General features: G+C 42.3%; 42 protein-coding genes. 26 read left to right on the top strand and 16 right to left on the bottom strand.

Translation table 11 applies throughout. The annotated features are described in order from the left end of the window. Positions 1–230: 230 nt before the first annotated feature. Complete coding sequence (locus N482_RS15870; RefSeq protein WP_063377956.1) at positions 231–839, top strand: hypothetical protein; 609 nt, start codon at positions 231–233, stop codon at positions 837–839. Between the two features lie 30 nt (positions 840–869). Here the strand turns inward: N482_RS15870 and N482_RS15865 are convergent, their stop codons facing one another. Beyond that, positions 870–3200, bottom strand: coding sequence for a DEAD/DEAH box helicase (locus tag N482_RS15865; protein WP_063377955.1), 2331 nt, complete (start codon positions 3198–3200; stop codon positions 870–872). 103 nt (positions 3201–3303) lie between these two features. On the opposite strand from N482_RS15865, the gene N482_RS15860 reads away from it, so the two are divergent. Further along, a complete protein-coding gene (locus N482_RS15860; RefSeq protein ID WP_063377954.1) occupies positions 3304–4140 on the top strand; it encodes a M90 family metallopeptidase in 837 nt (278 codons plus the stop codon). Positions 4141–4219: 79 nt separating this feature from the next. On the opposite strand, the gene N482_RS15855 is transcribed toward N482_RS15860, so the two are convergent. The 6 genes from N482_RS15855 to N482_RS15830 all read right to left on the bottom strand — a co-directional run bounded on the left by N482_RS15855 (position 4220) and on the right by N482_RS15830 (position 11677). Further along, positions 4220–6139: a DEAD/DEAH box helicase gene (locus N482_RS15855; RefSeq protein ID WP_063377953.1), complete on the bottom strand. Its 1920-nt coding sequence runs from the start codon at positions 6137–6139 to the stop codon at positions 4220–4222. 128 nt (positions 6140–6267) lie between these two features. Further along, positions 6268–6531, bottom strand: a complete 264-nt coding sequence (locus N482_RS15850; RefSeq protein WP_063377952.1) for a GrxA family glutaredoxin — start codon at positions 6529–6531, stop codon at positions 6268–6270. Positions 6532–6654: 123 nt separating this feature from the next. Further along, positions 6655–6933 carry a peptidylprolyl isomerase gene (locus tag N482_RS15845; protein WP_063371626.1) on the bottom strand — a complete coding sequence of 93 codons (279 nt, stop codon included), beginning with the start codon at positions 6931–6933 and terminating at the stop codon, positions 6655–6657. 171 nt (positions 6934–7104) lie between these two features. Further along, positions 7105–9177 carry a TonB-dependent receptor plug domain-containing protein gene (locus tag N482_RS15840; RefSeq protein WP_063377951.1) on the bottom strand — a complete coding sequence of 691 codons (2073 nt, stop codon included), beginning with the start codon at positions 9175–9177 and terminating at the stop codon, positions 7105–7107. 112 nt (positions 9178–9289) lie between these two features. Continuing rightward, positions 9290–9775, bottom strand: coding sequence for a TlpA family protein disulfide reductase (locus tag N482_RS15835; RefSeq protein WP_063377950.1), 486 nt, complete (start codon positions 9773–9775; stop codon positions 9290–9292). 177 nt (positions 9776–9952) lie between these two features. After that, entirely contained in the window at positions 9953–11677 is a 1725-nt protein-coding gene (locus tag N482_RS15830) for a GNAT family N-acyltransferase (RefSeq protein ID WP_063377949.1), read from the bottom strand. 166 nt (positions 11678–11843) lie between these two features. On the opposite strand from N482_RS15830, the gene N482_RS15825 reads away from it, so the two are divergent. Together N482_RS15825 and N482_RS25285 are read left to right on the top strand one after the other, a co-directional pair. After that, positions 11844–12764 carry a 2-hydroxyacid dehydrogenase gene (locus N482_RS15825; RefSeq protein ID WP_063377948.1) on the top strand — a complete coding sequence of 307 codons (921 nt, stop codon included), beginning with the start codon at positions 11844–11846 and terminating at the stop codon, positions 12762–12764. A gap of 231 nt (positions 12765–12995) precedes the next feature. After that, the gene (locus N482_RS25285; RefSeq protein ID WP_196763635.1) at positions 12996–13139 is read left to right on the top strand and encodes a hypothetical protein; all 144 of its coding nucleotides are present in this window, start codon (positions 12996–12998) and stop codon (positions 13137–13139) included. A gap of 46 nt (positions 13140–13185) precedes the next feature. Here N482_RS25285 and smrA read toward each other — a convergent pair whose 3' ends face one another. From smrA to N482_RS15810, 3 genes are all read right to left on the bottom strand, one after another. After that, positions 13186–13767: a DNA endonuclease SmrA gene (gene smrA / locus N482_RS15820; protein WP_063377947.1), complete on the bottom strand. Its 582-nt coding sequence runs from the start codon at positions 13765–13767 to the stop codon at positions 13186–13188. A gap of 221 nt (positions 13768–13988) precedes the next feature. Further along, positions 13989–14228 (bottom strand): hypothetical protein, encoded by a 240-nt coding sequence (locus N482_RS25700; protein WP_063377946.1) that lies wholly within the window; start codon positions 14226–14228, stop codon positions 13989–13991. Between the two features lie 102 nt (positions 14229–14330). After that, a complete protein-coding gene (locus N482_RS15810; protein ID WP_063377945.1) occupies positions 14331–14783 on the bottom strand; it encodes a hypothetical protein in 453 nt (150 codons plus the stop codon). Between the two features lie 92 nt (positions 14784–14875). Between N482_RS15810 and N482_RS15805 the strand changes: the two genes are divergently transcribed. Next, positions 14876–15259 (top strand): response regulator, encoded by a 384-nt coding sequence (locus N482_RS15805; RefSeq protein WP_063371634.1) that lies wholly within the window; start codon positions 14876–14878, stop codon positions 15257–15259. A gap of 66 nt (positions 15260–15325) precedes the next feature. On the opposite strand, the gene rpsT is transcribed toward N482_RS15805, so the two are convergent. Next, positions 15326–15586: a 30S ribosomal protein S20 gene (rpsT, locus tag N482_RS15800; protein ID WP_010382487.1), complete on the bottom strand. Its 261-nt coding sequence runs from the start codon at positions 15584–15586 to the stop codon at positions 15326–15328. A 406-nt stretch (positions 15587–15992) separates the two neighbouring features. Between rpsT and murJ the strand changes: the two genes are divergently transcribed. The 13 genes from murJ (at position 15993) to N482_RS15735 (ending at position 30685) form a co-directional block, all read left to right on the top strand. After that, positions 15993–17567: a murein biosynthesis integral membrane protein MurJ gene (murJ, locus tag N482_RS15795; RefSeq protein ID WP_269202116.1), complete on the top strand. Its 1575-nt coding sequence runs from the start codon at positions 15993–15995 to the stop codon at positions 17565–17567. 97 nt (positions 17568–17664) lie between these two features. Then, positions 17665–18591, top strand: coding sequence for a bifunctional riboflavin kinase/FAD synthetase (ribF, locus tag N482_RS15790; RefSeq protein ID WP_063377944.1), 927 nt, complete (start codon positions 17665–17667; stop codon positions 18589–18591). Positions 18592–18615: 24 nt separating this feature from the next. Then, complete coding sequence (ileS, locus tag N482_RS15785) at positions 18616–21444, top strand: isoleucine--tRNA ligase (RefSeq protein ID WP_063377943.1); 2829 nt, start codon at positions 18616–18618, stop codon at positions 21442–21444. 9 nt (positions 21445–21453) lie between these two features. Further along, positions 21454–21960 (top strand): signal peptidase II, encoded by a 507-nt coding sequence (gene lspA / locus N482_RS15780; protein WP_063377942.1) that lies wholly within the window; start codon positions 21454–21456, stop codon positions 21958–21960. Next, on the top strand, positions 21957–22397 hold the full coding sequence (fkpB, locus tag N482_RS15775) for an FKBP-type peptidyl-prolyl cis-trans isomerase (protein ID WP_063377941.1): 441 nt from the start codon (positions 21957–21959) through the stop codon (positions 22395–22397). Before lspA ends, fkpB begins: the two co-directional genes overlap by 4 nt. Then, a complete protein-coding gene (gene ispH, locus N482_RS15770) occupies positions 22397–23326 on the top strand; it encodes a 4-hydroxy-3-methylbut-2-enyl diphosphate reductase (RefSeq protein ID WP_063377940.1) in 930 nt (309 codons plus the stop codon). Before fkpB ends, ispH begins: the two co-directional genes overlap by 1 nt. Before the next feature lie 3 nt (positions 23327–23329). Next, a complete protein-coding gene (locus tag N482_RS15765) occupies positions 23330–24373 on the top strand; it encodes a sensor histidine kinase (protein ID WP_063377939.1) in 1044 nt (347 codons plus the stop codon). Further along, positions 24351–25025 (top strand): LytR/AlgR family response regulator transcription factor, encoded by a 675-nt coding sequence (locus N482_RS15760; protein WP_063377938.1) that lies wholly within the window; start codon positions 24351–24353, stop codon positions 25023–25025. The genes N482_RS15765 and N482_RS15760 overlap by 23 nt, the downstream gene beginning before the upstream one ends. Positions 25026–25123: 98 nt before the next feature. Then, positions 25124–25675 (top strand): type IV pilus modification protein PilV, encoded by a 552-nt coding sequence (gene pilV, locus N482_RS15755; RefSeq protein ID WP_063377937.1) that lies wholly within the window; start codon positions 25124–25126, stop codon positions 25673–25675. A gap of 1 nt (position 25676) precedes the next feature. Continuing rightward, a complete protein-coding gene (locus tag N482_RS15750; protein WP_063377936.1) occupies positions 25677–26654 on the top strand; it encodes a PilW family protein in 978 nt (325 codons plus the stop codon). After that, positions 26648–27139, top strand: a complete 492-nt coding sequence (locus N482_RS15745) for a pilus assembly PilX family protein (protein ID WP_063377935.1) — start codon at positions 26648–26650, stop codon at positions 27137–27139. The genes N482_RS15750 and N482_RS15745 overlap by 7 nt, the downstream gene beginning before the upstream one ends. Continuing rightward, positions 27136–30279 (top strand): pilus assembly protein, encoded by a 3144-nt coding sequence (locus N482_RS15740; protein ID WP_063377934.1) that lies wholly within the window; start codon positions 27136–27138, stop codon positions 30277–30279. Before N482_RS15745 ends, N482_RS15740 begins: the two co-directional genes overlap by 4 nt. Beyond that, on the top strand, positions 30269–30685 hold the full coding sequence (locus tag N482_RS15735; RefSeq protein WP_231100876.1) for a type IV pilin protein: 417 nt from the start codon (positions 30269–30271) through the stop codon (positions 30683–30685). Before N482_RS15740 ends, N482_RS15735 begins: the two co-directional genes overlap by 11 nt. Here N482_RS15735 and N482_RS15730 read toward each other — a convergent pair. Together N482_RS15730 and N482_RS15725 are read right to left on the bottom strand one after the other, a co-directional pair. Beyond that, a complete protein-coding gene (locus tag N482_RS15730) occupies positions 30682–31209 on the bottom strand; it encodes a GspH/FimT family pseudopilin (protein ID WP_081227990.1) in 528 nt (175 codons plus the stop codon). The genes N482_RS15735 and N482_RS15730 overlap by 4 nt on opposite strands. A gap of 278 nt (positions 31210–31487) precedes the next feature. Continuing rightward, the gene (locus N482_RS15725; protein ID WP_081227988.1) at positions 31488–32030 is read right to left on the bottom strand and encodes a GspH/FimT family pseudopilin; all 543 of its coding nucleotides are present in this window, start codon (positions 32028–32030) and stop codon (positions 31488–31490) included. A gap of 131 nt (positions 32031–32161) precedes the next feature. Between N482_RS15725 and glnB the strand changes: the two genes are divergently transcribed. Further along, positions 32162–32500, top strand: a complete 339-nt coding sequence (gene glnB, locus N482_RS15720) for a nitrogen regulatory protein P-II (protein WP_010382451.1) — start codon at positions 32162–32164, stop codon at positions 32498–32500. Between the two features lie 46 nt (positions 32501–32546). Here the strand turns inward: glnB and N482_RS15715 are convergent, their stop codons facing one another. Then, positions 32547–33305 carry an outer membrane protein assembly factor BamD gene (locus N482_RS15715; protein WP_063377931.1) on the bottom strand — a complete coding sequence of 253 codons (759 nt, stop codon included), beginning with the start codon at positions 33303–33305 and terminating at the stop codon, positions 32547–32549. Positions 33306–33428: 123 nt separating this feature from the next. On the opposite strand from N482_RS15715, the gene rluD reads away from it, so the two are divergent. The 6 genes from rluD to N482_RS15685 all read left to right on the top strand — a co-directional run bounded on the left by rluD (position 33429) and on the right by N482_RS15685 (position 41267). Beyond that, on the top strand, positions 33429–34406 hold the full coding sequence (gene rluD, locus N482_RS15710; protein WP_063377930.1) for a 23S rRNA pseudouridine(1911/1915/1917) synthase RluD: 978 nt from the start codon (positions 33429–33431) through the stop codon (positions 34404–34406). After that, positions 34396–35136, top strand: a complete 741-nt coding sequence (pgeF, locus tag N482_RS15705; RefSeq protein WP_419555043.1) for a peptidoglycan editing factor PgeF — start codon at positions 34396–34398, stop codon at positions 35134–35136. Before rluD ends, pgeF begins: the two co-directional genes overlap by 11 nt. Positions 35137–35214: 78 nt before the next feature. Continuing rightward, on the top strand, positions 35215–37791 hold the full coding sequence (clpB, locus tag N482_RS15700; protein WP_063377929.1) for an ATP-dependent chaperone ClpB: 2577 nt from the start codon (positions 35215–35217) through the stop codon (positions 37789–37791). Between the two features lie 171 nt (positions 37792–37962). Next, the gene (locus N482_RS15695) at positions 37963–38898 is read left to right on the top strand and encodes an NADP-dependent oxidoreductase (RefSeq protein WP_063377928.1); all 936 of its coding nucleotides are present in this window, start codon (positions 37963–37965) and stop codon (positions 38896–38898) included. 67 nt (positions 38899–38965) lie between these two features. Next, the gene (gene gshA / locus N482_RS15690) at positions 38966–40543 is read left to right on the top strand and encodes a glutamate--cysteine ligase (RefSeq protein WP_063377927.1); all 1578 of its coding nucleotides are present in this window, start codon (positions 38966–38968) and stop codon (positions 40541–40543) included. Between the two features lie 115 nt (positions 40544–40658). Further along, on the top strand, positions 40659–41267 hold the full coding sequence (locus tag N482_RS15685; protein WP_063377926.1) for a transglycosylase SLT domain-containing protein: 609 nt from the start codon (positions 40659–40661) through the stop codon (positions 41265–41267). Positions 41268–41371: 104 nt separating this feature from the next. Here the strand turns inward: N482_RS15685 and N482_RS15680 are convergent, their stop codons facing one another. Further along, on the bottom strand, positions 41372–42649 hold the full coding sequence (locus tag N482_RS15680) for an HlyC/CorC family transporter (protein ID WP_081227987.1): 1278 nt from the start codon (positions 42647–42649) through the stop codon (positions 41372–41374). 83 nt (positions 42650–42732) lie between these two features. Next, positions 42733–43536 carry a cytochrome C assembly family protein gene (locus N482_RS15675; protein WP_063377924.1) on the bottom strand — a complete coding sequence of 268 codons (804 nt, stop codon included), beginning with the start codon at positions 43534–43536 and terminating at the stop codon, positions 42733–42735. A 164-nt stretch (positions 43537–43700) separates the two neighbouring features. Between N482_RS15675 and ffh the strand changes: the two genes are divergently transcribed. Further along, positions 43701–45080, top strand: a complete 1380-nt coding sequence (ffh, locus tag N482_RS15670; protein ID WP_063377923.1) for a signal recognition particle protein — start codon at positions 43701–43703, stop codon at positions 45078–45080. Positions 45081–45105 lie beyond the last annotated feature (25 nt).

Here is a 45105-nt window from a genome sequence, read left to right as displayed (position 1 = left end):
ATAAAAGCTGTGGCTATTTGAGCATATTTTTTAACAAAGTGCGATCCCGCCCTGGGGTTTTATATGAGTCATGCTTTTTTGGTTTAATTGATTTTAAGGTGGTTTATATAATGTTTTTGTTGTTTTTTATATTTTACTTTTAATTTCTTATTAAGATATTTATTGATTTTAATTTCTTTACAAGTTGTTTTGTTGTTGTTATATTTTTATCGAAATTAAGGAGAATAAATATGAGTAAAATGATTTTTGGTGCTGTCGTTTCAGCATTTTTTGGAATTAGTCAATACGCTGTTGCTGGTGAACAGCAAGTAAATTGCCGTACACAAGCAGTAACTTCACCAGTATATAGTGGTAATGTAAGCTGTTATGCAGGCGGCCAGTATATTTCACGCTATGTATATAATAGTGCTTCAAACATTGCTTTTGTCAGTCAGGTAGTTAATGGTAGAACTGCATCCTGTAGTGCGTCCGTGCCTTTCTCACACAATGAAACTGCTAACGTAAGAAAATGTGATTATACTCCACAAGCAAGAGTTAAATTGGATGCTCAGTTTAATAGTGATAGTACGAGGGCCCGAGTGGTTATCCGCAACCTATCAACGGATAGAGATGGTCAAATTTCGAAGGTAGAATACTGGGTAGACAACGTATATCAGGGCACACTTTCTGGTAGCTACAAGTATTTGAGCTGGAGGGATACTTTCCCAAGTTTTTCTACCAAAGTCAAAATTAGGGTGACTGACAACGATGGTTACACTGATATCTCTTCTACTTATATTCCAGTGAAGGCGAAAGATGCGCCATGTTGGGGTGATCACGAAAACCCAGTTAGCTGTTAATAGATAAAAATGGCGCCTTGAGCGCCATTTTTATTTCATTTCAACGACTTTACTCGCTTTTTTATATTTGATTTTATACCCCTGCCAACTTGGCAATTCCCAGCGTTTTGGGGCATCTTTTCTTGCACCAGATATATACTCAATTAAAATTCGTTTAGATAAAAAATTGTAGCTTACAGATAGCTTCAGCTCAGGAAGAATGACTTTTATAGGGTGCTTTTCAATAAAAGGCGCTAATATCCAGCTTTCGACTTCTTGATAATATAAATCGCACTCTTCGATTAATTCTAAATCCTCAGCTTGGTTAATACCTAACTGTTTCAGTCGGCTGTGAATATACTGATTAACCGCTGGAAGGTTAATATCGATCTTTTCATGTTGATAGTACAGTTTATGTTCCTCAAAACTGTGGCATAGTGTGCCATATAAACCGGAAAACAAATCACCAGATTCAATTAACATGACACACGCATCGATTAGGTTGTCACCCTCTGCAATCATAGTTTGTTTAGAAATGGTAACACCTGCATACTGAAGAACTGCTTCAATTTGTATGCCTCGTTCATCCTTATATGCGTGACTTAGTATGGGGGTTGCTAGCCCCAAACTCGCCACAGATTTTAAAGGTATTGGCGCAGCTAGGGTTGCCATGGTCATTGCTTGCTTAGTGCCTTTCCCGGCTAAAGCAAAGGTGTCTAATACCAACATGGCATCTGTGTTTTCGGTGACTCTGGACGTGTTCGAGGGCGAGACTTCAACTTCTCCATTTCCGAAGCCTCCACGGCGGTTCTGTCTTTTTACAAATACCCACTCAGGTTTTATGGCTGCTATGGCATTGATCAGCGCTGCTCTATCATAACTTGCTGCGTGCTCTAGATCAGGAAGAGAAAAGGCCTCGCGCAATTGATTACTAAATTGTTTGGCTTCGTTTAACGCCTCTGATTCTATCTGTAACAAACCGTCCAGCTTGCTTCTGAGCAATGCGATTACGAGCTCTATGTCGCAGCCATTCGGCAGTAGTGTGTTGAGTTGTTCGAGTTGCTCAAGATGATTTGGTAGCTGATAAACACGAGCGGGCACTGATATCACCGAGATAACATCAATCGCTGCTTGTTTAAGTGCGCCAGAAGGCATTTGAGCGATAATCTGCCCAAGTTCAGCGTCAACCGGTAAAGGGTAGAGTAAATTCCCCAACTTGGTAGCGATTTGTTGAGTATCCAGTGCACCGATGCGAGTGAGTATTTTCAGGGCGCGTTCTTTAGAGGCGTCTGGAAGTGGGTCTATAAATGCTAGTGAGTCAACCCCTTGCGACGCGCACCCCGCGGCCAAGACGAGCTCAGTGAGGGCTTCTCGTTGTATTTCTGGAGGTGTGCGTTCAATAAGTGGTGCGTATTGACCGTAAAGTCTAATGCAGAACCCTGCTTGCGTTCGACCAGCTCGGCCCAAGCGCTGCTTGGCTGAGTCTCGACCAATGGCGTCTAACCCCAGAACTGTTTTGCCATTTCTAAGGTGAGTGCGTCTTTCTAAACCAGAATCAATGACGCATGTTACATTAGGAATGGTAAGGGACGTTTCCGCAACGTTTGTCGCGAGAATTATGCGCTGTTGTTGTTGCTGTTCCAGCGCCAGCTGCTGTTGTGATTTACTGCACCCGCTATAGAGAGGCACGACTAAAGCATCAAGAGACTTTAGTGCAGACTGGCATGATAAAATTTCCCCTTTGCCAGGCAAGAAAACGAGGATATCGTCTGCTGTCATTGTTTGAGCACGCTCGCATGCTGCCACAACCCTGTCGGTAAGTTGCTCTTTTTTTGGCATCGCTCGCGGCTCTTTGGCAATAAAACATTCTTCCACAGGGTACATATTGCCTTCGCTGTGTAGGACTGGTGCATCTAAATAACGGCTCAACCTATCTGCATTCAAAGTAGCGGAAGTAAGTACGAGTCGGTGTTGACTGTGTTGTTTTAGTAGTGCGAGTAGTAAATCCATGTCCCACCTGCGCTCGTGAAATTCATCAAGCACAACATGTGAAAAAGCGGCTAGCTTGTCTTCAAAGTACCACCTAAGTGCGACGCCTGGAGTGACAAAAATGATGTTTGTATCATCGTTAAATATGGTTTCAAATCGAATGGCATAACCGACTTTATCGCCAAGCGAAGTGTGACAGAGTGACGCTACATATTCCGCAAGTGATGTGCAAGCAATACGCCTCGGCTCAACGATTAATACTTTGCCTTGGGTAGCTGCCCATATTGGCAGTTGTGTGGATTTTCCTGAGCCTGTTGCAGCTGTGACCACAACATCTTGCTTTGAAATTGTGTTTAAAAATTGAATTTTTATCGACTCGATAGGTAGCGACATGATTTTTATTTCTAGGTACTTTTTTCGGGATTTTACCAAAAAATTGTTGAAAAGGCGCAGATATGCACACACTTAAATTAAAAAGCACAGTATATGAGCAAGTATGATTAATATAATGTTACTTATCTTTTTAGTGGTGTTTGTGATGGTGTATTGGCGCCTAGACGACATAAAAAGATACTTTTGGCAAAGAAAATACCAGCAGCAATCGCTATCACGCGCTGATAAAAAAGTGCTTCTAAAGTATATGCCGATTTATCGCAATATGACTGACCGAGATAGAGAAAAGTTAGAAAAGCACATTGTCTGGTTTTTAGGCGAAAAGAACGTACTGGGTCGGGACGGACTGAAAGTGACACGACCGATGGCCTTGATTATAGCAGCGGATGCTTGTTTATTAGTGATCAATCAAGCATGGCCGTTATACCCAAACGTGAAAGAAATACTGTTATACCCAAGTCAGTATTATGCCCCGCAGACGAATAAAGACAGTGCGGGTCTGGTAAGTTACCACACTGCAGTAAGGCAGGGGGAGTCTTGGCCGGGGGGGACCCTCGTTTTGAGCTGGCATGACGTGCTTGAAGGTAACCGCTTGCCCGGCGATGGTCATAACTTGGTGTTTCACGAATTTGCACATCAACTCGACCAGCAAGCAGGGAATACCAATGGTACACCTGAATTGCCAAAAGAAATTAGTTATAAAAGGTGGGGCGACGTGTTAGGGCGTGCTTACAGTCAACTTAAAACGCAGTTAGCGTACCATATGCCTCATGTGATACATGAGTATGGGGCGACCAATGAAGCAGAATATTTTGCGGTGCTGACAGAAACTTTTATTGAGAAACCAATTGAACTCAAGCAAGAGAACCCAGAGCTGTTTAATTTATTAGTGAGTTATTTTCGCTTTGACCCGAGAGATTGGTTGGGGAGGGCGGTATGATGGCGGTAAATGGTTATACCGTATTCTGAAAACAAAAAAGCCGCTAATAAAAGCGGCTTTTTTTAGTCAATCAGTCAACTTAAGAGAAGTTGATTTCGTTACGCTCGTTGCTATTTTTACGGCGGTTATCACGGTTGCCATCTCTGTTACCGTCACGACGCTTATCGCTACGAGGGTCACGGAAGCTACGCTTACCGCCATCACGACGTTCACCACGCTCTTCAAAGCGGCGGCCACCATCACGACGCTCACCACCATCACGACGCTCACCACGCTCTTCAAAACGTCTGCCACCTTCTCGGCGATTACCACCATTGCCACGTGCTTGATCGGCTGGGTGTGTGCTCTTAGTCATCTTCATTGGACGTTGACAAATATGAACACCTTGGAAGTGAGTTAGTGTATCAGCTGGCATATCCTGAGGAAGCTGAACTGTACTGTGCTCATCAAACAAGCGGATTTCACCGATAAACTTACTTGAGATGTCAGCTTCATTCGCAATTGCACCAACAATGTTCTTAACTTGAACACCGTGTTCACGACCTACTTCAATACGATATGTATCCATAGGGCCTGCGCTATTACGACGGCCTTTTTTCTCACCACGGTCGCCACGTCTGTCATCACGGCGGCCATCACGGTCACGGTTGCCATCACGTTCACGACGCTCACGTTGTTGAATTTTGATTTCTTCAACTTTAAGCGGAGATTGCTGCTGAGCAAGACAAAGTAGTGCTGCTGCAAGTTGCTCTTGGCTTAGTTCAAGCTTTTCACCTAGACCTTGTGCTACTTCGCTAAAGAACTCAATGTCTTTGTGATCAAGTGACATGCTTAGCTTGTTCTGAAGTGCTTCAATACGCTTTTGTTCAACGATTTTTGCACTTGGTAGCTCAACTTGCTCGATATCTGAGCGAGTATGACGCATGATGTTACGTAACAAGTAACGCTCGTTACCTTTAACGAACAAGATAGCTTTACCTTTACGACCAGCACGACCTGTACGGCCAATACGGTGTACGTATGCTTCACTGTCTTGTGGGATATCGTAGTTGATAACTAGGCTTAGACGGTCAACATCTAGACCACGTGCCGCAACGTCAGTCGCGATAACGATATCTAGTAAACCGCTTTTCAGTCTTTCAACTGTGCGTTCACGTGCCTGTTGGTTCATGTCACCATTTAGTGGTGCAGCAGAGAAACCTTCACGCTCAAGTAGCTCAGCAAGCTGAACAGTATCATTACGAGTACGTACAAACACGATAGAAGCATCGTATTCTTCAGCTTCTAAGAAGCGTACGATTGCTTTGTTTTTGTGCGTTGTTGCACGCCAATATACTTGCTCAATTGTATCTACAGTTGAGTTACGTGGCGTAATTTTAACTTGCTCTGCATTATCTAGGTACTTAGAACAGATAGATTGGATCTGCTTAGGCATAGTTGCCGAGAAAAGACATGTTTGCTTTTCATCTGGCGTTTGTTCCATGATGTTTTCAACATCATCGATAAAGCCCATGCGTAGCATTTCATCTGCTTCGTCTAGTACTAATGCATTTAGATTAGAAAGATCAATGGTCTTACGGTTAATATGGTCGATTAAACGCCCCGGAGTTGCCACGATGATCTGTGCGCCACGGCGAAGTGCACTTAGCTGCACGCCATAACTTTGTCCACCATATAGCGCAAGTACTTCTACGCCTCTAGTGTACTTAGCATACTGCTCAAACGCCTCTGCAACTTGCAATGCAAGTTCGCGCGTTGGAGTCAGCACTAAAATTTGTGGTTGCTTAACGGATGCGTCAACATTGTTTAATAGCGGCAGAGCGAAAGCTGCCGTCTTGCCCGTACCCGTTTGCGCTAGTCCCAGTACGTCCTTTCTTTCTAGCAATAACGGTATACATTGAGCCTGGATCTCAGAAGGTGATTGATATCCTAGCTCTTCGACTGCTTTAAGGATTGCAGGAGAAAGGTCTAAAGATTCAAACGTTACTGGTTCTGACATTAATGCGCCTCAACAATTTAAAAGAGGCGGCATTGTACAGTAAAGAAAAAATAAATGCTTGTATAAATTGGCATTAAATTTGTAGGTGATTGATATTGGCTAAAAAATAATCAAAAGTTTTTTTTTGCCTACTGGTATAAGCCCAAATTTTCCTTGGCATAAGCCTCAAAATCATCAAAACCACCAATGTGATCTTGGTCGACAAAGATTTGCGGTACAGTGTTACAAGGCTTACCAGCTGACTTTTCTAGGTCCGCTTTACTAACCCCTTCTTTGTTAATATCGACATAGCGAAAGTTAAAATCATCTCTCGATTCTTTCAAGCGTGTCGCTAGCTCTTTTGCACGTACACAGTAAGGGCAGCCTTCACGGCCAAAAATAACAGTAAACATAGCTCAATTCTCTCTTAGTATTTGCAATGACAGTAAGTATAGTGCAACTAAGTTTGATGAAAATTGATTAAAACCTATTAGAGCAATCTGTTTTTTAGATTATGCAATCTAGGTTTTCGTTTTTTACGAACGATAGACCGTCTTAATTAAGTGAAAGCCAAACTTTGTTTTAACTGGACCATGTACTTCGTATAACGGTTTTTTAAATACCACATCGTCAAATGCTTTGACCATGTCACCTTTGTTAAATTCACCTAAGTCACCACCTCGTTTCTTTGAGGGGCATGTTGAGTGTTGTTTCGCAAGTTTGTTAAAGTCACCACCTTTGTCTAATTTAGCTTTGATAGCTAAACACTCTTTTTCGGTTTTAACTAGGATGTGATAGGCGCAAGCTTTTGGCATGAAAATACTCCAGAGGTCATAAACCCGCAGATCATGCAAGGCTGTGGCGAAAAACGCAAGTGGCAATTGCTTGCTCGCCATGCCTTATTTAGGAGAGTAGGTTGTTTGTTAGAGATATGTGAGGTGATGGGTTATATCACCTCTTATTTAGATCATTCGCTAAATCTTTACCTAGAAAGTGACGCTAAAGCCAATAGAGGGCCTTATTTCAAAATCATCATTTTCTTCTTTGATGTATAAATCGTTCACTGATTTAACTTTGTCATAATCCAAATCTATGTATGATACGTTGTCTTGGCCATAAGCGTTCATTAATTCAAAAATTAACTTACCATCTAGCCCAAATAATTGTGTTTTACGTTCAAAACGCACATCTAAACGGTGATAGGTTTTGAAGCGCTCAGAAAATGGGTCGCCGTAGACGGGTAGGAAGCGATCTTCATGATCTGGGTTCTCTCTTACACCCACAATTGGTGTATAAGCTTGACCACTGCGTGCCGTAAAGTTAAACCCACCTTGCCAGAGCTCATTTATTTCGTAGTGGAATACGGCGTTAAAAACCAATGGCGTATCGGCGTAGTAGTCTCGAGTGATGTTGCGGCGCAAATCAGTACGCTCACTTTTTGCGTAACTGAGTGCAACCCAACCGTACCAGTTATCCGTTTTGTTTTTGTTGATTAGAATATCAACCCCATACGCCCTGCCTTCTACTTGGTTGTTGTACAGCAAGTGCGCGTCAGGACCATCATCAATTGCAAGTGGTAGGTCTTCCATGGTCTTGTAATAACCTTCAACTGACCATGACCATTCATTCTCTAGCTCTTGTCTAAAGCCTAACGTGCTGTGTGTGGCAACCTGTGATTTAAGTTGTGGGTTGCCAATTTCAGGCAGGATATGCTCCACATCTTGCATGCGATTGTAGCGACCAATTTTCGCTGAGATAACACTATTTGGTGTTACATAGTAATTCACAGCAGCTCTGGGCGAAGTAAAGGTTTCGTCCGTATAGCGATTGTACTGACTTTGCACACCCACTTCAGTTTGCCAAAGTACATTGGGTTGCCAAACATGAGTCACCCCGACAAACCCAGAGTCCACATCAATACTGCGCTTTCCTGAAATACGCTCACCTTTTTTAAGGTCGCAATCTGGGTCTAACTCGGTACAAAGATATTGAAACGTATCGTATTCATATGATGTTTCATTATCAAAGTAAGCGGCGTCAAAGATGAATCTATGTTCATTATTGAATGTGTAGTTAAATCTTGCTTTATAGGTATATTGTTTTTCATTTTCTTGTTCAAAAAAGCCCGATGTTTTGGTTGCTAGCTTACCGTACTCTAGTCGACCTGAATGGTCGAGTGCACCAACCCCAACACGCACGTGAAACTTTTTATTGTAATGATCCCAGAGGATATTTTGGCTATTAAACTCTCGAATAAATCTAGCATCCCCTTGGAATTCAGGTGTTTTTTTGGCTAACTCAGAACGCTCATTGAACCCAGCCGCAGCTGAGTCTTCAGCGCCAGTAAAATTGAAGGTCAGCGTATTGTTACTGTTAATATCCCAAAGAAACTTGCCTTGGTAATCATGATCATCTGGTGCGTCATTGAGGATTATACCGTTTGGCTCGCCGTCATCATCTTCCAGCTCTTCCCCTTCACTGAAAAATAACGGTAGGGTACTTTTTCGCCCTGAAACATAAAAAGCTGTATTTTCTGTTGCTTGACCTTCAACAAAAAAACCAGCGTTGAACATGGTGAAGTCTAGTGTTGTTGTGATTGGTTGGTATTTCGGGTTCCGTAGAGTGACGTCAAATACGGCACCTGTCGCATTACTATATCCAGCGCCATAGCCTGCTGAATATAGTTGAAAGTCTTGGATAATATGTCGATTGAAAATAGAGCTACCAAAATCATGGAATATATAGCCTGCGGGCATAAAATCTACTTCAAATATATTATCACTTGGTGATGAGCCTCGTACGGCAGGTTCACTCATAGAACCACCGGCTGCAATAACGCCGGGCAGAGCATACACTGCGCGCAATGGATCGCCCATTGCACCAGGCATTTCAATCAGCTTTTCAGTATCTTCGGTTATTTCAGAGGTAATAGAGCTGCGTTTATAAATAACTTCAATATGCTCCATATCTTTTTGTTGAGACTGTGCATTGGCTGAGATGGCCATGCACAGCATCAATGGCGATAAGGCAAAGCGTTTTGGAGCGGTGGGTGCAATCATTGTCGAGTCCCTTTGGGGTTGTGGTAGTTGATTTCGCGGGACAGTTTAAGCAATAAAAGCGTTTATTTATTTGGGCTTTAGGTAATAAAATGTGTGGAGGTCATACACTTTATTACAAGCGTAATCGAATACCAAGCTCGCTGGAGTAACCGATAGAACGTTCGATAATCTTTAGCTCTGGATCCATAACATAATAAGTGGGGTAAGCTTTGACTTTATAATCTGACGCAGTTTTTCTATTTCCAAGTAGTATTGGCATGCTGAGATTTAAATCTTTACTAAATGCTTCAATCTCTTCAATGCTTTGAAAATCTAACGCAATAGCCACGGCATTGACCTTACCAATACGATGAAGTTTATCGATGTTGGGCATGCTATAGCGGCAAATATTGCACCAAGGAGCAAAGAAATATACAACCGACCGTTCACCTTGCAATTGACTAATGTTGTATCGCTGTGACTCGTCACTCATCAGCGGAAGTGAGAAATAAGGAGCTGATTGCCTGCCATTGTCCTCAAGCATACCGAGTTCTTGGTAGGTGAATGCTGCAGACATAACGACAACAAAGATGATGACATTTACTAGATATTTAATCATTAGAGGCGCTTAAAATGCCTTATTCATTTATGAAGACCGAGCGCCAGTATAAAAAATTGCAAAACGCTTGCAAGGTGTTTATTCCGAATCAAGCAACATTTATCATAAGGTTATGTTGCCAGCAGTAAGTTTACTTTGTGCTGGCAACGAGAGAATTGACTTTCTTTGATAGGGGGGCTAAGCCTGATATATGTTTTCACCAAGATAGCGCTTAGCTTTATTCGCTTTTAGTTTGGTTAAGTCAACTAACACTAACCCATCGATACAATTGTTAAAATCTGGGTCAACACTAAAGCTTAAGAAGTTTGCACCATTTTCTTCACACAGTTCAGTATATTGTTTGAATAACGTCGGCACCTGTGCGCCCATATTGGCGAGAATGTGTTTTAGCTCAGCGAAATCTTCTTTTACATCTTCGCCATTGAAGAGACTTTGACAAGTGCTGAGCTGGGATTGATTTAATTTAAATTCATTGTTTGGCATCGCAAGTTCTGGCAGCTGCGAAAAATAGTGTTGATAATGATATACCAGCATCGCCTTGGCTTTGTCTGGCAATGAGTTTGACAGGCTGACTGGGCCAAATAAATAGCGATGTTCTGGGTATCTTTTAATGAACGCGCCTATCCCATACCAAAGATAATCAAGGCTTTTTCTGCCCCAATACTTTGGCTGCACAAAGCTTCTTCCAAGCTCTAAACCTTGGTCAAAGTACGATTGCATGTCTTCTTTGTATGAAAACAGGCTACTCGTATATAGACCTTTTATGCCATGCTCCTTGACGACTTGTCGGGCGCTGGCTAGACGATATGCCCCAACGAGCTCAAGTTGTTTGGCATCCCAAAGAACAAGTTGCTGGTAGTACATATCATATTTATCGGTGTCTCTGCGCTTGCCGCTGCCTTCTCCAACGGCGCGAAATGCAATTTCCCTCAACCGGCCGAGTTCTCTAAATATGGCTGAGCTACCTTGGTATTGGTAAAGGTAGATTTGCATACCGTCTGCTGTTTCGCCGAGTCGTTCACATTGCTCTATGGCCTTTTTGAGCTCTTTTTTGCATTCAGGCATTGCAATGGGTGTTTGCGTTTTGAGTGGCAGTGACTTTTTACTGTTGAGGCGATACAGCTGTTTACGTATCAGTGCGACGACTTCTTTATCTTTTAAGTTATCTAGTCGGTACGATGTGGGAGGAATGCTTGCACCGATTTCAAACTCTAGGGACTTTTGCCTTTGTTTAAACATTTCTTTGACCAATAACAAGCTGGCCAAGGGTTTATAGATCATAGAAGTGCCATAAAACAGCGGACTGTTTTTGGCCTTAATGAAAATAGGCAGAATTGGGCAATTGGCCTTTTTAGCCATGCGCAAAAAGCCGCTATTCCATTTACAATCTTTGATTCCTGTTGGGCTGAGCCTAGAGACCTCTCCAGCAGGAAAAATGAGCAGTGCTCCCTCAGCTTTTAGGTGTTTTTGGATGTTTGCTAACTCTTGCTTTCTACTCGCGTTAGATAGATTATCGACAGGCAGTAGTAAAGAGTGCATAGGTGTAATAGACATTAGCATCCTATTTGCGACTACCTTTAAGTCTGGACGGGCTTTTGCCAGAACTTTTATCAATGCTAAGGCGTCCAACGAACCAATTGGATGATTAGCAACGATGACAACACTACCTTCACTCGGTATATGTTCAATTTGTTTAGGCTTAAATCGTGCGTCGAAATCAAGCTCTTCCAAAACTTGCTCAACAAACTCAAGCCCTTCTAAATGTGGGTAAGTATCTGCGAATGCAACAAATTCCTGTTCGTGTAAAAGATAACCGAGTCCCTTTTTAACGAGCCCTTTTACTTTTGGTGAGTTTTCTAGCTGAGGTAGGTTGGCTTCGATCACTTTATCGACACTGATCATAAATTTTCTCTACGGCTTTTTTATAGAGATTAAGAATCAACTATGACATTGATGTTGCATACTTATGTCAGTTTTATGGTGATGTGTTTTTAATGTTCTGGGTATCCTCGAAAACATAGGCAGCGTTATAATGACTGTGAAGAGAATAATTGAGGAGAACAAATGTATGTCAGTACTGGTTTGTGTGACTGGAAGAAACAATGACAAATTAATGGCGAAGCTGAGTGATGCAATACCCGACGTTAAAATTGAGCAATGGCCATATTGTGAAGATTTAAGCAGCGTACAGTTTGTATTGGCATGGAATGCGCCTGATAATCTCTGGCAACAATTACCCAATCTTAAAGTGGTTCAATCTTATGGTGCGGGTGTTGACGGTATTGCACTTGATAAGCTAAAACCCTGTGTTTCTGTGGCTAGAATTGTAGATCAAAAGTTAAGCGTGGATATGGCGGAATACGTCTTGTCTCATGTGCTTGCTAACAAATTAAGGCATCGAGAGTATGCGGCAAATCAAAGTGAGGGGTATTGGAAGCCTCGCCGTGCAATGGGAGGCAATGAAGTAGGCATACTTGGTCTTGGAGAATTAGGTAAAGTGACAGCCGAAGTGTTGGTTCGCCATGGCTTTTCAGTTCGGGGTTGGTCACGTACACAAAAAGACCTACCTAAAGTAGCGTGTTATGCTGGGGAGAACCAATTAGAGACGTTTTTGTCTGAGATTGACTATTTAGTATGTTTGCTGCCACTCACTCAACAAACTAAAGGCATGCTTAACGCTAAGTTATTTTCTTTGTTACCGGCAAACTGTGTGGTGATAAATGTTGCAAGAGGCCAGCACTTAGTTGAAGAAGACTTACTGGCTGCATTAGACAATAATAAACTTGGTGGCGCTGTATTAGATGTTTTCTCAACAGAACCGTTACCTGAAAACCACCCCTTTTGGTCCCATTCGAAGGTGACTGTGACACCTCATGTTGCGGCAGTTACTAATATGGACACTGTTATTGCGCAAATTGCAGCTAACGTTAATGCTTGTTTGGACGACACTCCACTTGAGAATCAAGTCAATTTGAGCAAAGGGTATTGATCGCTCACACTGTGCTGAAGTAGTTGTGACAAGATGATTTTTATCTGAAATATTCTCAAGTAATTAGTTTACGGGCTCTGTGCCAAACAGAGATATTTAACTGTTTGATTTGTAAGTAAATGTAAGGAAGAGTAATTCTGGGTTACAAAATTACTGTATAAAAAAACACCTTGAGACGTGCCGTAAGTTTCAGTATGTTAGAAAAAAAACAATAATAAACAGGAAAATACAATGAAAAACGGTCAAGGTGGTGTAAAGCTCTCTTTTGTCGTTATTTCAGTTGTCGCGTTAGGTGTATCAGCATGGTTTAATCAAGCTCAAGCTGCCCAAATTGACACCGGCAACATCACACATCTATCGAAGCTTGACAAATGATATTGGGGCAGTGTGCCCCAATTTTAAATTGGTTTAAGCACTCACGTTATCTTTTGGCGTGTATTTCCCTATTTTCCAATTTCTTTTCTTCACTCTTTTTCAATAATGTATATGTAGAACCACTACCACCATGGCAGGTCAGTGCGGAGTGAAAGGCAAGGACTTGGGGCATTTCTTGCAGCCACTTATTACAGTAGCTTTTTAGAATCGCGGGAAAAGGTTTACTTTTTAAGCCAATACCATGGCGGATCAGCAAGACTCTAATGTTACGCTTTTGGCAATCGGTAATAAACTCGAACAGAGATTGGCGTGCCTCAACAAAAGTTTTACCGTGTAAATCTAGGGTTGCGTCGATTTGATACTTGCTAAGGCGGAGGTTTTTATAAACCCCTTCTTGAACACCGTCCTTCTTATAACCAAGTTGGTCATGAGGGTCGAGAAGATCAACATATTCTGTAGAAAGAAAGTTGGGGTCAAAATCTAACTCTTTTTGTGCTGCAGCTCGTCTAGCGAGCTGAGCTTCGCTAGGCTGATCTTTTTGGCGTTTAAGTTGCGCTTTATTATCTTGTGCTAGCGGGACAACGTCGCCCATGGAAGCTAAAAACAGCTCTTCATCAGTCATGGCCATGATAACTCTCCAGTACAGTTTCTTCGATTCTAGCTTAACAGTGGTGCATTTGAATAGAGCTACTAATGCGATTGTTGCTTTTTTCACTACTCATGAGAGGCGTAGAAATAAATTACACCTTAAGTGGAAATTAAATGTGAATAATTATGTAGTAATTTTCAATAGATATTTTTAATGGTTCATTGCCGGAACGCTGAGTTCCGGCGGGGGAATGTCTGGACTTAGTTGGCGTCGTATTGTTCTGTTGTAAAAACCTTAAATAGATAAAAAGAGTTGATCAATATTAAGCCTAAGTTAGAAATCACTGAAGTATTCATAAGATCCAGACTAAACAATACAAACAACAAACTACAAGCTATAACGGCCGCTATGCGCAGTAATGTACGATGATTGATAAAGAGAGCTCCAAATCCCAGTACTAGTAGTAATGTATTTAGTAACCAGTCAAACTCGTTAGTCATGATCTTAAAATAACTCCGTAAATGATTTCAAAGGGGCGCCATTATGCGCCGATTTTTTATTCACTACAAACGAGTAATTTTATTCTTTTCGGATTAGTTTTTTTAATTCAAAATTAAGTTTTTCATTGCGGCTATGAATCCTTCTTTCTTGATAATCGCATATTTTTGGCACGTGTCTGGGCTCGACACATCTTGACACAAATAAAGTGTATCTCTATCAAGTGCTGGTATAGGTTGCAAAACAGAGTCGAATAGGACGGGTTTTAAACCAGGAAGACCTGGCCAATACACACTTTGTGCCACTAATCCTAGCTTCTTGTAGGTAATAAGCTGTGGCTTAGGAATAAGAATGGCTATAACAGCCAGTATTCCAATAAATATTAATTTTTTAGCACCTTGTTTAGTTGGTGCTTCTGCGGTTGCAGCTTGTTGTTGAAGTGCTTGTTGACGCATTTTTTGTTGTGGCGATAGACGTTGCTTTTTCTTTTTGGCTGCTTGTTGCTTTTGAAACTCGCTTTTATTCAGGAGTGTTTGTTTTTTTGGGTTAATTGCCATGCTTAGGTGTAGCCTTTTGGTTGCAGGACTCTATAATAGTTCTATGCTATAGATGATAGCGCATTTCTAATTACTAGCCCACGGGAAAGGATATGGAACAACAAATCTCTATTCTCATTGTTGATGATGTAGGAACTGTTAGAAGCTTTTTACATCAAACATTGATGCATCTGGGAATCGACAATGTCACAGAAGCCTCTACAGCGAAACAGTGTATAAGTGCGTGCGAAGAACGTCATTTTGATATTGTTTTTTTAGATATTGAATTACCTGATGGAGATGGTAAAGAACTTATTGCCGAGTTGGCACAGATAAATCCGGATATAAATGTTGTGATGGTGTCTGCACACTCCACAGTAGATAATGTCAAAGATGCAATTGAAAGGGGGGCAAAAGGGTTTGTAGTAAAACCATTTTCACCGAAGAAAATTGCTGCAATGTTGAAGAAATTCTACCCTAAATTAGAAATAGCTTAAATATTGCCGTCTTACAGATATAAAAAAACCGACTTACGTCGGTTTTTTTATATCCATTTCCACAGATTATAGCGCTTTAATTTTAGCGGCTAGGCGGCTCTTATGACGAGCAGCTTTATTCTTGTGGATTAGACCTTTAGTTGCGTAGCGGTCAAGGATTGGAGTTGCAACAGCGAATGCTTGCTGTGCAGCTTCTTTATCACCAGCTTCAATAGCGGCGATTACTTTTTTGAAGTAAGTACGCATCATTGAACGACGGCTTGCGTTGTGCTGACGACGCTTTTCGCTAGTGATAGCGCGTTTTTTTGCAGACTTGATGTTAGCCAAGGTATGCTCCTAACAATCTTTTAAAAATAAGCTTAGTTTAAAGGCCGAGGACTATGCCTGTTTTATGATCCAATGTCAATAAAAAATAACCTGTCCGGCCTAAATGTTTCATGCGGAAGACACGCGGTTTTTCACCCATTTTGAAATAAGTTAAAAATTGCATGTTCCTATCTGTCTGTTTTGACTATCTCCTTAACCTTAGGCCCTCGGCAACAGTGGTAACAGACTACGAATCAAGAAACCTGTGGTCCCTCGATTAATGGCGCCATTGTAGCAAAACAGTCAACCCAAGCCTAGCGTTATGTTTAGCCGATAGACGATTGGGGTGAATAAAGGTTTTCTATTATGGTTCTGTTGAGTCTGTGGCATACTTGACGCCCTTAATCTGATAGTTAGGTGAGTGTTAGTGGCAAAAGGGTTGTTTAAGTCAGGCATGATAGTGAGTGCGATGACAATGTTGTCCCGAATTTTGGGTTTGGTACGCGATGCAGTTGTAGCTAATTTACTGGGCGCAGGGCTCGCAGCAGATGTATTTTTGTTTGCGAATCGGATCCCTAACTTTTTTAGACGCCTCTTTGCCGAAGGGGCATTTGCACAAGCTTTTATCCCTGTACTATCAGAAATTAAAGAAAAGCATGGTGATGATCAGGTACGCGTTTTTGTTGCTCAGGCGGCGGGAACACTAGGAACCATTTTATTACTTGTGACTATTTTTGGGGTGGTAGGCTCACCTGTGATTGCTGCTCTGTTCGGTACAACTTGGTTTATCGATTGGTTGCAAGGGGGCGAAAGTGCGGCCAAATTTACTCTGGCGAGTAACTTACTGAAGTTGACTGTGCCTTATTTGTTCTTTATTTCCATAGTGGCGCTGTGTGGAGCTGTTCTTAATGTTTACAATCGCTTTTCAGTTGCGGCTTTCACGCCCGTATTATTGAATATGAGTTTGATCAGTTGTGCTATCTTCTTACATGACAAATTCGAACAGGGAGCATATGCATTAGCAATCGGTGTGTTCATAGGCGGATTAGTGCAGCTACTATTCCAACTTCCTTTTTTGGGTAAATTGGGAATGTTGTCTAAACCGACTTTTGCTTGGCGAGCGCCAAACGTAGTGAAAGTTCGTAAGCTCATGCTTCCGGCGATATTTGGCGTATCGGTAAGTCAGATAAATCTGTTGCTCGACACGATAATCGCCGCCGCCCTGATGACTGGGTCGATTGCATGGCTTTACTATTCGGACAGACTCATAGAATTTCCGTTAGGGTTGTTCGGTATTGCAATTGCGACTGTAATCTTACCAACGCTTGCCAAATTGCATGCCAATGATAAGTTGGAAGACTTTCAAAAAACGATGGATTGGGGGGTACGCTTTGTTTTGTTATTGGGTATCCCTGCGATGGGTGGACTCATTGTTATCAGCCCTTTAATTATTTCCGTTTTGTTTGGGCACGGAGAGTTCATTAACTCAGAAGTCGACAATGTTGCCGCCGTCAGTGCAGGTGTTACTGCGTATAGTGTAGGACTTGTAAGCTTTATGCTCATTAAGGTGCTGGCCCCTGGCTTTTATGCTCGTCAAGACACCAAAACACCAGTGAAAATTGGTGTAAAAGCTTTGGTGTTAAATATGGTATTTAATTTGGCATTGGCCCCATTTATAGGGTATTTGGGATTGGCTTTGGCGACGTCACTGTCAGCAACTTGCAATGCGCTGTTACTCTACTTGGCACTTCGCAATAATAACATCTACAGGGTTTCACGTTTTACAATATGGTTCGCTTTGAAATCAATTGCAGCGACAATTGTTATGTCCTTTTCTGTTTATTGGTTGGCACAGCAAATAGCTTGGCAGGGAGAAGGTACCCTAGTACAAGTAACCATTCTTGGTGGTTTGTTAGCTGTTGCTATGACACTGTATTTCTCAATAATGTTTATTTTTGGGGTCCGAGTATCGACAATCAAAGAGATCCAGCAACTTGATTAAGAAATAGGGCGGTTGAAACGTGTTCATAGCTCGCATTTCTAGGTAACTTGGGTATAATCGGGCTTTTTGAAGACTCGAGCAAAAAGGCACGCGTTGTATGCAATTGATCAGGGGCATCCATAATATCCGGCCACATCACTATGGTTGTGTGTTAACCATAGGTAATTTCGATGGTGTGCATTTGGGTCATACTGAAGTATTGAAAGGACTTAAGGCGGATGCTGAAAAATACAACTTACCTAGTACTGTGATGTTATTCGAGCCTCAGCCACAGGAATTTTTTATTAAATCCAAGGCGCCGGCTCGCTTAACCAGACTAAGAGACAAACTTGCGCTGTTGACCGATATAGGTATAGATAGGGTGATATGTGTCAGCTTCAATAATAAGTTTTCAAACTTGGAAGCAGAGTATTTTGTTCGAGAAGTTTTATCTCAAAAATTAGGTGTGAAAGCATTAACTGTTGGAGATGATTTCCGTTTTGGAAAGGCGCGCAAAGGCGATTTTTCGATGCTTAGCGAAATTGGTAAAGAGCTTGGCATGCACGTTAAGGATACGCAAAGCTTTCGACAAGAAAACAGTAGAGTGAGTAGTACTTTAATTCGTGCAGCCCTAGCACAAGGGGATGTGGACAAAGCACACGAAATGCTTGGCCATACTTATGCGATTTCTGGGCGAGTTATTCATGGTTGGAAAAAAGGCCGTGAGCTTGGTTTTCGAACCGCAAATGTCGCATTGAAAAGGCAAGTAAGCCCTGTACAAGGGGTTTTTGCAGTTAATGCGTATATAAAAAATGAAGTTTTCAAGGGTGTAGCGAATGTTGGCACTAAGCCTACATTAAACGGCAAACGCGCGTTGCTGGAGGTGCATCTGTTTGATTTTGACCAAAATATCTACGGTCAATTTATAAAAGTGGAGCTTATAAAAAAGCTTCGAGATGAGCAAAAATTTGAGTCATTGGCACATTTGACACAGCAAATCACCGCAGATGTCGATGCAGCCAAAGCAGTATTTTCTAAAATTTAGGTAGCCGAACGGAAAGTAAGTTAAATGAGCGAATACAAACATACTTTGAATTTACCGGAAACACAGTTTCCGATGCGTGGCAATTTGGCACAACGCGAACCCAAAATGCTTAAAAAATGGTATGAACAAGACCTATATGGTCAAATTCGCATTGCGAAAAAAGGTAAAAAGCCATTTATACTGCACGATGGCCCTCCTTATGCGAATGGCAATATTCACTTGGGCCATTCAGTAAACAAGATTTTAAAAGACATTATCATTAAGTCTAAGACGCTGTCAGACTTCGACGCGCCTTACGTACCAGGTTGGGACTGCCACGGCCTTCCAATAGAGCTGATGGTCGAGAAAAAAGTCGGCAAACCAGGCAAAAAAGTCTCTGTTGCTGAGTTTAGAGAGAAATGTCGTGAATATGCACGTAAGCAAGTTGAAGGTCAAAAGACAGACTTTAAACGATTAGGTGTTTTTGGTGATTGGGGTAAGCCTTATCTCACCATGAATTACGATTTTGAAGCGAATGCAATTCGCGTACTTGGTCGTATCATCAAAAATGGCCACTTGCATAAAGGTGCTAAGCCAGTTCACTGGTGTACTGATTGTGGCTCTGCACTTGCTGAAGCAGAAGTTGAATATCAAGATAAACAATCTCCTGCAATTGACGTACGCTTTGAGTTTACAGATGCAAATGCGGTTGAAAATGCATTTGCTTTGGCCGATGGTCATAAAGGTACAGGCACTATTAGTACTGTTATATGGACAACAACGCCTTGGACTTTACCTGCAAACCGCGCTGTGGCAGTGCATGGCGGCCTTGAATATGCGCTTGTTCAAGTTGAAGATGAAGGGAAGGAGCAGCGTCTTGTACTGGGCTCTGAACTAGTAAAAGACGCACTAGATCGTTTTGGCTTCAAGCACTTCCATGTGTTGGGTTACTGTAAAGGTGACGCTCTAGAGAAACTAGAAGTTGCCCATCCGTTTTACGACTTCAATGTACCAGTAATTTTAGGTGAACACGTCACTACAGATTCAGGTACGGGTATCGTTCATACTGCGCCTGGTCACGGTCAAGAAGACTTCGTAGCTGGTCAAGCATATGGACTAGAAGTAGCTAACCCGGTTGGTGCAAATGGTGTGTACTTACCTGATACGCCAATTTTTGCAGGTCAGCACGTATTTAAAGCCAATGCGAATGTCATTGAGCTATTAACGGAAAAAGGTGCGTTAGTACACCACCATGCGTTAACGCATAGCTACCCGCACTGCTGGAGACACAAGACGCCAATTATCTTCCGTGCGACGCCACAATGGTTTGTTAGCATGGACCAAGCCGATCTTCGCAAAGACTCAATGCAAGAAATTGAGAAAACACAGTGGATCCCAGCTTGGGGTGAAAACCGCATCGCAAACATGGTTGAAGGTCGCCCAGATTGGTGTATCTCACGTCAACGTACTTGGGGTGTTCCAATTGCATTATTTGTAGATAAAGATACAGGTGCACTTCACCCAGACACTGAAAGCTTAATTGCAAAAGTGGCAGACTTAGTTGATCAATCTGGTATTCAAGCTTGGTATGACTTAGAGCCAAGCAGTTTACTAAGTGAAGCTGATGCGCAGCAATATGTTAAGGTACAAGATACACTAGACGTTTGGTTTGATTCTGGCGTGACACATGCGTGTGTTGTTGATGCACGTGAGGAGCTGACAGGTCCTGCAGATCTATACCTTGAAGGTTCTGATCAGCATCGTGGTTGGTTTATGTCTTCGATGATGACATCAGTTGCAATTAACGGTCATGCGCCATATAAACAAGTACTGACGCATGGTTTCACAGTTGATGAAAACGGCCGTAAGATGTCAAAGTCTTTAGGCAATGTTATTTCTCCACAAGATATCATGAACAAACTTGGTGCTGACATCTTACGCTTGTGGGTAGCGTCAACAGATTATACTGCTGAAATGACAGTGTCAGACGAGATCTTCAAACGCTCTGCTGATCGTTACCGTCGTATTCGTAACACCAGCCGTTACCTTCTATCTAACTTAAGTGGTTTCAATCCTGAGACAGATTCAGTTGCCATTGAAGACATGGTTGAGCTTGATCGATGGATCGTGGCGCAGGCTGCTGAGCTTCAAAAAGAAATCGTTGAAGCGTATGACAACTATCAAATGTTGGTGGTTACGCAAAAATTGATGAACTTCTGTACAGGAGAACTAGGTTCATTCTACTTAGATGTTATCAAAGACAGACAGTACACCGCTAAGAGTGATAGCCACGCAAGACGTTCTTGTCAAACTGCGCTTTACCATATTGCAGAAGCAATGACTCGCTGGGTGGCTCCAATTTTAAGCTTTACAGCTCAAGAGATCTGGGAAGTATTACCTGGTGAACGTGGTGAGTTTGTATTCACTGACGTATGGTATGAAGGTATCAATGGTGCAACTTGCGGCAAGTTTGACAATGAGTTCTGGCAAGAACTGTTAAACGTACGTGATGAAGTGAATCGTGTAATGGAGAACGCACGTAAAGAAGAAGTGATTGGTGCAACACTCCAAGCTGAAGTTACGCTATACACAGGTGGTGAGCTTGCTGAAAAGCTGCAAGGCTTAGAAGATGAGCTGCGTTTTGTATTATTAACTTCTAAAGCACATGTTGAAGTGGTGACAAGTAAGCCAGAAGATGCAGTGGCTTCTGAAATAGATGGCTTATTTATCAAAGTCGCAGCAACAGATGCCGCTAAGTGTGAGCGTTGTTGGCACCATAGTGAAGATGTAGGTAGCAATGAACAGCACCCTGAGTTGTGTGGTCGTTGTATTACTAATGTCGATGGTGAAGGTGAGCAACGCAAGTTTGCGTAGGAGTTTTAAGTGACCAATTTGACCGAACGTAGTGGTCTAGTGTGGTTATGGTTAAGTCTACTGCTTTTTGCAGTAGACTTTGGTACCAAAGCACTAGTCGTGGCAAATATGAAGCTTTACGATTCTATTGAGTTATTATCATTCTTTAACTTTACTTATATGCACAATTACGGCGCTGCGTTTAGCTTTTTGAGTGAAGCTGGCGGTTGGCAGCGATGGTTTTTGAGCGGGATTGCTGTGGCGATTAGTGTGTTGTTAGTTGTCTGGTTAAAAAACTTGCGAGCAAATAACTGGGTGTTGTGTGGTGCATACTCTCTAGTTTTAGCTGGTGCAATCGGAAATCTCTATGACCGAGTGACGCTAGGCTATGTTGTCGATTTCTTACATTTTTACTATAAAGATTGGCATTACCCAGCATTTAATGTTGCTGACATGGCGATAGTTGGCGGTGCTGGTTTACTTCTATTTGATGCATTTTTCGGTGATAAGACAGATACTCGGGAGACAAAAGCGTGAGTGAACAAGCCATAGGCCCAAAATCAGAAGTGTTATTCCACTATTCAATAAAGTTGGAAGACGGCTCTGCTGCAGACTCAACTAAGGTTGACAATAAGCCTGCAAAGTTATTTATGGGAGATGGAAGCCTCACAGAAAATTTTGAAAGCTGCTTGCTAGGGTTAAAAGAGGGCGATAACAAGTCTTTTGAACTTCAGCCAGAGGATGCTTTTGGAATGCCAAACCCAGATAACATCTATTACCTAGACAGAACTAAATTTGGTACAGATACACCAGCTGAAGTGGGGAGTATTATTGCGTTCACACAGCCAGATGGCACAGAGCTTCCGGGGTTAATCAGAGATGTTGCTGGTGACTCTGTTACGGTTGATTTTAATCATCCGTTGGCTGGACAGGTAGTGACGTTTGAAGTTGATATTCTTGAGGTCCATAACTAATGGAAATATTACTTGCGAACCCACGAGGGTTTTGTGCTGGCGTTGACAGAGCAATCAGCATTGTTGAACGCGCACTGGATATTTTTGAAAAGCCGATATACGTGCGTCATGAAGTTGTACATAACAAGTATGTTGTGGATGGACTGCGCGCGCGAGGTGCGGTATTTGTTGAAGAGCTTCATCAGGTACCGGACGATAGCATTGTCATATTCAGTGCGCACGGTGTTTCGCAGCAGGTAAGACAAGAAGCAAAAAGACGAGAGCTGAAAGTGTTTGACGCAACTTGTCCGCTGGTTACAAAAGTGCATATGGAAGTCACAAGAGCGAGCCGTAAAGGGACGGAATGTATTTTGATTGGCCACCATGGTCACCCTGAAGTTGAAGGGACTATGGGCCAATATGCCAATGCAGATGGCGGCATTTACTTGGTAGAAACACCAGAAGATGTTGGTTCTTTAACTGTCAAAGATCCAAATAATCTTTTCTATTGTAGTCAAACAACGCTTTCAGTGGATGATACGGCTGATGTTATTGAAGCACTTCGTGATAAGTTTCCTGAAATACATGGACCGCGAAAAGATGACATTTGTTATGCGACACAGAATCGTCAAGATGCAGTGCGCGACTTAGCAGATAAAGTCGACTTACTGTTGGTAGTTGGAGCAAGAAATAGCTCAAACTCAAACCGACTGCGTGAGCTAGCTGACAAGATGGGGACTCAAGCTTATCTAATTGACGATGAGAAAAGCATTTCTTCAGAGTGGTTTACCAACGTTAATCGAGTGGGTGTTACCGCAGGTGCTTCGGCGCCAGAAGTACTAGTTCAGCAGGTTATTTCGCATCTCAAGGCGCTTGGTGGCAAAACTGTCGTAGAAAATCCAGGTCAAGAGGAAAACGTTGTTTTTGCAGTGCCTGTGGAACTGAGATAAGTTATGACTCCATGGGTTAATTCATCGACAATTGACCATGGTTTACTTAAGGCGATGCTTACTGAGCGAGGCATCTTAGCGATGATTATTGGCTCGCAAGCCGTCGCCTTTATTTATACTTTGTCTAGTGGCAAAGACTTTTGGCTAAGTTTAGGGTTAGTCAGTTTATTTACCCACGCTAATGCATTTATCACACTCGCACTTATCGCCTTAGTGGCTCGGCTAATCGAAGCGCTTAACTTTAAAACGGAGCTTGGGATCACGCTGTTCTCATTTCAGTCGGTGTGTTTTATTACCAGTATATTCGTGCAATATTCTGTTTTCTCTCCGGTTACTCCTATAGATTGGCAATTTGTTTTAAACAACAGCGCAATTTGTGGCTTTGTCGTTATCTTGTTATTGCATTTTATGGCGATTTATATCGATAACTTAAACACCATAGCCCATGCTGCGAATGCTGAGCTCGAGGCACTACAAGCGCGCATACGCCCGCACTTTCTGCATAACGCGTTAAATACACTTGCGGAACTGTGCCATGAAAATCCAGATGCAGCAGAAGAAGCAGCATTAACAATGGCAAAACTGATGCAAGTTGCATTTGCCAGTGGTAAAAAGCACAGCCTAGCGCAAGAAATATCCTTGACTCGTGGTTACTTAACCATTGAAAAGTATCGTTTCGAGCATCGCTTAAATGTGCAATGGCAGGTAGAGGGTGTAGACATGAGTGCTATGGTCCCAGCCTTAATTATTCAGCCTCTTGTAGAAAATGCGGTGGTGCATGGTATTGAGCCGCAAGTCGTGGGCGGTGTAATAGAGATTAGCATTGCGCAAAACGAATACAAATTAGTCATTAAGGTGACTAACCCGTACAATGCGCATTCGAAATCTCGATCAGGGCAAGGTATTGCCTTAAATAATATTCGCAGGCGCTTGCTCATATACTTTGGCTCAGAAGCGACTTTGAACACATCGCAAAAAAGTGCTAGATTCTCCACAACTGTGATGCTTCCGCTAGGAGCTTTGAATGAAATATCTGGTAGTCGATGACGAACCAATCGCAAGACGCAGAGTAAGACGATTATTTAGTGACTATGATACCTTTGAATGTGTCGGTGAGGCAGCTGATAGCCAACAAGCAATTGCACTAGCAGGGCAGTATCAGCCAGATCTGGCTGTTTTAGACATTTCAATGCCTGGTATGGACGGCCTAGAATTGGGAAAGCATCTTCGAGAAGCACACCCTGATATTAAGTTAATATATGTGACTGCGTATCCAGAGCACGCTTTGAAGGCGTATCAAGTATATGCCTCCGGTTACTTAGTTAAACCCATAGCGCAACAACAACTCGATGAATTATTGAATCACATATTTCCAAATTCTTTGGCTAAGTTGCAGTTTCAAGTTGGACATGACATACGATGGGTCAACGTTGCAGATATTATCATCGCACAAACTGACGACAGGTACACACATATATATTTTGGTAGCGGCGATGCACTCATCGACATACCTTTAAAAAAGTTGCTTGCAGACTATCCGACACACTTTGTTCAGGTGCACAGAAATACAATTGTTAAGAAAGCGAGTATCGTTAAGTTAGAAAGTACAGCTGGTGCACATAAGGTCGTTTTGGATGGTGTGGACGAACCTGTACAAGTGAGTCGAAGGGCTTACTCGAGTCTAAAATCACTGTATTAACCATTGACCCACATTGATTGACCGTTCAATCACATTGGTGTTTGGTTAGTGAAAAAAATCGATACTATATACCATACAGCATAGATTGAGTTTTTTTCATGAGTAGATTGTTTCCAAAAGTTAACCAATCTGGATTCACCCTGTTGGAGGTCGTGATAGCCTTCATGGTGCTCAGTTTTGGGCTGCTTGGTGCTGTTGCTCTACAAGCAAAGGCGAAACAGGCCAGCTTTGATTCTATGCAACGCGCAGCGGCGGTGGCACTGGCTGGTGATATAATGCAGCGAATTCGCTCAAATGACACATCTAGTCTGATAGACCACTACGGCGGGGCGTTCACTAGTCAAACTCAACTCGCAAGTGATTTAACGTGCTTCTCCAATTTTTGTAATAACCAAGCGATAGCAAATCTAGACAAAGAGCAGTGGAAACAGGCAATTCGTGCGAAAGAAAACACCGGCTCGTTAGATGACACGACAGTATGTATAACTCCCATACGAGACGGCGATGGGTTTGATGTAACGGTGACGGTAGCTTGGGTCGGTAGGCAAGCGATTAAAGCGAATAACAACACTAATGCTATTAATTGTGGTACGAAAGACGACTACCGCAGACTCGTGTCGATTTCCAGCTTTGTTTTGGTACGGAGTTAATATGCGCCAACGTGGTTTTACATTAGTTGAAATCTTGATCTCACTTTTTATAGGGGCAATTTTGCTCGGGGGAGTTGTTGCCACTTATGTGAGTATGCGCGTAACCACAAAAGACACCATGGCGATTGGTGAACTACAAGAAATTGGCCGCCTATCTTTAACCCTGTTACGTAGAGACTTAGAGCAAGTTGGTTTTTGGGGCACATTTTATGACCAAGGTTTTAGTAGCAACAACTCCTTTGGTCCTGCAAATCCGCCAGGAGACTGTTTTGGTGGCTTGAACAACGGCAGTTTTCCAGCTGTCATTCCCACTAACTTTAGACCTATCTATGCTGACTATACGACAACAGGTAATGCACTAAGCTGCATTTCAGGAGCCAAAAAAAATACTGAATTACTCCAGCTTAAATTCTTGGAAGGAGATCAAATTACCAATGGCGTGGTAGACCAAAACAAATACTACTTCATAGCGCAGCAAGAACAGGCACAGTTTTTATCTGGACCTAATTTTACGGGTTTACCAAATGTTAATGCGACGCTTTGGCCATACAGTCATCATGTTTATTTTATCGAAGAGCAACTTATTACCTTGAATAATCAGAAGGTGACTGTTCCCGTTTTACGAAGAAAACGATTAACAGTTAACGGGGATATGACAACAGAAACAGTCATTGAAGGCGTTGAAGATATCCGATATTTGTTTGGTATTGATATTGATGGTGATAGCAGAGTAGATAGCTATCGTAGCGTTGATAATATGACTGCGAGTGATTGGGAGCGCTCTGAAGGTGTATTAACGGTTCAGGTCATAGTACTCGTTAGATCGTTGGAGCCAGACCCAGGCATAAAATTAAAGAATCAAACTTATACGTTAGGGAATGATGGAGATAAGGTCGTTCATAACTTTTCTGACAACTACCGACGTACAGTGTTTTCGACCACAGTGCAACTTTATAATATGGGGTCATCGGCATGGTAAATAAACGTAATCAGCAGGGGATGGTATTGATTGTATCTATGGTGCTTATCGTTGCGGTGACGAGTGTTGCTGTGACTCTGATGAGCAGCAGTACCATTGATATAAAAATAACTAACGCTGCACAAGAACGTGAAGCTGCGGAAGCGTATCTAATGGGAGAAGTACAAAGGTTGGTTAAAGATCAAAAGCAACTTTTCGGTGTAAGTAAATTCCACTTTACCAATGGCCAAATTGATGCAAATGATGATGGCGTGCACAAGTTTAAGGGCCAAGACCTAAACACTAAAATTGACTTTGAGTTGAAAAATTTAAACCAAGGTCAGCTAGAGGTCCCTTGCCCCAGAATTTACAGTTACACCGAGGGTGTCGTATGTAACATGACTGAGCTAAAGAGCTCAATTGAGTATGGCGACCAAGGAAGACACACAGTCACAGTTATCATCGGCATTGGACAAGAAATTAATGATGTGACGGTGAACCAATGATGCTTAAGAAACTAATTACTTTCATATGCTTAATTTTTCTTGCGCCGGTATTTGCCGAGGATATTGAGTTATATGTAAAACACGATGTAGGTGGAACTGAGAAGTCTCGCGTAATTTTGATCTTTGATACATCGGGAAGTATGGCCTGGGATGTGAACGATGGACAACGTTGTTACGAATACAAAAACTTTAGAATACGCTCAGTAGATTGCTTTGATACATCAAAAACAAATAAGCGATGTTATAAATACAGAAATGGTAGATACCGCTCTTCAAATTGTGGTGACAGCCGATTAAAAGTTGCTAAAGATGCAATGGTATCTCTGGTTGAAGACAATAAGGATTTTGACTTTGGCCTAATGCGATTGTATTCCAGTTCGGGTGGCTATGTCTTGAACGGTCTTGGGGCAGATCCCAGTGTTGTGGTTAGTAAAATTAACAGCCTGCGTGCCAGTGGTAATACACCTTTATCAGAAACTCTGTGGGAGGCTTACTTATACCTAACTGGAAGGGCTATCGACTACGGCTACAATGGCGGTAACAATAGAGATAAATCAATAGAGTCAAACGGTAACTATAAGTCTCCTTTTGCACCTGTTGTTGGTGAACCTGAAAGATGTGATACGTCGATTAACATCATCTTAATGACAGATGGTGACCCTACTGGTGATAGCGGTAAAAACAGCGCTATCAGCCAAACTTATTACAATACCTTTGATTCTTACCCAAGCCGAGTATCGAACAACTATTTAAACTCTTTAGCGAAAATAATGAGAGGTTCGCAAGATAAACAGGTTGACTTATACCCAACGACCGCAGACAAGCAAGATTTTGCGCGTGTATATACCATCGGGTTTGGTACGGGCATGTCTAACTCAGGTAAAACGCTGTTAGAGAAAACGGGTAAAGTAGATGGTGGCGGAGATTATTTGCACGCAAATACGGCTTCTCAGCTATCCAACGCACTCAAGTTAACTATCTCGAAGATACGTGAGCAAAGCGACAGCTTTTCTGCGCCATCGGTTTCTACTAGCAGCTCAGATTTGAGTCGCAGTGGTGACTCAGTTTACTTTACTATGTTCTACCCAGAAACACATACTCGTTGGACCGGGAATTTGAAAAAGCTCAAGGTGACTGGCGGAATTGTTCATGGTATGGGGAGCACTGCGAATGCCATTAATGATAAGGGCCAAATTGGCAAAAGCGTGACTACATTTTGGTCTGAATCTGGCAGTAAAGATGGCAATGTAGTTTTAGAAGGGGGTATCAACTATCAGCTTTCGAATCGCCAGACTAATCGAAAAATCTACTCGGATTTTGGTAAAGGTAAACTTTACAACTTTGATTACAACACGGCTCTAAATGCGCACCAAGGTTCGTTGTCCAACCTCGCTACTAAGTTTGCAACCTCGGGCTCACAAATCTCAAACACCATTAATTGGTCGCGAGGACAAGATGTTGATGATGCCGACGGTGATAACAGCCGTACTGACCGAAGAAAAGATATTTTTGGTGACCCCTTACATTCACGCCCTGTAAGCATAGATTACGGTAACGGTGATTTACGCGTTATTGTTGGTACCAATGCAGGCTTTTTACATATGTTTAAGGACAATGGCAACACGGTCACTGAGAGCTGGGCCTTCATACCTGACTCATTATTGGACATATTAAAGCCCCTAAAAGATCGTAAAAGAGACACCAAACTATATGGAATGGATGGCCCTATTACAGTGTACTTTTGGGACAAAAACGACAGTGGTGTCGTAGATTCTGGAGAAAAAGTTTGGTTGATCGCAGGTATGCGTCGCGGTGGCAATGAATATTACGCATTTGATATCACCGTACCCGATTTACCAAAACTGATGTGGGGTGGGCCGATTAAAGGAGGCAGTGGTACTTTTGCGGAATTAGGGCAAACTTGGTCTAAGCCTATCGTATCGTTTATTACGGCACAACCAGATAAGCCGGTGCTGATATTTGGTGCAGGCTACGACACTAATAAAGACAATGTCGCTTTTTCAGAGGATAGTAAGGGCCGTGGATTATATATTGTAGACCTACAAAGTGGTAACCCTGTTTGGTCATTGACGCCTGCTACTGGTTTCAAAGGAAAACACAGTATTGCAGCGGATGTGAGCGTACTGGACTCTGACTATGACGGCTTTATCGATCGAATATACGCGTCAGACACGGGAGGTGGAATTTGGCGAGTAGATATTCCCAGTGCGAAACCGGATGACAGAGATGCGCCTTGGACGCACTTTATGTTCGCCAATTTGAGCGGTGCTCAAGACAACCAAAAAAGACGCTTTTTTTACCGCCCAATGATAGCAAGAACTTATTTTAGTAAAGTCACCTTGGAAAATGTGGATGGTAAAATTACGAAAATTCGCAGAGATGTCCCCTATGAAGGGATCCTGATTGGGAGTGGTAACCGCGCTAAACCGACCTCGACCTTTGTCAAAAATTTCTTGTTTATGTTGCGCGATGAAAACACCAAAACAAAGTCCTTTAAAGCTGGAAGTGTACCGGCGACTATTCGTACTGATCAGCTGTTAGATGTTACCAACGACCCTTTTAAGGCGAACCTGAGTAGCTATGACAACTTTACGGATAAAGAAGCAGAACTTGGTAGTGCGAAAGGGTGGCGCATTGCGTTGGGATCTGGAGAAAAGTCGTTGTCAGCTGCAACGGCCATTGGTGGGCTAGCATATTTTACTTCCTTTTCTCCAACAACGGTATCAGAAAACCAATGTAGCATCGGAGAAGGGACTGGGTACCTTTACATCGTACATTTACATTATGGCATGCAGGTATTTCAAAAACGCCGATATCGTACGACTGCAACGTTACCAGATACACCTAGAACACACTATGATGTATACGTCGATCCAAACACGAATAAAAAGTCGGTCAAAGCTAAAATTATTAGCCCAACTGTTATCAAAGAAGATGCGGTAGATGAAATGTTTGGGGGTAATCCTGCTGACGGCATAACACCGCAGCGTTTAGAGCCACCGGGTGTCTATAAAAATAAAGATGGCTCGGCAAATGTACCAGGCGTATCGTCGCTAGAGATTACGTATGAAACAAGGCAATTGTTTATCTATAAGAAAGAAGACAATGATGAAAAATAGAGAAAGATCGGCTAAAGGGTTTACCCTGATTGAGTTGATGATAGTGGTGGCGATACTAGGTATTTTGGCGACACTGGCTTACCCGAATTACCAAGGGTATTTACAGCGTGGTGCTAGAGCTGAGGCGATGACGATATTGCTTGATGCCGCCAATAAACAAGAGCAGTATTTTGTTGATAATAGAGAATACGCGAGTAGTCTGTCTGATATTGGTGTTCCAACAACGAGCGGCAATGGTTACTTTAATATTACAGTTACTTTGGCTAATGGCGGTTATACGTTGACAGCAACAGCTGCCAACGGGCCTGTAAAGGGTGATCTTGTGTGTACGAGTTTGTCTCTGAATAATTTGGGCATTAAGTCCATAACGGGGACAGGCAGCGTTGACCAATGTTGGGAGCGTTAATTGCAAAGCCGAGTGTCTTTTAAAGTAGTTCGCCCTGTCACACTAAGTGAGAGGGCTTTACCTGACTTAGAGCCATCGCGATGCTGGATGCAATAAACAAATGTGCCATTGGCCAGCCCCCAAGTCGACCCAGTATGTTTGAATATAACAGCGTGTCTTGGGTAGGTTAGTTCATCTACTGTCGGAATACGCCCTATCACTCGCAGTTTAACATCTTGACTATCAAATTCCCGTAGCCGACCTCTATCGATAAAAATTGTTAGTTCTTTATGCCACACAGAACGTGTACATCGATTTTTTAATAGTGGACATAAGGTAATCCGCTCACCGCTGTAAATAGCTTTTAGCCTCGCATAGCTAATAGCTCTGTCTATGGATATGAGCATCCTCTTTGGCCTATCAATAATTAACATCTCCGAAAGTGACGGTATACCCATAGCAATCAAAACGGCGCTTATTAGGCCTACGACAATAAGTTCGAAGAGAGAAAACCCTCGCATTGCAAGCCTGAAAGGCTTTTTCATAACGGCTCTCCTTGCCGAATAAAAGATGACCTAGTTAGATGAATATCACACTAGGTATATAGAGTTAGCCAACACTGGCTAGAACTAAGTGGGTATATGAGGTGAAAGTATTATATTGCGCAGACTTTCAAGTGGCCAAGATACAAACTATGCGCTTTGGCAAAAGCATATTCTTATTGTGTAATGAAGTATGGATGCTTATTTAATGAATGAGTTAATGTATATATAAAGGGGCACGGTAGTCAGAGTGGGCCTGACAAGTTGTACCCTTCATCGTATTAAAGGGTGCAATTGTTTGTTGTATTCCCTGTGTACAATGCGGTGCCTGCTTGGGTAATACTTAGGCTTTGGTTTTGTGCATTTGCGCCATTTGGGCAATACACAAAATCACCATTTTGACCGTTACCTAGTCTGCCACTAGAGTCAAACTTTAAAGAGGCAACTGGGTAGTTAAGCGTGTCATTTGTGCTGACTTTTTCCATGACTCTTAGTAAGTCATCACTACTTGTAGAGTAAGTACCGTTGTTATCTCTATCTAAAAAAATAACAATTCGATTGGTTTTCCAGTTAGTTGTACAAGTAAAGTCTTGATTAGCTATGAGTAAGCTCTCTATAGCTGGGCAAATAATGACGATTTCATCACTGGCTGTGGCCTTAGCTCGTGCAAATGTCACGCTACGTTTTAACTCAAGCAAAAAACTTTCTGCTCGATTGTCTTGGAAGGTGGAATGTGTAAATGAGTAAGTTAAACCCGCAAGAACGCCTAAAATAGCGATTGTAATTAACAGTTCAAGTAAGCTCATGCCCCGTTGATGCTGCATATTAAGCTCCTGATACACGTAATTGAGATACTTTATATTGCGCCTTTTCAATATTTTATTCAATACCTTTGTTTGCCTTGCTTGGCCCTATTGTCTAAAATCGACGCACTACCAGAGGAAGCATGATAATCATGAAAAAGATTGAAGCAATAATTAAACCATTTAAGTTGGATGATGTAAGGGAAGCGCTGTCTGATATTGGCATCACAGGTATGACAGTGTGTGAAGTCAAAGGCTTTGGACGCCAAAAAGGTCATACGGAGTTATATCGTGGTGCAGAGTACATGGTAGACTTTTTACCTAAAGTAAAACTCGATATTGTGCTTGCAGAAGAAGACGTCGACAGGGCGATTGATGTGATACTAAAGACTGCACAAACAGGAAAAATTGGTGACGGAAAGATATTCGTTACAGAAGTTGAGCGTGTGGTTAGGATCCGTACAGGTGAAGAAGACGAAGAAGCAATCTAGCCGTCGTCAAAGCTTTCGGGCATCATTAGATGCCCGAAAAGTCGTGCTATCGTTGATTTAACGCACGTGTTTTTCTAACGTGTTCACTGAGCTCAGTAAGACCTAATTTGTCATAGCTCTTTTCCATCATATCTAGCGCTTCAAGTAAATAGCTACTTTGAGAGTAGTGCTCTAACACATACTTACCACGATTTGCCGCTGCCAAATAGGCTTCTCGCTCAAAGTAATAAGTGGCAATCTTTATCTCATAGCGCGCCATCTTGTTTAGTAACCAAGCTAATCTTTTCTTCGCTTCTGGCGTGTAGCTACTGTCAGGGTAGTTTTTAATTAGCGTTGATAAATCTTGAAAAGCCACACGTGTTTTACTCACATCGCGGTCAGCGCGATCTACGCCAAAATAATCTTGAAAAGCATTTTCATCTGCTTTGATGTTGATTAATCCGCGCATGTAGTACATGTAATCAAGGTTTTTGTGATTTGGGTTTAGGCGAATAAAACGATCTACAGTTGCGAGCGCTTGATCTGTGTTACCTGTTTGGTAAAAAGCGTACACCAAATCCATCTGTACTTGTCTAGAATATGGGCCAAACGGATAGCGAGCGTTAATTGCGCCCAGTAATTGAATTGCTCTGGCGTATAGGCCTGAATCTAATGTTTGTTTAGCGTCTTCATAAAGAGCCTGTACCGACTTATTTGGTACGCGTTCTATTTCTTCTTGTTCTGGGGCTGAAGAACATGCGGCTAATCCTAGTATCGATGCGCTTATTACAACTGCTGTAGCGCGTTTTCCCAACTTCATTATCATTTTATTTTACTACCTTCGTTGTCTTCGGCTAGGCCAAGTCGGTAAAACCGAGTAAACTATGCATTTATGCGATTCTAACCCAGTCGAGCGAGGCTTGCACTGGTAATTTAGGTAAAGTTACACATGTCAGAGCAAATTTCTCTACAAGCCGAAGTGCCAATCGAGTTAGGCGGTAAACGTCTAGACCAAATATTAGCGCAATTGTTCCCTGATTTTTCACGTTCAAGAATAAAAACTTGGATATTAGATGAAAAAGTGACAGTGAATGGTCGATTATTGAGCACGCCAAAAGAAAAGCTGTTCGGCGGCGAACTCGTAGAGATCGAAACACAAATTGAAGCAGAACGAGAATACGAAGCGCAAGATATCGCGCTAGATATCGTATATGAAGATGATGACATCTTGGTAATTAACAAACCAATGGGATTAGTCGTGCACCCCGGTGCAGGTAACCCAAATGGCACAGTATTAAATGCTTTGTTACACCATCATCCTGATATTATTAATGTACCACGTGCAGGTATTGTACACCGCCTGGACAAAGACACCACAGGTCTAATGGTTGTTGCTAAAACGATCCAAGCGCAAACGCATCTGGTCAAGAATCTTCAGGCGAGAACCAACTTTACACGTGAGTATGAAGCCATTTGTAATGGTACTATGACTGCGGGAGGTATGATTGAAAAGCCAATAGGACGTCATGCAACAAAGCGCACTCATATGGCTGTTCATGAGATGGGCAAACCGGCTATCACACACTACCGAGTTGCTGAAAAGTTCAGAGCTCATACACGATTGAGGCTGCGCTTGGAAACGGGTCGTACCCACCAAATCCGTGTTCACATGGCCTATTTAAAGCATCCATTAATCGGTGATCAATTATACGGTGGTAGACCTTGCCCGCCTAAAAATGCTTCGGAGTCTTTCTTAGACACACTTCGCGGTTTCAAAAGGCAAGCGCTACATGCGGTTAAGCTGAGCATCGCTCATCCAATTACAGGTGAAATGATGACTTGGGAAGCGCCTATCCCAGATGATATGCAAGCACTTACTGATGTGCTACGAAGTGACAGTAAGGAAAATCCGCAAATTGAGTACTAACTCTGTGCTATTACCAAGCTGGCCGTTACAAAGCCAAATCGGTGCTGCTTCCAGCACCCGCTTGGGAGGGTACTCATCAGCGCCTTTCGATAAGTTGAACCTCGCTTATCATGTCGGTGACAAAGAACAAGATGTCGCTAAAAATCGTGCTGCACTAAGTGCTTACTTACCGGCTGAAGCGCTGTGGCTTGAACAAGTGCACGGCAATCAAGTTCATGTATTGAATGAAGATACAGATACGTCGAAGCTAGTTCGAGCAGATGCCATGTATACCAATCTTAGGCGTAGGCCTTTGGCCATCATGACTGCTGATTGTTTACCCATTTTGCTCGCTACGAAACAAGGGAACGAAGTTGCTGCTATTCATGGTGGTTGGCGGCCCTTAGCGGCCAATATTATTGCCAATACCCTCAATCATTTTAGCGCAAGCTCCACAGAGGTCGTGGCTTGGCTTGGGCCCGCAATTGGCGTATCTGCGTTTGAAGTCGGTGCTGAGGTTCGCCAAGCATTTGTCGAACAAAGTGACGCGTATTGTCAGGCATTTAGTCCCACTACTTCGAATAAATACATGGCTGACATTTTCTTAATTGCAAAGTTGCAGTTACATGCCCTTGGGGTAACGTCCGTATATGGTGAAAACTTATGCACTGTTTCCCATCCCGAGCTATTTTTCTCATACCGTCGCGATGGGCAATGTGGCAGAATGGCAACGGTGATCTGGCGCAAATAAATTAAACCTACCACTTGATCCTGTATGATTGAGGACCCACTTTAATAAGTAGTTTAGATTACTTAGGTGTGAAATCTCATGCGGTTAGACAGATTTACCAGCAAATTTCAAAGTGCGTTATCGGATGCACAATCCCTCGCTTTAGGAAGAGATCATCAATTTATTGAGCCTGTACATTTAATGTATGCGTTGTTACAGCAAACAGGTTCAAGTGTTAGAGCGTTGTTTGCACAGGCAGGGATAAGTGCAGATGAGCTAAACACCAAGTTGTCTCAAGCCATTGAAAGGCTTTTTAAAGTTGAAGGTGTTGGTGGCGACGTCCAACTCTCAAACAACTTAATCTCATTGATTAACCTGTGTGATAAATACGCACAAAAACGCAAAGATAAATATATTTCCAGTGAGTTATTTGTATTCGCATCATGTGAAGATAAAGGTGAGCTGGGAGACATATTCAGAGCGCTGAATATAACACAGGACAAAGTCGAAAAGGCCATCAAGGCTATTCGTGGTGGGCAAAAAGTTGATGACCCAAATGCAGAAGAAACTCGTCAAGCACTTGAAAAGTATACGATAGACCTTACGGAGCGTGCCGAGCAGGGTAAACTTGACCCGGTGATTGGACGTGATGATGAAATACGACGCACGATTCAAGTCTTGCAAAGAAGAACGAAAAATAACCCCGTATTAATCGGTGAGCCGGGGGTGGGTAAAACTGCCATAGTTGAAGGACTGGCGCAGCGTATTATTAATGGTGAAGTACCTGAGGGGTTGAAACATAAACGTGTGCTATCACTTGATTTAGGCGCGCTAGTAGCGGGTGCTAAGTATCGTGGTGAGTTTGAAGAGCGACTCAAGTCTGTACTCAATGAGCTTGCTAAAGAAGAAGGCAGCGTTATTCTGTTTATCGACGAAATACATACAATGGTCGGTGCCGGTAAAACGGATGGTGCAATGGATGCTGGTAACATGTTGAAGCCAGCACTGGCTCGAGGAGAGTTACATTGTGTGGGTGCCACAACGTTGGATGAATATCGCCAATACATTGAGAAAGATGCCGCACTAGAAAGACGTTTTCAAAAGGTGTTTGTGTCTGAGCCCACAGTAGAAGACACGATAGCCATACTCCGTGGTTTAAAAGAAAGATACGAGCTACACCACTCAGTTGATATAACGGATCCCGCGATTGTGGCGGCCGCTAATTTATCTCACCGTTATATTAGTGACAGGCAGCTACCGGATAAAGCCATTGACCTTATCGATGAAGCCGGTTCTTCAATCAGATTGCAAATAGATTCTAAACCTGAGCAATTAGATAAGCTTGAGCGCCGCATTATTCAATTGAAATTGGAAGATAATGCACTGGCAAAAGAAAAAGATGACGCCAGCCAAAAACGCCGTACAGAAATGCAGTCGCTTATCTTACAGTTAGAAGGTGAATACAAAGAGCTCGATGAAGTTTGGAATGCCGAAAAAGCGTCTCTGCAAGGTACACAGGTCATTAAGGCTGAATTAGAACAGGCACGTCTTGACCTTGAAGTTGCAAGAAGAGCCAGTGATTTACAACGCATGTCTGAACTTCAGTATGGACGCATTCCCGCTCTAGAAAGAAAGCTAGATCTTGCCTCACAAGCTGAGATGCAAGAAATGAGCTTGCTTAAGAATCAAGTCTCAGAAGATGAAATTGCTGAAATTTTGTCTCGTTGGACTGGGATCCCCGTCGCAAAAATGCTTCAAGGTGAACGAGAAAAACTACTCAATATGGAAGGTGAACTACACCACAAGGTGATTGGTCAGGATGAAGCAGTCAACGCAGTCGCAAATGCGATACGCCGTTCAAGAGCAGGGCTTGCTGATCCAAATCGCCCTATTGGTTCATTTTTATTCTTGGGGCCAACAGGGGTCGGTAAAACAGAGCTAACTAAAGCGTTGGCGAGCTTTATGTTTGATACTGAAGATTCCATGGTCCGTATTGATATGTCGGAGTTTATGGAGAAGCATTCTGTTGCGCGCTTAGTGGGTGCACCACCGGGCTATGTTGGTTATGAAGAAGGTGGCTATTTAACCGAAGCTGTTAGACGTAGGCCATATTCGGTGGTGTTACTTGATGAAGTAGAAAAAGCGCACCCTGATGTGTTCAATATTCTACTACAAGTGCTTGATGATGGCCGCTTAACAGATGGACAGGGTCGTACAGTAGACTTTAAAAATACCGTCATTATCATGACCTCTAACTTAGGCTCAGATGTTATTCAAGAGCAAGCTGGCAACAACGATTATGTCGCTTTAAAAACCAAATTAATGGAAGTGCTGACGACTCAATTTAGACCGGAATTCATTAATCGCATTGATGAGACTGTTGTTTTCCATCCATTGGCGACTGAACACATCAAAGAAATAGCCAGCATTCAGCTAGACAAGCTAGCATCACGTTTGAAGGAGAATGGTTTTGGTTTTGAAGTCAACGAAGAGGCGCTGGAGAAAATAGCTCAAAGTGGTTTTGATCCAGTTTTTGGGGCAAGACCATTAAAACGTGCAATTCAGCAGTATATCGAAAACCCGCTAGCACAGAACCTATTACAAGGTGATTTTACTGGGGCAAATACGATCACGGTTTCAGTCAAAGACGACGCAATCAACTTTGATGCACAATAATACGTCGATTCGAGGCAAGTGTGCTTAACGTATCTGTGTTTGCCTCGATATATTCTTTTCCTACTGGCCTATAATCTCACGAATCACCTTGAGAACACGATGAAGTTATTGGGGGGATCTCATTTTATATGGTAGATTTGGTAGCTATTTAGTCTACCGTGATGGCATTCCATGAATAATCAATATAAGCAAATGGGCGTAACTGAATTTGGTATTTCTGAACAGTTAAATGTCAGGATGTCGACTAAACCAATGCTCGGGGCGGAGCAAGTTTGGGTTCGTGTATTGGCGTCATCAGTTAATCCGATAGACATAAAAACGCGCAGTGGTCATGGCTATGTGGCTCAAGCGAAACTGCCTGGGGAGTTTTTGCCACTTGGCTACGATCTATTGGGCGTAGTCGAGCAGGTAGGAGAAGATGTTTCGGATATTCAGCCAGGAGATACTGTACTTGGCATGGTAGGTTTTCCATCAAGCCCTGGGTGCTATGCGTCTCATGTAATCGCAAGTAGCGAACAAATTATTTGTGTCGAAGAGAAAGTTTCTCTTGATATTGCGGGTCTAAGTTTAGCGGGACTCACAGCGGTACAAGCTTTGTCTAAGCTATCGACAAGTAACGGCACTTTATATATCAATGCGCCAACAGGTGGTGTTGGACATTTGGCCGTGCAAATCGCAAAAAACATAGGATTCGATGTCGTTGCGGTAACGAATCGTGGCGATTTGATAGCGTCATTTGAATTTGAGTTACCTTATATACATTACGATGACTTTTTTGCTCAAAAGAAAGCTGGGCAGTTACTAGACCTAGTTGGTGGTGAGATTGCAAAGAAAATGTTGAGCAATATGGAGCGCGGTTCGTTCTTCGTTACGGTGCCCACGGTGACCAAAGATGATGTAATAACTCATGGCCATTCGCTTGAAATGCGAGGTGAAAGTGTTTTGGTTGCTCCAAATTGTCAGCAATTAAACACACTATATCAGGCTGTAGTAAATAACCAGCTGAAAGTAGTTGTGAGTGAAAAGTACAAATTAGATGAATTAAGCCAGGCGCACACATTTGTTGAGCAAGGTCAACACTTTGGTAAAGTTATAATTGTGGCTTGAGTATTTATAAATTGCCCCCATTGAGGATGGCATAACTTAAGCTTGATCCGAGCCTCGAGGTATTTTTTTGAAACAAACTAATTTTGCAAGCAAGCTAGAAAAGCTTGCCACATCCACGCTTGTATCCTCTTTAATCGGAATACAGCGGGGTATTGAACGAGAAGCACTGCGGATCCAGTCATCTGGTAAGATTGCCAAAACACCTCACCCTGAAGGTGTCGGCCATCCGTTGACACATAGCTCAATTACAACTGATTTTTCAGAGTCTCTACTTGAGTTTATCACCCCAGTTAGTACTTCCGCTGAGCAGACATTAGCGCAGCTAAGAGATTTACAAAAATATACGTTGGCCAATATGGGCGACGAAATGCTGTGGCCAATGAGCATGCCTTGTTTTATCGAAGACCAGCAAGACATTGTATTGGCTCAATTTGGTGAGTCCAATATCGGTAAAATGAAAACGCTATATCGAGAAGGGTTAAAAAATAGATATGGAAGTATGATGCAGGCGATTGCTGGTGTGCATTTCAATATCTCATTTCCAGAGTCTTTTTGGCTTGCCCTAAAAGTGAGTGAGCAAGATGACAGTCAGTTACAAGACTACATTTCAAATAAGTATTTAGGGCTTATTCGCAACTTTAAACGAGAACTGTGGATGATTAGTTACTTGTTTGGTGCATCTCCAGCTTTATGTAGTTCGTTTTTGCAAGGTAAGCAGAGTAACTTACCTTTTGAAAAGCAAGGTAAGGGCACATTGTATCTGCCTAATGGCACGGCACTTCGTTTAGGTGACTTGGGGTATACCAACAGTGAGCAATCTTCATTAAAAGTCATGTACAACAGCTTGACGGAGTATGTGGCGGGTTTGCAAAGAGCAATACGATGCCGCTCAGACCTTTATGAGGGCATTGATGACTTTCGCGCAGAAACACCTAAGCAGTTAAACAAAAATATTCTCCAGATAGAAAATGAGTTCTATTCGCCTATTAGACCTAAGCGTAATGCACAAAAGCATGAAACTCCGACTCAGGCCTTATCTCGTGGTGGAATTGAATACATTGAAATCCGTGCATTGGATGTGAACCCATTTTCTGATACGGGTATTAGCATAGAGCAAATTAGGTTTTTGGATGTATTTTTAACGTATTGCTTACTGAAAGATGCACCGGAAATGAGCTGGGAAGAGCAGCAAGTATCGGATCAAAATCTCCAAGCTGTTATCAGTACTGGTCGTGATACTAATACAGTGTTACAGCGAGATGAGGAGAAGATAACCATCGCCCAATGGGGTGACGAGATTTTCTCAGGGCTTACAAAAGTCGCTGAGTTGTTTGACGCGGCGCATGGACATACGCTTTACTCTGATACTGTGCGTAATCTTGCAACTTGGGTTACGAACCCGGATGACACCTTTTCTGGTAAGCTTGTATCTTCACTTCGTGAAACAGGTGGGGATTCCGCAGAGCAAGCGCTTGATATTGCCAAGCGATACAAAAATGAGCATCTCAGTGCTGACTATCAATACTATTGTAAAGCGGATTTAGACAAGCAGGCTGCTCAGTCTTTTGAAGACGAAAAAGCAGTGGTAGAAAACGATATCCTATCATTTAAAGCATTTTTGCAAGATTACTTCGAAAAGGCATAAAAAAACGCAGCCAAGTTGGCTGCGTCAAAAATATCAGGGATGAAACAATGCTAAACTGCTGCATTCAAGTAATATGACCTCAGCAAAATAGAAAAGTTCAGGTGAGTTCAAAAAAATGCGAAAAAAAATAATATTTTTACCTCTACTTCTTACTATGGCCGGTTGTGCCACCGCGCCACCCAAGCAACCTAATGATATTTGCAAGATTTTTGAAGAAAAAGAAGATTGGTATTACGATGCACGTGATGCACAAGAAAAGTGGGGTTCGCCAAAACATGTGCTAATGAGCATGATGTATCAAGAAAGTTCATTTAGACATGATGCCGCACCGCCAATGGAGTATTTTTTAGGTTTCATTCCAGTAGGCCGAGCTAGCTCAGCATATGGGTACTCTCAGGCCAAGACGATGACTTGGAGTGATTATATCCGCGAAACAGGTAACTCTGGGGCAGACAGAGATGACTTTGAGGATGCCATCGATTTTATGGGCTGGTTTGTTTATAAAACGCATAAGGTGAATGGCGTCTCTAAATGGGATGCGTATGCGCAGTATCTTAATTACCACGAAGGGTGGGGAGGATATCGACGTGGCACCTATAAGAAGAAAAAATGGTTAATGAAAGTAGCCAATAAAGTTAAGCATCGTGCTTCTCGTTATGGTGCACAACTTAAAAGGTGTGAAGATGACTTAGACAAGAACTGGTTTGAGCGTTTGTTTTCATAGAGTTTAAACACGAGTAGCCAGTATAGAAATTGTGGTTTTAATTGGTACTTAATTCAACCTGCTCAAATCTAAAAGGCCAGTGTATGACACTGGCCTTTATTCATTTAGGTGAGAGATTTAGTTGGTTGTAATGGAAAGACTTTAACAACTTTAATCATATTCTCTTTTACTTCTAAAACTTCCATCGGATAGTTGGCAATTTTTAGGCTGAGTTGCGATTCAGGGATATCTTCAAGATACTCTACAATAAGCCCACTTAAGGTTTTTGGACCTTCAGTGGGTAGCTCCCATCCCATTTCTTTATTTAGATCGCGAATGTTTGCGCCACCATCAACCAGCACTGAACCATCACTTTGAATAGTGACTTCATCACTCGGGGTTGGTGTTTGAGTCGTCGTAAAATCTCCGACAACTTCTTCTAAAATGTCTTCAAGTGTTACCAGACCTTGGATATCACCATATTCGTCAACAACTAGACCTATCCGCTCTTTATTTTGTTGGAACTTCAGCAACTGAGTGTTTAGTGACGTACCTTCTGGAATGAAGTAAATTTCTCGTACTGCACGTAGCAGTGAAGGTTTGTCGAATTGCTCTTTAGTGAGCAGGCGTAGCGCGTCTCGAGAGTGAATAAACCCTACGGCATCGTCAATTTGGTCTCGATATAAGAGCACGCGGGTGTGCTGAGCGTTGGTTAATCTACGCGTAATATCTTTCCAGTCGTCATTAATATCAATGGCGTTTATTTCACTGCGCGGGATCATGATGTCTTCAACGGTAACTTGCTCTAGGTCTAATATAGACGTCAGCATGCTACCATGATTCGTTGGCAGCATCGCACTAGACTCGTTTACAACAGTCTTAAGCTCTTCTTTACTCAAGCTATGTTCTTCAATTTGCTCTGGCGATACACCAAACAACTTTAGCATGCCATTGGTGATCCAGTTGACCGTAACCACAACGGGGAAGAGTACTTTTAATAAGACTTTTAAGATAACAGAGCTTGGAAAGGCTACCTTTTCAGGATACAAAGCTGCGAGTGTTTTGGGTGTCACTTCGGCAAAAATCAATATGACCAGAGTAAGGGCAAACGTTGCCACAACAATACCCGCATCACCAAGTAAACGCATACCTATCACCGTTGCTACGGCGGATGCTGCAATATTGACTAGATTATTACCTATGAGAATAAGGCCGATTAAACGATCAGGTCTTTTGAGTAGCTTATTTACACGCCTAGCTGATTTATTGTTTTCTTTAACTAAGTGTCTAAGCCTGTACCGATTAATTGACATTATGCCGGTTTCTGAACTTGAGAAGTATCCGGAAATCAGTATCAGTACGCCCAGTATAATGAACAGGGCGCTAGTGGATATGTCGTCCAACAGAGGATCCTTTTTTTACTTTCGAAAGGCTATTAAGCGTCAGCATAGAATAAGAGTCAAGTTCCATGCTCACTTTTCTTATTCTAAAATTTATCCAAGATGACTTCTTGTATAAATCGGCTTCCAAAATAGGCCAATGTTACGATGCCTGAAGCTCCAAGCACCGCAAAAACGACGGGTTTGCCGCGCCAGCCAAACTGGTGATGACCTATGGTTACAGCACTAAAAATAACCCAAGCTATGAGTGACAAAACCGTCTTATGAATAGATGCTTTATCAAACATGCCATCTAAAAATACAAAGCCCGCAAGTAGTGCAAGAGTAAGCAGCGCTGTACCAACGGTTAGTAGCTGATAAAGTTGTGATTCAACTTGCATCAACGGTGGTAAATGACTGTTCATAATAGCGAGGTCTTTGCTTTTTAATCGCTTATCAATAAAAAAGAACTGCACAGCGTAAAGCGTCGCAATAATCAAAATACAGTACGCTAATAAAGACAGTGAAATGTGCGTAACTAAGCCTAAATCCACATTGATATCATCCATAATGATGTGGTGTGGAATAAATAGGCTTGCTACTAATAAAATGGCTGCAAAGCCATATACAACAGGTAATAGAAGCGTTGCTGGGAATTTAAGTGATACAGTTGTGACTGAGACTACAATGACCCAACAAGTAAGCAGTGCAATATTGATGGTGCTTAAATCTTGACCATGCTGTGTAAACACTGAGTTCACGAGCACAAGCATGTGGCTCAAAATAGCGACAGTACTTAAGATGACTGTTAATTTTTGGCTTGGGCCTTCTTTATGAAACAAGCGTGAAAGCACGTGCCCCGTCGCCAGTGTGTAAAACAGGCTCGCCAACAATGACAAAATAATGATCATGAACTTTATGTCTACTTTACGTGGTCCTTTTATAGGCTATTGTATTTTAAGCCTCGTCGCTTGCAAAGACTTTGTAAAAAGAATCTTTGTATAACTTGAATACTGTATTACTTGCGCGCATATCAGTATAATGTTGCGTAATTACGAGATAGTGGAAGCGATACATGTTTGAGAACCTCCAAGAACGCTTAGGAAAAACGCTTAAAAATATCAGCGGCAGAGGCCGTTTGACTGAAGATAATATTAAAGAAACACTGCGTGAAGTGCGCATGGCATTTCTTGAGGCTGACGTTGCGCTGCCTGTAGTACGTGAGTTTGTAAAACAAGTAAAAGAGCGTGCTGTTGGTGTTGAAGTAACTAAAAGTCTAAGCCCTGGTCAGGTTTTCATAAAAATTGTTCGTGAAGAACTTGAAAAGGCCATGGGTGAAGCGAATGAAGAGCTAAACCTAAATGCACAGCCGCCGGCTGTAGTTATGATGGCAGGTTTGCAAGGTGCAGGTAAGACAACCAGTGTTGGTAAGCTAGCCAAATTCTTAAAAGAGAAAAAGAAAAAGTCTGTGCTTGTTGTAAGTGCCGATGTATATCGTCCAGCGGCTATCAAACAGCTGGAGACATTGGCCTCAGAAGTTGATGTTGAGTTCTTCCCAAGTGATATTTCACAAAAGCCAGTAGACATTGCTAACAATGCGGTAAATCACGCTAAGAAAAAGTTCATCGATGTGGTGCTGGTGGATACGGCTGGTCGTTTGCATGTCGACAGTGACATGATGGATGAGATCAAAGAACTAAACGCGACAATTAATCCAATTGAAACGTTATTTGTTGTTGATTCAATGACTGGTCAGGATGCTGCTAATACGGCTAAAGCTTTTGATGAAGCGCTGCCGCTCACAGGTGTGATCCTGACTAAAACCGATGGTGACGCCCGTGGTGGTGCAGCCCTATCTATTCGCCACATTACAGGTAAACCGATTAAATTTATTGGTGTAGGTGAGCGTACCGATGCGTTAGAGCCTTTCCACCCTGATCGTATTGCTTCGCGTATTCTTGGGATGGGTGATGTTTTATCACTTATCGAAGAAGTGGAAGCCAAAGTTGATAAAGACAAGGCTGCGAAAGTTGCAGAAAAAGTATTTAAAGGCGACGGTTTTACACTTGAAGATTTTTCCGAGCAACTTAAGCAGATGAAAAACATGGGCGGTATGATGTCTATGTTAGAAAAGTTGCCAGGTATGAACAACTTACCAGATGCGGTTAAAGGGCAGGTAAATGACAAAACCTTCAACCAAATGGAAGCCATAATTAGCTCTATGACACCAAAAGAGCGTGCAAGACCAGAAATCATAAAAGGGTCGCGCAAAAAGCGTATTGCAGCCGGTTCTGGTACTCAGGTACAAGACATCAACAAGCTACTTAAGCAGTTTACGCAAATGCAAAAAATGATGAAGAAGATGAAAGGCAAAGGCGGCATGATGAAAATGATGCGCGGTATGAAAGGCATGATGCCACCGGGTATGTTTGGCGGCGGCGGTCCTAAATTTTAATCATTGCTAGAAAATAAAAAAGGGA

Source organism: Pseudoalteromonas luteoviolacea NCIMB 1942, from assembly GCF_001625595.1.
Taxonomy (GTDB): Bacteria; Pseudomonadota; Gammaproteobacteria; order Enterobacterales; family Alteromonadaceae; genus Pseudoalteromonas; species Pseudoalteromonas luteoviolacea_A.
Note: the sequence above shows the minus strand (reverse complement) of the source record. Positions and strands in the feature narration are given on the sequence as shown.

Excerpts from the sequence above, each read along its gene's own strand:
- N482_RS15735 (WP_231100876.1), top strand. The coding sequence starts at position 30,269 with ATGAAAAATAGAGAAAGATCGGCTAAAGGGTTTACCCTGATTGAGTTG.
- N482_RS15840 (WP_063377951.1), bottom strand. The coding sequence starts at position 9,177 with ATGATTGCACCCACCGCTCCAAAACGCTTTGCCTTATCGCCATTGATG.
- ffh (WP_063377923.1), top strand. The coding sequence starts at position 43,701 with ATGTTTGAGAACCTCCAAGAACGCTTAGGAAAAACGCTTAAAAATATC.
- N482_RS15855 (WP_063377953.1), bottom strand. The coding sequence starts at position 6,139 with ATGTCAGAACCAGTAACGTTTGAATCTTTAGACCTTTCTCCTGCAATC.
- N482_RS15825 (WP_063377948.1), top strand. The coding sequence starts at position 11,844 with ATGTCAGTACTGGTTTGTGTGACTGGAAGAAACAATGACAAATTAATG.
- N482_RS15870 (WP_063377956.1), top strand. The coding sequence starts at position 231 with ATGAGTAAAATGATTTTTGGTGCTGTCGTTTCAGCATTTTTTGGAATT.
- N482_RS15830 (WP_063377949.1), bottom strand. The coding sequence starts at position 11,677 with ATGATCAGTGTCGATAAAGTGATCGAAGCCAACCTACCTCAGCTAGAA.
- N482_RS15740 (WP_063377934.1), top strand. The coding sequence starts at position 27,136 with ATGATGCTTAAGAAACTAATTACTTTCATATGCTTAATTTTTCTTGCG.
- N482_RS15675 (WP_063377924.1), bottom strand. The coding sequence starts at position 43,536 with ATGATCATTATTTTGTCATTGTTGGCGAGCCTGTTTTACACACTGGCG.
- N482_RS15835 (WP_063377950.1), bottom strand. The coding sequence starts at position 9,775 with ATGATTAAATATCTAGTAAATGTCATCATCTTTGTTGTCGTTATGTCT.
- smrA (WP_063377947.1), bottom strand. The coding sequence starts at position 13,767 with ATGGCCATGACTGATGAAGAGCTGTTTTTAGCTTCCATGGGCGACGTT.
- pilV (WP_063377937.1), top strand. The coding sequence starts at position 25,124 with ATGAGTAGATTGTTTCCAAAAGTTAACCAATCTGGATTCACCCTGTTG.
- ileS (WP_063377943.1), top strand. The coding sequence starts at position 18,616 with ATGAGCGAATACAAACATACTTTGAATTTACCGGAAACACAGTTTCCG.
- clpB (WP_063377929.1), top strand. The coding sequence starts at position 35,215 with ATGCGGTTAGACAGATTTACCAGCAAATTTCAAAGTGCGTTATCGGAT.
- N482_RS15805 (WP_063371634.1), top strand. The coding sequence starts at position 14,876 with ATGGAACAACAAATCTCTATTCTCATTGTTGATGATGTAGGAACTGTT.
- N482_RS15760 (WP_063377938.1), top strand. The coding sequence starts at position 24,351 with ATGAAATATCTGGTAGTCGATGACGAACCAATCGCAAGACGCAGAGTA.
- N482_RS15725 (WP_081227988.1), bottom strand. The coding sequence starts at position 32,030 with ATGCAGCATCAACGGGGCATGAGCTTACTTGAACTGTTAATTACAATC.
- rluD (WP_063377930.1), top strand. The coding sequence starts at position 33,429 with ATGTCAGAGCAAATTTCTCTACAAGCCGAAGTGCCAATCGAGTTAGGC.
- N482_RS15695 (WP_063377928.1), top strand. The coding sequence starts at position 37,963 with ATGAATAATCAATATAAGCAAATGGGCGTAACTGAATTTGGTATTTCT.
- N482_RS15810 (WP_063377945.1), bottom strand. The coding sequence starts at position 14,783 with ATGGCAATTAACCCAAAAAAACAAACACTCCTGAATAAAAGCGAGTTT.
- N482_RS15865 (WP_063377955.1), bottom strand. The coding sequence starts at position 3,200 with ATGTCGCTACCTATCGAGTCGATAAAAATTCAATTTTTAAACACAATT.
- ispH (WP_063377940.1), top strand. The coding sequence starts at position 22,397 with ATGGAAATATTACTTGCGAACCCACGAGGGTTTTGTGCTGGCGTTGAC.
- N482_RS15730 (WP_081227990.1), bottom strand. The coding sequence starts at position 31,209 with ATGAAAAAGCCTTTCAGGCTTGCAATGCGAGGGTTTTCTCTCTTCGAA.
- N482_RS15715 (WP_063377931.1), bottom strand. The coding sequence starts at position 33,305 with ATGATAATGAAGTTGGGAAAACGCGCTACAGCAGTTGTAATAAGCGCA.
- N482_RS25285 (WP_196763635.1), top strand. The coding sequence starts at position 12,996 with ATGAAAAACGGTCAAGGTGGTGTAAAGCTCTCTTTTGTCGTTATTTCA.
- glnB (WP_010382451.1), top strand. The coding sequence starts at position 32,162 with ATGAAAAAGATTGAAGCAATAATTAAACCATTTAAGTTGGATGATGTA.
- ribF (WP_063377944.1), top strand. The coding sequence starts at position 17,665 with ATGCAATTGATCAGGGGCATCCATAATATCCGGCCACATCACTATGGT.
- N482_RS15685 (WP_063377926.1), top strand. The coding sequence starts at position 40,659 with ATGCGAAAAAAAATAATATTTTTACCTCTACTTCTTACTATGGCCGGT.
- N482_RS15860 (WP_063377954.1), top strand. The coding sequence starts at position 3,304 with ATGATTAATATAATGTTACTTATCTTTTTAGTGGTGTTTGTGATGGTG.
- N482_RS15845 (WP_063371626.1), bottom strand. The coding sequence starts at position 6,933 with ATGCCAAAAGCTTGCGCCTATCACATCCTAGTTAAAACCGAAAAAGAG.
- N482_RS25700 (WP_063377946.1), bottom strand. The coding sequence starts at position 14,228 with ATGACTAACGAGTTTGACTGGTTACTAAATACATTACTACTAGTACTG.
- N482_RS15765 (WP_063377939.1), top strand. The coding sequence starts at position 23,330 with ATGACTCCATGGGTTAATTCATCGACAATTGACCATGGTTTACTTAAG.
- N482_RS15850 (WP_063377952.1), bottom strand. The coding sequence starts at position 6,531 with ATGTTTACTGTTATTTTTGGCCGTGAAGGCTGCCCTTACTGTGTACGT.
- N482_RS15750 (WP_063377936.1), top strand. The coding sequence starts at position 25,677 with ATGCGCCAACGTGGTTTTACATTAGTTGAAATCTTGATCTCACTTTTT.
- N482_RS15745 (WP_063377935.1), top strand. The coding sequence starts at position 26,648 with ATGGTAAATAAACGTAATCAGCAGGGGATGGTATTGATTGTATCTATG.